The 56,658-nt window shown below is 66.2% G+C and carries 61 protein-coding genes and 1 tRNA gene (1 of these 62 running past the window's edge); 32 read left to right on the top strand and 30 right to left on the bottom strand.

Annotated elements, in window-relative coordinates:
* The 6 genes from L1892_RS02165 to L1892_RS02140 form a co-directional block, all read left to right on the top strand.
* On the top strand, nt 1-488 hold the 3' portion of the coding sequence (locus tag L1892_RS02165; RefSeq protein ID WP_235721790.1) for a hypothetical protein. The gene continues 322 nt to the left of window position 1, outside the view; the window shows 488 of its 810 coding nt (coding positions 323-810); its start codon lies off the left edge, out of view; the stop codon is at nt 486-488.
* A gap of 65 nt (nt 489-553) precedes the next feature.
* Complete coding sequence (locus L1892_RS02160) at nt 554-922, top strand: hypothetical protein (RefSeq protein ID WP_235721789.1); 369 nt, start codon at nt 554-556, stop codon at nt 920-922.
* Entirely contained in the window at nt 915-1,235 is a 321-nt protein-coding gene (locus L1892_RS02155) for a hypothetical protein (RefSeq protein ID WP_235721788.1), read from the top strand. Before L1892_RS02160 ends, L1892_RS02155 begins: the two co-directional genes overlap by 8 nt.
* A 58-nt stretch (nt 1,236-1,293) precedes the next feature.
* Nucleotides 1,294-3,048, top strand: a complete 1,755-nt coding sequence (locus L1892_RS02150; RefSeq protein WP_235721787.1) for a type IV secretory system conjugative DNA transfer family protein — start codon at nt 1,294-1,296, stop codon at nt 3,046-3,048.
* Nucleotides 3,045-3,569, top strand: coding sequence for a hypothetical protein (locus L1892_RS02145; RefSeq protein ID WP_235721786.1), 525 nt, complete (start codon nt 3,045-3,047; stop codon nt 3,567-3,569). Before L1892_RS02150 ends, L1892_RS02145 begins: the two co-directional genes overlap by 4 nt.
* A 160-nt stretch (nt 3,570-3,729) precedes the next feature.
* A complete protein-coding gene (locus tag L1892_RS02140; protein WP_235721785.1) occupies nt 3,730-4,281 on the top strand; it encodes a recombinase family protein in 552 nt (183 codons plus the stop codon).
* 23 nt (nt 4,282-4,304) lie between these two features.
* Here L1892_RS02140 and L1892_RS02135 read toward each other — a convergent pair whose 3' ends face one another.
* From L1892_RS02135 to L1892_RS02125, 3 genes are all read right to left on the bottom strand, one after another.
* On the bottom strand, nt 4,305-4,466 hold the full coding sequence (locus L1892_RS02135) for a hypothetical protein (RefSeq protein WP_235721784.1): 162 nt from the start codon (nt 4,464-4,466) through the stop codon (nt 4,305-4,307).
* 75 nt (nt 4,467-4,541) lie between these two features.
* Nucleotides 4,542-5,150, bottom strand: a complete 609-nt coding sequence (locus tag L1892_RS02130; RefSeq protein ID WP_235721783.1) for a hypothetical protein — start codon at nt 5,148-5,150, stop codon at nt 4,542-4,544.
* A 21-nt stretch (nt 5,151-5,171) separates the two neighbouring features.
* Complete coding sequence (locus tag L1892_RS02125; protein WP_235721782.1) at nt 5,172-5,954, bottom strand: HNH endonuclease; 783 nt, start codon at nt 5,952-5,954, stop codon at nt 5,172-5,174.
* A gap of 117 nt (nt 5,955-6,071) precedes the next feature.
* Between L1892_RS02125 and L1892_RS02120 the strand changes: the two genes are divergently transcribed.
* The gene (locus L1892_RS02120; protein ID WP_235722003.1) at nt 6,072-7,025 is read left to right on the top strand and encodes a DNA cytosine methyltransferase; all 954 of its coding nucleotides are present in this window, start codon (nt 6,072-6,074) and stop codon (nt 7,023-7,025) included.
* Nucleotides 7,022-7,882, top strand: coding sequence for an NgoMIV family type II restriction endonuclease (locus L1892_RS02115; RefSeq protein WP_235721781.1), 861 nt, complete (start codon nt 7,022-7,024; stop codon nt 7,880-7,882). The genes L1892_RS02120 and L1892_RS02115 overlap by 4 nt, the downstream gene beginning before the upstream one ends.
* Here the strand turns inward: L1892_RS02115 and L1892_RS02110 are convergent.
* Complete coding sequence (locus L1892_RS02110; RefSeq protein WP_235721780.1) at nt 7,879-8,304, bottom strand: very short patch repair endonuclease; 426 nt, start codon at nt 8,302-8,304, stop codon at nt 7,879-7,881. The two genes, L1892_RS02115 and L1892_RS02110, sit on opposite strands and share 4 nt — an antisense overlap.
* Before the next feature lie 43 nt (nt 8,305-8,347).
* On the opposite strand from L1892_RS02110, the gene L1892_RS02105 reads away from it, so the two are divergent.
* From L1892_RS02105 to L1892_RS02085, 5 genes are all read left to right on the top strand, one after another.
* A complete protein-coding gene (locus L1892_RS02105; RefSeq protein ID WP_235721779.1) occupies nt 8,348-8,755 on the top strand; it encodes a hypothetical protein in 408 nt (135 codons plus the stop codon).
* Nucleotides 8,756-8,768: 13 nt separating this feature from the next.
* The gene (gene istA, locus L1892_RS02100) at nt 8,769-10,424 is read left to right on the top strand and encodes an IS21 family transposase (RefSeq protein WP_235722002.1); all 1,656 of its coding nucleotides are present in this window, start codon (nt 8,769-8,771) and stop codon (nt 10,422-10,424) included.
* A gap of 4 nt (nt 10,425-10,428) precedes the next feature.
* A complete protein-coding gene (locus L1892_RS02095; RefSeq protein WP_235721778.1) occupies nt 10,429-11,229 on the top strand; it encodes an ATP-binding protein in 801 nt (266 codons plus the stop codon).
* Nucleotides 11,230-11,456: 227 nt separating this feature from the next.
* Nucleotides 11,457-12,464 carry a hypothetical protein gene (locus L1892_RS02090; protein ID WP_235721777.1) on the top strand — a complete coding sequence of 336 codons (1,008 nt, stop codon included), beginning with the start codon at nt 11,457-11,459 and terminating at the stop codon, nt 12,462-12,464.
* A 39-nt stretch (nt 12,465-12,503) separates the two neighbouring features.
* Nucleotides 12,504-13,106 (top strand): hypothetical protein, encoded by a 603-nt coding sequence (locus L1892_RS02085; RefSeq protein ID WP_235721776.1) that lies wholly within the window; start codon nt 12,504-12,506, stop codon nt 13,104-13,106.
* Here the strand turns inward: L1892_RS02085 and L1892_RS02080 are convergent, their stop codons facing one another.
* The 7 genes from L1892_RS02080 to L1892_RS02055 all read right to left on the bottom strand — a co-directional run bounded on the left by L1892_RS02080 (nt 13,107) and on the right by L1892_RS02055 (nt 19,855).
* Nucleotides 13,107-14,885: a recombinase family protein gene (locus tag L1892_RS02080; RefSeq protein ID WP_235721775.1), complete on the bottom strand. Its 1,779-nt coding sequence runs from the start codon at nt 14,883-14,885 to the stop codon at nt 13,107-13,109.
* A gap of 6 nt (nt 14,886-14,891) precedes the next feature.
* Nucleotides 14,892-15,020, bottom strand: a complete 129-nt coding sequence (locus L1892_RS24600) for a hypothetical protein (protein ID WP_268899807.1) — start codon at nt 15,018-15,020, stop codon at nt 14,892-14,894.
* A 137-nt stretch (nt 15,021-15,157) separates the two neighbouring features.
* The gene (locus L1892_RS02075) at nt 15,158-15,829 is read right to left on the bottom strand and encodes a type II secretion system F family protein (RefSeq protein WP_235721774.1); all 672 of its coding nucleotides are present in this window, start codon (nt 15,827-15,829) and stop codon (nt 15,158-15,160) included.
* Nucleotides 15,784-16,596: a type II secretion system F family protein gene (locus L1892_RS02070; protein WP_235721773.1), complete on the bottom strand. Its 813-nt coding sequence runs from the start codon at nt 16,594-16,596 to the stop codon at nt 15,784-15,786. Before L1892_RS02070 ends, L1892_RS02075 begins: the two co-directional genes overlap by 46 nt.
* Complete coding sequence (locus L1892_RS02065) at nt 16,593-17,762, bottom strand: TadA family conjugal transfer-associated ATPase (RefSeq protein WP_235721772.1); 1,170 nt, start codon at nt 17,760-17,762, stop codon at nt 16,593-16,595. Before L1892_RS02065 ends, L1892_RS02070 begins: the two co-directional genes overlap by 4 nt.
* On the bottom strand, nt 17,759-18,820 hold the full coding sequence (ssd, locus tag L1892_RS02060; RefSeq protein WP_235721771.1) for a septum site-determining protein Ssd: 1,062 nt from the start codon (nt 18,818-18,820) through the stop codon (nt 17,759-17,761). The genes L1892_RS02065 and ssd overlap by 4 nt, the downstream gene beginning before the upstream one ends.
* A gap of 90 nt (nt 18,821-18,910) precedes the next feature.
* Nucleotides 18,911-19,855 carry an esterase/lipase family protein gene (locus tag L1892_RS02055; protein ID WP_372474950.1) on the bottom strand — a complete coding sequence of 315 codons (945 nt, stop codon included), beginning with the start codon at nt 19,853-19,855 and terminating at the stop codon, nt 18,911-18,913.
* A gap of 357 nt (nt 19,856-20,212) precedes the next feature.
* On the opposite strand from L1892_RS02055, the gene L1892_RS02050 reads away from it, so the two are divergent.
* Nucleotides 20,213-21,097: an HAD family hydrolase gene (locus L1892_RS02050; RefSeq protein WP_287016586.1), complete on the top strand. Its 885-nt coding sequence runs from the start codon at nt 20,213-20,215 to the stop codon at nt 21,095-21,097.
* Between the two features lie 710 nt (nt 21,098-21,807).
* On the opposite strand, the gene L1892_RS02040 is transcribed toward L1892_RS02050, so the two are convergent.
* A complete protein-coding gene (locus L1892_RS02040) occupies nt 21,808-22,563 on the bottom strand; it encodes a Fic family protein (protein ID WP_235721999.1) in 756 nt (251 codons plus the stop codon).
* A gap of 196 nt (nt 22,564-22,759) precedes the next feature.
* Here L1892_RS02040 and acs point away from each other — a divergent pair, with 196 nt between their 5' ends.
* The 3 genes from acs (at nt 22,760) to L1892_RS02025 (ending at nt 26,461) form a co-directional block, all read left to right on the top strand.
* Entirely contained in the window at nt 22,760-24,712 is a 1,953-nt protein-coding gene (gene acs, locus L1892_RS02035; protein ID WP_235721770.1) for an acetate--CoA ligase, read from the top strand.
* Nucleotides 24,713-24,976: 264 nt separating this feature from the next.
* Nucleotides 24,977-25,513 (top strand): phage holin family protein, encoded by a 537-nt coding sequence (locus tag L1892_RS02030; RefSeq protein ID WP_235721769.1) that lies wholly within the window; start codon nt 24,977-24,979, stop codon nt 25,511-25,513.
* Between the two features lie 3 nt (nt 25,514-25,516).
* Complete coding sequence (locus L1892_RS02025) at nt 25,517-26,461, top strand: alpha/beta fold hydrolase (protein ID WP_235721768.1); 945 nt, start codon at nt 25,517-25,519, stop codon at nt 26,459-26,461.
* A gap of 54 nt (nt 26,462-26,515) precedes the next feature.
* On the opposite strand, the gene L1892_RS02020 is transcribed toward L1892_RS02025, so the two are convergent.
* The 4 genes from L1892_RS02020 to nth all read right to left on the bottom strand — a co-directional run bounded on the left by L1892_RS02020 (nt 26,516) and on the right by nth (nt 30,097).
* Nucleotides 26,516-27,715 (bottom strand): MarP family serine protease, encoded by a 1,200-nt coding sequence (locus L1892_RS02020; RefSeq protein WP_235721767.1) that lies wholly within the window; start codon nt 27,713-27,715, stop codon nt 26,516-26,518.
* Nucleotides 27,712-28,473 (bottom strand): NUDIX hydrolase, encoded by a 762-nt coding sequence (locus tag L1892_RS02015; RefSeq protein ID WP_235721998.1) that lies wholly within the window; start codon nt 28,471-28,473, stop codon nt 27,712-27,714. The genes L1892_RS02020 and L1892_RS02015 overlap by 4 nt, the downstream gene beginning before the upstream one ends.
* 65 nt (nt 28,474-28,538) lie before the next feature.
* Nucleotides 28,539-29,291: a redoxin family protein gene (locus L1892_RS02010; protein ID WP_235721766.1), complete on the bottom strand. Its 753-nt coding sequence runs from the start codon at nt 29,289-29,291 to the stop codon at nt 28,539-28,541.
* Nucleotides 29,288-30,097 carry an endonuclease III gene (gene nth / locus L1892_RS02005; RefSeq protein ID WP_372474943.1) on the bottom strand — a complete coding sequence of 270 codons (810 nt, stop codon included), beginning with the start codon at nt 30,095-30,097 and terminating at the stop codon, nt 29,288-29,290. Before nth ends, L1892_RS02010 begins: the two co-directional genes overlap by 4 nt.
* A gap of 159 nt (nt 30,098-30,256) precedes the next feature.
* Between nth and L1892_RS02000 the strand changes: the two genes are divergently transcribed.
* On the top strand, nt 30,257-30,526 hold the full coding sequence (locus L1892_RS02000; protein ID WP_235721765.1) for a hypothetical protein: 270 nt from the start codon (nt 30,257-30,259) through the stop codon (nt 30,524-30,526).
* A 175-nt stretch (nt 30,527-30,701) separates the two neighbouring features.
* Nucleotides 30,702-31,376, top strand: a complete 675-nt coding sequence (locus tag L1892_RS01995) for a Crp/Fnr family transcriptional regulator (RefSeq protein ID WP_006330855.1) — start codon at nt 30,702-30,704, stop codon at nt 31,374-31,376.
* An 88-nt stretch (nt 31,377-31,464) separates the two neighbouring features.
* Here the strand turns inward: L1892_RS01995 and L1892_RS01990 are convergent, their stop codons facing one another.
* From L1892_RS01990 to L1892_RS01975, 4 genes are all read right to left on the bottom strand, one after another.
* Nucleotides 31,465-32,289, bottom strand: a complete 825-nt coding sequence (locus L1892_RS01990) for an MBL fold metallo-hydrolase (RefSeq protein WP_235721764.1) — start codon at nt 32,287-32,289, stop codon at nt 31,465-31,467.
* Nucleotides 32,290-32,365: 76 nt separating this feature from the next.
* Nucleotides 32,366-33,496 carry a flotillin family protein gene (locus L1892_RS01985; RefSeq protein WP_235721763.1) on the bottom strand — a complete coding sequence of 377 codons (1,131 nt, stop codon included), beginning with the start codon at nt 33,494-33,496 and terminating at the stop codon, nt 32,366-32,368.
* Nucleotides 33,497-33,624: 128 nt separating this feature from the next.
* Complete coding sequence (locus L1892_RS01980; protein WP_235721762.1) at nt 33,625-33,828, bottom strand: NfeD C-terminal domain-containing protein; 204 nt, start codon at nt 33,826-33,828, stop codon at nt 33,625-33,627.
* Between the two features lie 48 nt (nt 33,829-33,876).
* Nucleotides 33,877-35,109: an MFS transporter gene (locus L1892_RS01975; protein WP_372474949.1), complete on the bottom strand. Its 1,233-nt coding sequence runs from the start codon at nt 35,107-35,109 to the stop codon at nt 33,877-33,879.
* Between the two features lie 113 nt (nt 35,110-35,222).
* Between L1892_RS01975 and L1892_RS01970 the strand changes: the two genes are divergently transcribed.
* Nucleotides 35,223-36,242 carry a GlxA family transcriptional regulator gene (locus L1892_RS01970; RefSeq protein ID WP_235721760.1) on the top strand — a complete coding sequence of 340 codons (1,020 nt, stop codon included), beginning with the start codon at nt 35,223-35,225 and terminating at the stop codon, nt 36,240-36,242.
* A 27-nt stretch (nt 36,243-36,269) separates the two neighbouring features.
* Here the strand turns inward: L1892_RS01970 and L1892_RS01965 are convergent, their stop codons facing one another.
* The 3 genes from L1892_RS01965 to sp36 are packed head-to-tail and all read right to left on the bottom strand — an operon-like array spanning nt 36,270 to nt 37,713.
* Nucleotides 36,270-37,028, bottom strand: coding sequence for a sulfite exporter TauE/SafE family protein (locus tag L1892_RS01965; protein WP_235721759.1), 759 nt, complete (start codon nt 37,026-37,028; stop codon nt 36,270-36,272).
* A gap of 43 nt (nt 37,029-37,071) precedes the next feature.
* Nucleotides 37,072-37,545 (bottom strand): RidA family protein, encoded by a 474-nt coding sequence (locus tag L1892_RS01960; RefSeq protein WP_235721758.1) that lies wholly within the window; start codon nt 37,543-37,545, stop codon nt 37,072-37,074.
* Between the two features lie 3 nt (nt 37,546-37,548).
* Complete coding sequence (sp36, locus tag L1892_RS01955) at nt 37,549-37,713, bottom strand: Sp36 family protein (protein ID WP_235721757.1); 165 nt, start codon at nt 37,711-37,713, stop codon at nt 37,549-37,551.
* 44 nt (nt 37,714-37,757) lie between these two features.
* Here sp36 and bagA point away from each other — a divergent pair, with 44 nt between their 5' ends.
* Together bagA and bagB are read left to right on the top strand one after the other, a co-directional pair.
* Complete coding sequence (gene bagA, locus L1892_RS01950) at nt 37,758-38,783, top strand: ATPase BagA (RefSeq protein WP_235721756.1); 1,026 nt, start codon at nt 37,758-37,760, stop codon at nt 38,781-38,783.
* A gap of 3 nt (nt 38,784-38,786) precedes the next feature.
* On the top strand, nt 38,787-39,890 hold the full coding sequence (bagB, locus tag L1892_RS01945) for an ArsA family ATPase (RefSeq protein ID WP_235721755.1): 1,104 nt from the start codon (nt 38,787-38,789) through the stop codon (nt 39,888-39,890).
* A 56-nt stretch (nt 39,891-39,946) separates the two neighbouring features.
* Here the strand turns inward: bagB and L1892_RS01940 are convergent, their stop codons facing one another.
* A complete protein-coding gene (locus L1892_RS01940; RefSeq protein WP_160903936.1) occupies nt 39,947-40,261 on the bottom strand; it encodes a WhiB family transcriptional regulator in 315 nt (104 codons plus the stop codon).
* Between the two features lie 362 nt (nt 40,262-40,623).
* On the opposite strand from L1892_RS01940, the gene L1892_RS01935 reads away from it, so the two are divergent.
* From L1892_RS01935 to L1892_RS01925, 3 genes are read left to right on the top strand one after another with little or no spacing between them, the layout of a single operon-like run.
* The gene (locus L1892_RS01935; RefSeq protein ID WP_235721754.1) at nt 40,624-43,071 is read left to right on the top strand and encodes a penicillin-binding protein; all 2,448 of its coding nucleotides are present in this window, start codon (nt 40,624-40,626) and stop codon (nt 43,069-43,071) included.
* A 60-nt stretch (nt 43,072-43,131) separates the two neighbouring features.
* On the top strand, nt 43,132-44,109 hold the full coding sequence (locus L1892_RS01930) for a metallophosphoesterase (RefSeq protein WP_235721753.1): 978 nt from the start codon (nt 43,132-43,134) through the stop codon (nt 44,107-44,109).
* Nucleotides 44,106-44,810, top strand: a complete 705-nt coding sequence (locus L1892_RS01925) for a haloacid dehalogenase type II (RefSeq protein ID WP_235721752.1) — start codon at nt 44,106-44,108, stop codon at nt 44,808-44,810. The genes L1892_RS01930 and L1892_RS01925 overlap by 4 nt, the downstream gene beginning before the upstream one ends.
* 1 nt (nt 44,811) lies before the next feature.
* Here the strand turns inward: L1892_RS01925 and L1892_RS01920 are convergent, their stop codons facing one another.
* On the bottom strand, nt 44,812-45,255 hold the full coding sequence (locus tag L1892_RS01920) for a nitroreductase family deazaflavin-dependent oxidoreductase (RefSeq protein WP_235721751.1): 444 nt from the start codon (nt 45,253-45,255) through the stop codon (nt 44,812-44,814).
* A 159-nt stretch (nt 45,256-45,414) separates the two neighbouring features.
* Here L1892_RS01920 and L1892_RS01915 point away from each other — a divergent pair, with 159 nt between their 5' ends.
* The gene (locus tag L1892_RS01915) at nt 45,415-45,816 is read left to right on the top strand and encodes a DUF7144 family membrane protein (RefSeq protein WP_235721750.1); all 402 of its coding nucleotides are present in this window, start codon (nt 45,415-45,417) and stop codon (nt 45,814-45,816) included.
* A gap of 1 nt (nt 45,817) precedes the next feature.
* Here L1892_RS01915 and L1892_RS01910 read toward each other — a convergent pair whose 3' ends face one another.
* Nucleotides 45,818-46,783 (bottom strand): AraC family transcriptional regulator, encoded by a 966-nt coding sequence (locus tag L1892_RS01910; RefSeq protein ID WP_235721749.1) that lies wholly within the window; start codon nt 46,781-46,783, stop codon nt 45,818-45,820.
* Nucleotides 46,784-46,949: 166 nt separating this feature from the next.
* On the opposite strand from L1892_RS01910, the gene L1892_RS01905 reads away from it, so the two are divergent.
* The 3 genes from L1892_RS01905 to L1892_RS01895 all read left to right on the top strand — a co-directional run bounded on the left by L1892_RS01905 (nt 46,950) and on the right by L1892_RS01895 (nt 49,498).
* Nucleotides 46,950-48,161, top strand: coding sequence for a cytochrome P450 (locus L1892_RS01905; RefSeq protein WP_235721748.1), 1,212 nt, complete (start codon nt 46,950-46,952; stop codon nt 48,159-48,161).
* 2 nt (nt 48,162-48,163) lie between these two features.
* Nucleotides 48,164-49,192 (top strand): 2Fe-2S iron-sulfur cluster-binding protein, encoded by a 1,029-nt coding sequence (locus L1892_RS01900; protein WP_235721747.1) that lies wholly within the window; start codon nt 48,164-48,166, stop codon nt 49,190-49,192.
* A 96-nt stretch (nt 49,193-49,288) separates the two neighbouring features.
* Nucleotides 49,289-49,498, top strand: a complete 210-nt coding sequence (locus L1892_RS01895; protein ID WP_235721746.1) for a hypothetical protein — start codon at nt 49,289-49,291, stop codon at nt 49,496-49,498.
* A gap of 129 nt (nt 49,499-49,627) precedes the next feature.
* On the opposite strand, the gene L1892_RS01890 is transcribed toward L1892_RS01895, so the two are convergent.
* Nucleotides 49,628-49,701: transfer RNA gene (locus L1892_RS01890), tRNA-Pro, on the bottom strand.
* Between the two features lie 201 nt (nt 49,702-49,902).
* Here L1892_RS01890 and L1892_RS01885 point away from each other — a divergent pair.
* The 3 genes from L1892_RS01885 (at nt 49,903) to L1892_RS01875 (ending at nt 52,209) form a co-directional block, all read left to right on the top strand.
* On the top strand, nt 49,903-50,319 hold the full coding sequence (locus L1892_RS01885) for a DUF7144 family membrane protein (protein WP_235721745.1): 417 nt from the start codon (nt 49,903-49,905) through the stop codon (nt 50,317-50,319).
* A gap of 150 nt (nt 50,320-50,469) precedes the next feature.
* On the top strand, nt 50,470-51,096 hold the full coding sequence (locus L1892_RS01880) for a lipocalin family protein (RefSeq protein ID WP_235721744.1): 627 nt from the start codon (nt 50,470-50,472) through the stop codon (nt 51,094-51,096).
* 48 nt (nt 51,097-51,144) lie between these two features.
* A complete protein-coding gene (locus L1892_RS01875; RefSeq protein WP_235721743.1) occupies nt 51,145-52,209 on the top strand; it encodes an acyl-CoA dehydrogenase family protein in 1,065 nt (354 codons plus the stop codon).
* On the opposite strand, the gene L1892_RS01870 is transcribed toward L1892_RS01875, so the two are convergent.
* The 3 genes from L1892_RS01870 to L1892_RS01860 form a co-directional block, all read right to left on the bottom strand.
* Nucleotides 52,178-53,548 (bottom strand): dipeptidase, encoded by a 1,371-nt coding sequence (locus L1892_RS01870; protein ID WP_235721742.1) that lies wholly within the window; start codon nt 53,546-53,548, stop codon nt 52,178-52,180. The two genes, L1892_RS01875 and L1892_RS01870, sit on opposite strands and share 32 nt — an antisense overlap.
* Nucleotides 53,549-53,692: 144 nt before the next feature.
* Nucleotides 53,693-55,036 (bottom strand): DUF2252 domain-containing protein, encoded by a 1,344-nt coding sequence (locus tag L1892_RS01865; protein WP_235721741.1) that lies wholly within the window; start codon nt 55,034-55,036, stop codon nt 53,693-53,695.
* 9 nt (nt 55,037-55,045) lie between these two features.
* Nucleotides 55,046-56,470: a hypothetical protein gene (locus tag L1892_RS01860; protein WP_235721740.1), complete on the bottom strand. Its 1,425-nt coding sequence runs from the start codon at nt 56,468-56,470 to the stop codon at nt 55,046-55,048.
* Nucleotides 56,471-56,658: the final 188 nt, after the last annotated feature.

Genomic DNA, 56,658 nt, shown 5'->3' with positions numbered 1-56,658 from the left:
CAGCGAAAGCGCTGGATAGCAGCGTTTTTCCGGTGGTCAGCAAGACGTCCGGTAAGTCGTGGTTCTCGCCGGTCCAGGTGCTTACCAGGGACCAGGAGCCTCCGACGATGACGGTCTCCGAACGGGCATTGCTGACCTCTCCGACCAGTTTCCCGCAGATTCTGGATAGTCCGACCTCCCCTTGGTCAGCTTTCCTGCCCAGCAAAGCATGGTGGTCGGCATCGACTGCGGTGTGCCCGAATGATTCTGTCAGTAAAGGATTCTGCAAGTATCAGGCTGATGTGCGCACGGCGTGGACCAATGCGATTCAGCCTCTGACCAGCGCGAACTTGCCTGAGCCGACGCTTACTCAACTCGCCCAGTTTCAAGTCAATTGCATTGTCCCGCTCAGCGATATGGGTACTACGGGCGGGATTGGATTCAATCGCCAAAGCTACCCGGCGTGCTCCGCAGCCGCAGCCTGGATCGTCCGCTACAAGATGCCCTGACCACCAATCTTCCCCGATCAAAACGAGGCGGGAAGAACCCCAAATGGAAAGTGAGAGAACAAGAAATGAGTACTACCATTGCAAGCGCTCGGCGCACCACGACCGACGCCGAGGACGTGATCCCCGCTCTGACCAGCGTGATCGCAGACCTTGAGTACGCCCGGTCCACAATCGCGCGCAGCCGTTTCAAGGCGAGCGCCGACTTGACCGCTATCGAGGACTTCGCCAACCAGGTGATCTCCGATCTTGGCGCGGCGAAGTCGCTGGTCGATGCCATCGCCGCTACGGTGAGCGCCCAGATTACGGCTGAGATCGCCGCTGAGCAGGCGAAAGAGGCGCGCGCTGCCGCTATCCAGGCGGCGCGCAAGGGCGCTCTCCCCGCCACTTCAGCCACCGACTCGGACACCGATTTCGATGACTTAGGGGATGAGTGACATGACCTGGATGAGCGAAACAGTGGCGCCTGCCACAGCTCGAATTGTGGTGGCACCAAAGGGCTTCTGCCCCGGTTGCGTGCGGACGAAGCGCCGACTGTCCGATGCGATTGCCGCAGGTCGGGTCACGGTGATCCCCGGTGATACTGATGCCGCTGCTGGCGTGATCGCTGACCTTGATGATATCGACCCCGGTGCTCGCCGGATCGCGCCCATCGTTGTGGTCTACGGGGCTGATGGGTCACCACTGGATGCCTGGTCCGAGATGCGCGAGGACCGCGTGACCGCCCTCCGAGACGCACTTGCCGCCTGAGCATCACGATTCCCCACGCAAGTGGGGGTTACCCCCAGTAGACACGAAAGGAGGGGGCATGACGAACTACTACGAACACAACGCGCTCGTGGACACGCCATCCGAGCGAATCCTCTTGTGGTTCGCTAAGATTCGGTGGGGTCAGCGCTCCGTAGGGCAAGGCGGTGTACCCCCTTATGGTCCACTGGCGGGGTGGGATCAGCACACGCCGGTGAGTTGGCGGAACACGAGGAACGCGCGCCGATTTGACCCGGCTTTCCCGCTGATCCTCGCGGCGCTGGGCATTATCCCCACAATGATCCTCGGCACGATGATGAGCATCGTCCTGGCTGGCTCCCTGATCGGTGCCGTGATCGGACCAGCGGCTTGGGTGATCGCCCAGGGTATCCGCTGGCACCGCCGTCGCTCTGATCCCAAGTGGGCGCGGGCGAAGCGGTCCTATCTGGCGCGTCGCACCTGGTCAATGGCGATGCTTCACAACGGGCTTCTCGGGATGAGCCTTGACCCACGCAAAGCCGATATCGTCCCTGGCATCAAGTTCGGATCGCTCAAGGCTGCGGGTATCGCCACACACTCTCGCCCCGCACTTCAGATCAGCGGTGGTGCCGGAATCACTGGATATACGGTCGATTTGCCCCAACTCGGTGGCATCGATCGTGCGGCGATTGAGCGTGCGAGGGAGGGGATTGCGGCTACCGTGGGTGCTCGGATCCTCCGTGTCGAACCCCCGATTGTGACCGACACGGGGCGCGCATTCTCGGTTCGCTGCACCGTGCTCAGCCACGACCCCACACAGGTCAGCCTCCCATTCGATGAGGGTGACCTGGATTCGGTTAACCTCGCGAAAGTGCGAATCGGGCACGATGACAAGGGGAGGAACACGGCGATCCCGCTGATCCTGTCGGATGGTGCGCGCCATGCGATGATCGCGGGTCAGACTCGATCCGGCAAGAGCAGTCTCGTCCACGGCATCATCCTCCAAGCTGCTGCCGCCGGTGCCAAAGTGTTCATCGGTGATCTGAAGGGTGAGCTTGCCCTTCCCTATGCTGCTGCCCATGTCGGTGCTGGCTATGCGGGCGCACCCGATGAGATGCGTGATCTGCTCGGTCATGTGATCTCGATCATGGACCGCAGGAACTCGACCGACCGCCACGACCGATCTCCTATTCTTGTTGTGCTGGATGAGCTTTCGAGCGTCCCGGTATCAGGTCCAGGTGCCTCGAAAGTGCCTGAGACGCGCGAGGTTGTATCCGAAATCTGGTCCAGGATCGGCACCCTTGCTAAGAAAGCTGCTTCCGCCAATATCAGCTTGATCCTCGTCGGTCAGGTGCTCAATGCGGCGGTCATGGGTGGCACCGACATCCGTGATCAGATCGCCACCCGTATCCAGCTTCGCGCAAGGGAATACACCACCGTGATGATGACGCTCGGTGTGGATCAAGGTACCGCGCAGGAGATCGTGGATCATTTCCGGGGTCTCTCAGCCCAGGAGGGATCTAACCGCGTATCGGGTGTGGGTTTCCTCGATTTCGATGGCGCGCCAGGTTATTTCGGCATCAGAACCAGCTATCTCGAAACCCAATCTGACCCTGATCACCCACTCGGAATCCCACATCGGATCATTGACCTCGCGGAGTCACTGCACCACCGTGATGAGCCGGAATTGCCGTCATCGGTGCTGGCGGCAGTGGGTCGATCCGATGCCCCCACACCTACTCCCGATGACTTCTCAGATTTCGATCTGGACCCCGTAGACCCCGAGCAGGTCACCCCCGACCTGTTCGATTTTGAAATGGAAGGACACCGCCCATGAACACGAACCCCACTCGGGACGACCTCGCGCCAGCCATCGCTGTCGCCGCGATGCTCGGCGTGACCCCGGAGACTCCGCGCCCGAAGCGCGTGCCGTACTCCGAAATTCCAAGGCTCGCAGCGCAAATCGCGGCAAGCGCGACTATTGCAGAAGCGGCGGAGCGACTACTCGTAACTCCGGGGGCGATCCATGCGCGGATCGCACGCGGTACCTTGCCGACCATTGACATCCTGGGGCAGCGCCGGGTTCTGACCACGCGCTACCCGCCCCACCGCGATGAAGTTTTCGCCGCTGCACTCGCATTGACTGGGGATGAGGATCCCGACACCCCCCGCCTCCGCCCCTGGCAGCGGCGCGTGGCTACTGCCGCTTTTTCGCTCGATCCCACTGGCGATCATGGGCGGGGTTTGATCCGACGCGCGGTTCGCCGCCTTACGGCTCAGCGGATGGCAGCGGCAATCCGGCGTGATGCGTTTCGGCGTGGGCTGACGGTGGATCGGGCGCTTGTGGAGGATGAATGAACTGTCCGTCCATCTGGGGTACTCCCAAATTGACACTTCCTCGCCAATGACCCACTGCAGGTGAGCTTGTCAAATTAGGGTCCGGTTTCCATATATTTGACATGTGTCTACTGAGAGCTTAGACTCTAAATTGACACTTCCGATCAGCAAGGATTGCATCATGGCGCGCATTGGATACATCCGGGTCAGCACGGTGGAACAGAACACCGCGCGCCAACTGGATGGGGTCGAGTTGGACAAGGCATTCACCGATAAGGCGAGTGGTCGGACCCGCGACCGCGCCCAACTTGAAGCGCTTATGGACTACGCGCGTGAGGGCGACACGGTGTTCGTACATTCGCTTGACCGGCTTGCTCGAAACGTGGTTGATCTTCAGACAATCATTGGCGATCTAAACACCGCTGGGGTCACCGTGGAGGTCGTCACACAAGGTCTTCGCTTCACTGGTGATGACAACCCGATGAGCAGGCTACTCCTGCAGATGCTCGGTGCCGTGGCGGAGTTCGAGCTGGCGACCATCCGTGAGCGTCAGGCTGAGGGGATCGCGAAGGCTAGGAAGCGTGGGGCTTACAGGGGGCGCAAGCCCGCACTCTCCGCTGAGCAAATCGCGGAGATGACCGAGCGCCTCGCTGCGGGCGCGTCCGTCACTCAGGTCGCGCGCGATCTCGGCGTTACCCGACAGACGGTCTACAACTACCGAGCAGCAAGCTGATTCTTGTTGCTGGATAACGATTTTCACTGCGGGTCCAAATCGCCGGCTCGACTGGGCTCCTCGGTGCGGTCGGCTCGCCACCAGTGGGGAGGGTCGATTCCTGCTTCCCACAGTTCACGTTCGTGATGGAGCAGCGCATGGAGGTTCTCCCAGAAACCGGGCGGTGGCGAGGGCTCGTCAGTCACAGGGTAACGGTAATCGACTCCCGCGCATTGACCGCGGACCTGTCCACAGCGCAGAAGACTTGCGCGCGTGTGTCCCTACTGCTCACCCTTTCGTGCCACGATGCGTCCGACAGTCTCTGCGGATAGGTCCGGCGGACTGCCTTTCAACACGTTGATGAGCATCTTGAGCAGGTCGCCAAGTGGCACGATGTTCTCAGCCCATCGGTCGTAGGACTCAAACTCCCGCGAGCCATTCGCGTGGTACTTGCCTGTCCCACGCGCGTGGAAGTCCTTGATCGACTTGTCCGACGCGACCAGAATCAGCATCGCGTTAGGGCTGCGATCGGCGTAGGCGTCGAGTTGTGATCGGTCAGTTGCCTCACGCCAATTGAACGCCGCACGGAGTTTGACCTCGATGACAACGGCGGCATCATGCGTCATTTCATCTGGGAGACCGGCGATGTCGCCTCGGTCTTTCATCCCGAGACGGAAGATGAGGTCGCGGCGACCAGTCAAAGCCTGTGCTAGATCGGGTGATTCGCCAAGTGCGCCCCAAAGTAGGGACTCTACTGTGCGCTCATCACACTTGCCCGGCTCGTAGAGCGCGAACTCGACTGCTGCACGCAACGCGGTGGTTATCGGTCTTGTGGGCGCAGCATCCTCTCCGTGTGTAGGTACATCGACCTGTTCACGGTCCTCAGGCATTCGCAATTCTTCCTCCGGCAATCAGGTGAGACCGTTTCGCAGTTCCTCCGCTACGTGCTTCTTCTCGCTGACTGCGAGTCGACGGACACGATCCCATATCTGGTCAGTCTTCGTGGGTAGTCGCCAGCCCGCGTCGATCCATTCGAGAAGTCTGCGCCGCTCCGCGCTTGGTAACCGCCTGACCTCCGCCATCACTGCACGGTAGGTCTCTGGGTCTGGTGGCGAGTCGTTCACGGGTTCGTTGCACCGTGCGCACTCCGTGCGCAGGTTGTCAGCGCTAGCGTCGGCTAGCCGTGCGCCAGCGACACGGTGACCGATGGTCAGACGTGCGGTCACTTCGGGTTGATCCTCGTCATAAGGTTCGCCCGCACCTCGCCCGCAGATGACGCAGCGGTTCCCGTCGCGCTCAAACACCTCCCGACGCGTTTTTGCCGAAACCGCATCGCGTTTGGCGACCTTCTCCCCTAGCCAGGTCCTTGCCCCTTTGGCGTCCAGGATGTAATCCTCGACGTTTTGCCCTTCCCGGCTCTTGTACGAGCTAAACAGCCACCCTTGGTCCTTCAGCGCTCGCAGGCGTCGATTCAAGTGCTCATCGTCATTTGGCTTACCGTCTTCGCCAATCGCGACCCGCAACTCGCGCATTGTGAAGACCTCGCCAATTTTGCGGTTGTGCCATAGGTACGCAGCTATGAGGTGTTGCCCGCTCATCTCCCGGTTCATGTCTAGCCGCTTGCGCGGCTTCCACCATGGGCGTCTGTCGGGGGCGATCGGGTCATCCGGGTCTATCGGCGTGCCGCTCGTCATGTTGTCGAAGCATGCCAGTAGACGTCGCGACGGGACGAGAGACACGCTGCGCGCCTTGCTTGTCCTACCTACCCCCTAAATTAGGGTGTTTGTAACTATGCGAAGGGTGGACGGGTGCTGACTTCGGTTGAGATCTGCACAGGAGCCGGGGGACAGGCTCTCGGTTTGGAGAAGGCGGGCTTCAAGCACCGGGCGGTTGTCGAATTGGACAAGCATGCCTGCGAGACGCTGCGCACGAATCGCCCGAAATGGACGGTTCACGAGGAAGACCTGCTCACCTGGGACCCCACCCCCTACAAGGGTGTTGACCTATTGGCGGGCGGAGTTCCATGTCCTCCCTTCTCTAAGGCGGGCAAGCAACTCGGATCAGATGACGAGCGCGACCTGTTTCCGCGTGCGATCGAACTGGTCGAAGCGCTGGAGCCGCAGGCAGTCATGCTGGAGAACGTCCGCGGTCTGCTCGACATTGTGTTCGAGACATACCGGACCGAGGTCGAACAGCAGCTGAAGGATCTTGGTTACAGACCTGGATGGAAGCTCCTCAACGCATCAGACTTCGGCGTGCCGCAGCTGCGCCCTCGTGTGATTTTCGTCGCGGTTAAGGAAGAACTGCCGGAGTTCGAGTGGCCTACGCCGCAGAAGAAAGACGCACCCACTGTCGGGGAGTGCTTGAAGGACCTCATGGCAGCCAACGGTTGGGAGGGCGCCGACGAGTGGGCGGAGAGAGCAAACGCGATCGCGCCGACGCTCGTCGGAGGCTCGAAGAAGCACGGTGGTCCTGACCTTGGTCCTACGCGCGCGCGTCGCGCATGGGAGATGCTGGGCGTCAACGGCAAAACCCTTGCGGAAGAGTCTCCTGAGCCCGGCTTTGTCGGGATGCCGCGTCTGACGGTTCGCATGGCTGCGCGGATCCAAGGGTTTCCTGATTCGTGGGAGATCACGGGTCGAAAGACCAACGCTTACCGGCAGGTGGGTAACGCTTTCCCTCCTCCGGTCGCCCAGGCAGTCGGTAAGCAGATTAAGAAGGTCATTGACGCTGGCAAGAAGGCGAATCTCCAGGTTGTAGCGTGATATCTCTGATTTCAGGGGAACGGCGGAGCTTTTACCAGCGTCTGGTCCGTGATCACACGCTATCGGTGTCGGGGGGCGTAGCGTCCAACGCCGACGCTTCTCAGCGGACTAGCAGGGCAATTGCTCTGAACATCGCTGAACGCCTTGGAGCAGGTACCGCTGAGCGCAAGCTAGATGGACAGCGCGCCGGAAAGCAGTTCGAGGGGGCTGTCGCCGGATTCATCGGTGCCACTTTTCCTCACCTGGGCACGCTTCGCCCTGGCACCTGGGAGGTGATGAACGTCGGGGGATCACGCGGAACGTACCAAATCGCAAAGTACGAGCCTTACACGCACCTGGATGACCTGGCGAACGCCATAGACGCCGACCCGACACTACAGTCAGTGCTGGGAAACTCGTACGACATCAGTCCCGACGTGCTCGTTCTTCGGCACCCTGAGTCCGACGATGAAATCAATGCGCACGATTACCTGGTCGATGACGGCAGCGCGCGCCACGCGGTGATTCGCGCGAGCAATCAGCCGCGACCGATCGTCCACGCGATCGTGTCATGCAAGTGGACATTGAGGTCGGATAGAGCGCAGAACGCACGGTCCGAAGCGCTTAACATCATCCGTAACCGCAAGGGTCGTACTCCCCATATCGCCGTGGTTACTGCGGAGCCGACTCCATCCCGCCTCGCATCTCTGGCGCTTGGTACTGGCGATGTCGACACGGTCTACCACTTCGCGCTACCAGAGTTAGTCGACGCAGTCCACGAGACCGAGAACGATGAAGCGATCAGTATGCTTCATATCCTCGTGGATGGTAAGCGTCTGCGTGACATCAGCGACCTTCCGTTGGATTTAGCGGTCTAGCCGCGCCAACCACTCGCATGCAGGGCATCGAGAACTCTTGCTGCACAACTATTTACGTCCTTCTTGATCTCGGTATCCCATACCCTCACAACTGTCCACCCGGCGGAGGTGAGTGCGGCGTCCGCAACACGATCCCTGGCTATGTTGTGCGCAATCTTCGCTCGCCAGTATTCGGACGACGCCTTCTCAGGATTCCAATGGTCGGGGTGCCCGTGCCAGAACACGCCATCGACGAAAACCGCGACCTTCCACCGGATAAATGCGAGGTCGGGTCTCCCGGCGAGGTCTTTGCGGTGCAGTCGATAGCCTGTGGCACCAGCTGCTCTCAGCGCCGCGCGCAGTGCCAGCTCGGGTTTCGTGTTCTTGGATCGGATTGCCGCCATGTTGCGCGACCGTCCCTCGCGCGAAAGGTGGTCCGCCACGACCTTGAGCCTAATGTCAGATCGTGCCCGTAGGCTAAGAGGTATGTGTCGCGTCAACGAATTCACGATCGACGGGTTCGAGCCGGAACACGTATGGACAGCTGTTCGCTACGGGAGACCGTGGAACGGATGGGCGACTCCGGTGGTCACGCGTGCCACGCTCGAATCGGTGATTGCTGCCGCTGAGGGCGAAACGCTGCACTTCATTGAGGCGACCGCCGTGATCAGTGGGGAGAAATTGCGCCCCGACGCGGATTGCAACTACGACCTTGGGCAGATCGGCTGGTGCTTCATCCAGACCGATCGGTCCGGTTACGTCGACCGGTTGTCATTTGCCACCGTGAAGGGACCACCCTGGGCTGATTGTTTGCCATGGGGATGGGACCACCTGGATTGCCAGTTATGGGACCACCGGCGCGTCGCGTCGGTGGTCCCTTCATTTGTCCGTTGACTCGGCCGTGACGATGTTCACGGAAGGGGCCAACGGCATGGGCTACCGGGAGGTTGCAGTGGAAGAGATCAGAGAAGTCCTGCGGTTGTGGTTGGGCCTGGCGGTGGGGTTACCAGCGCCGGGTCTGCGCACGATCGCCGCGCGCGCGGGTATCGACAGGAAGACGGTGCGACGCTACATCGCGGCAGCGCAGGCGGCGGGGTTGACACGTGAGGCCGGCGCGGCGGCACTGACCGATGAGTTGCTCGGTGCGGTGGTGGCCGGGGTGCGTCCGGCGCGGCCGAATGGGCATGGTCAGGCGTGGGAAGCGTTGGTGCCGTTCACCGAACAGATTACGCAGTGGGTGAAGGGAGGGGCACCGGAGAATCCAGAACCGTTGACGGTGACCAAGATTCACATCCTGCTCGCCCGTCAGGGATGTGTGGTCCCGTACCGGACGCTGGTGCGGTTCGCGACCGAGTGCTGCGGGTATCGACGCACCACGACCACGGTGCGGGTGGCTGATGGGGATCCCGGGGTGGAGTGCCAGATCGACTTCGGTTACCTCGGACTGCTCGATGATGCGTCAACAGGTAAGCGCCGCAAAGTGTTCGCGCTGGTGTTCACCGCCGTGTACTCGCGGCATACGTTCGTGTGGCTGACGCATACCCAAACCCTGTCAGCGATCCTCGAGGGCTGTTCAGCGGCGTGGGAGTTCTTCGGCGGAGTGTTCGCTGTGATCATTCCGGACAACATGAAACCTATTGTCACCCAGGCCGACATCCTCAATCCGAGGTTGTCTCGGGGCTGGTTGGACTACGGCCAGCATGCCGGGTTCGTCACCGACACCGCCCGAGTCGCCACACCAACCGACAAACCGCGGGTGGAACGCACCATCCACTACGTGCAGAACAACTTTTGGGCCGGTGAGCGATTCTCGAGCCTGCCCGATGCCCAGGCCGCCGCGGTGGCATGGTGCCAGAGCACTGCGGGACTGCGGATTCACGGCACCACCGCCGCCGCGCCGGCGGTGCTGTTCGACACCGACGAACGCACCCACCTGTTACCGATACCGGCCGACTACGACGTACCGATCTTCAAACAGGTCAAGGTGCACAGAGACTTTCACGCCTCGGTCGGCAAAGCACTGTACTCGCTGCCCGAAACCTGGATCGGCTCGACACTGGATGTGCGCCTGGACAGCGAAGCGGTGAAGTTCTATCACCGCGGCGAGTTGGTCAAGCAACACCCGCGCCAGCCCGCCGGCGGGCAGAGCACCGACCCCCACGACTACCCCGCGGACAAGGCTGCCTACGCGCTGCGCAACATCAGCAAGCTGCAATCCACCTGCGAACATCACGGCCCCCATATCGGGCTCTACGCGGCCCGTATCGTCGATGACCCGCGCCCATGGTCTCGGGTGCGGGCGGTGTATACCCTGCTCGGCCTGGTGCGCACCTACGGGCCCGGACCCGTCGATGCTGCCTGTGCCACCGCCCTGGAGTTCGATGTCATCGCCGTGCCCAAGATCGCCTCGATGCTTGAGCAGGCCACCGAGAACACCACCCCGGACATGCCCGTGGCCGCCGGGTCGGAATCGTCTCGCTTTGCCCGTGACCCCTCCGAATACGCAACCAACAGAACACAGTTGACTCTTGTTCCCAACCCCGACAACACCATTCAGGAGTGAACCGATGACCCGAACCACCAACAGTGTGCCCGAACCTGTCGGCGCCGACATGCTCGGCCTGCTCAAAACCCTCAAACTCGGAGCCCTCGCCGACACCCTGCCCCAACGCGCAGCCCTGGCCCGCCAACACAAAACCTCGCACCTGACGTTCCTGCAACAATTGCTCGCCGATGAAGTCTCACGGCGTGAATCCAGCTCCGCCGCCCGACGATCAGCCAAAGCCGGTCTCGACCCCCGCATGCGGATCGACACCTGGTGCGCGGCAGACGATCTACTCTACGACCGTCCGCTGCTCGAGGACCTCACCACCCTGCGGTTCATCGACGCCGGCCACTCCGCAATCCTGCTCGGCCCCGTCGGAGTCGGCAAGACACATCTAGCAAACTCGTTGGGCCACATGGCTATCGGCCGCCGCAAAACAGTGTTGTTCGCGCGGGCGGACAAACTGTTCCACCGACTCAAAGCCGCCCGCCTCGACAACAGCGTCGACGCCGAACTTCGCCGCATCACCGCCATCGACGTCTTGATCATCGACGACTTCGCACTCAGAGCCCTCGACGCGACCGAAACCAACGACTTCTACGAACTCGTCGTCGAACGCCACCAGCAGACCAAGACCACCATCGTCACATCCAACCGAGAACCCGCCGAATGGCTCACCATGACCGCCGACGCGCTACTCGCCCAATCGGCCATCGACCGACTCACCTCACGCGCGCACACCCTGGTCATCGAGGGCCCCTCCTACCGCCAACGACACCGACCCGGACTTGACCGACCCAACCCCGCAGAGCATCCTCAATAACGCGCCAAGGTGGTCCCATGCTCGTGGCAATCCAGGTGGCCCCATAGCGGTGGCAAATGACACCGGTAGGTGCCGCATCGCTGGCGAACCGGCATGGACCCATCCTTCGATAGTCAGCCAAATCAAAATGTCGGAAATGCGATGACCCACCGGCGTGTCGGCGCTCGGCTGAATGCTCGCGTGGTCTGCTTTCTTCGGACTATTAGAGGATTTGAAGGGCGTCGTTGGTGACCAGTTACGGATTCCGGTTGTTTCAGCTCGAACTTGTTCGTCGGGATGGTCGCACCCCGCAACCGTGGGTGTACGACAAGGATGGGCAGCAGTTCAGCCGGTCCGCTGAACTGCTGAGGCTACTCACCGCAAAGTGCACTGTTGTCGAGCGCGGATTACCACTCGGTCCAGATGCAAGACCGCTAACCGACGCCGAGCGGCGGACGCGCCCGGTGTTCACGATCGAACGCATCGACGCTCTGGGTCCGAGCATTTTCCTGGAGATTCGCTACGGGCGTCATCGAGATGAAGATGTTGGGCTTCCCATCGCAGACGACTCTGGGGTAGCGGTGGACCTTACGGACATTGCGCCAACTCGCCGCTACCGAATCGGCATCTTTCCGCCTTCCACGGGTACTCGCGGAGTGCTCGCGGTTGAGGCGATCTCCCGAGCCTGTCCGAGCAAATACCTGGTGAGGTGGGCACGGAGTTGGGCTCAAGAGCATGCGCTGACAGATCCTGCGCAGGACTCCCAGGACTGGCACAAGGTCACCGCGCGCGCAGCGATGGACCCCGGTCTGCTTGAGAACTATCTCCAACAAGCCGAGGCTCAGACCATATTTCTCGTACAGCGCCATGAAACTGCCTCGCGCCGGAGAGACACCGAGAGGTTTCGAATCGAGGCTGCGGTCCTCAGCAACCAGTCTGAAAGCGTGATGACTCGCGTTGGCGACGCCATCGTCGCCGAAGCAGCCGATGAAGACGCTGACGCCCAGTTTGCGTCAGACCTCGGTGAGATACTTGGGCATGGCATCGAGGAGCTTGACATTGACGACGGTTGGGTCGTCGTTGACATTCCTGCTGTGGGTCGTCAACAGATCAGCCCGAGCCGAATTCCGGAGATTTTTGTCTATCCGATCGACAACGAGCGTCCCTCTGACCAGCGGTTCCGTACCGAAGTCAAAGCCGCCGTCCTGCGGATACAGCGCAGCATCGGGGCTACTATCGACATGTCTAGCTGGTAGCGTCCCGAGCCTAGCTCACGATCCGCCGAGGAGGAGTCTGTGAGTCAGCGCTTCTCCATTCGCAGTGTCCTCTCAGCGCACTGGAAGGGGCTCTCCGAACCGAGCGAGCACTTAGGCGGCAAGCCCATCCCCGATAGGGCGGCGCGCTGCATTCTGATACTCGTCCCAGTCCTTGCTGCTGTCGCGGTAGGAGGATTCAGAATTCCTTTGTCGTCGCCCGCAATCGTGGTCGCCGCTCTCTCACTTCTGACTGGCTCGCTACTGACGGTTTTCACACAGCTCTCCACGCTTCGGCTGAAACTGACCGAGTGGTATGACCGGGATGACATCGAGCATCGCACCGACAAGGACGCGATAGACGAGAGCGTGGCTCATGTGCTGACAGCGGCGCTCATAGCGCTCACAGCAACATTCGTCGCGGTAGGGGCGACGGTACTCGGCGACAAGCATCTGCCGGTAATCAATGGCATCATCGCCGCGATCGTCGTGGGTCTCGTCGCCTACGTTCTGCTGTTGCTCATCATTCTGATCCCGCGTCTTTACAGTGCGTACGTCGCCGTTCACGACGTTGACGACAATCTGAACGGTCAGGTTGTGGATCGAACTGATAAGCCGATGAGGAGGCTTCGACCTGACCGCTGATCAGATCGGAGCCTGGATGTGTCGGAACCGACGCCAATCATTCTCGTGTAAGCCGCTTCGTTCTACGGGGTAGGCGCGGTAGTGATCTATCGTCAAGGCGTCATCAGTGACGCCCTGCTCGTGTTGCCACGGTCGAAATCCTGACCATCGCAGTCGCGACCATGCCTCCCGTTCGGGTACTCCCCATGCCCTCGCCAAGTCAGCAAGGGGTACTTCCCCGAGCCTGTAGTTTCGCTCGGTGATGTATCTCAGGCGCTCCGCTTCCATCTCATCGTCGGGTGCTCTCCTCATTACCCCTAGTTCGTCGGCAGTCCACCCCATGACCCACAGCACGCCGAGATCGTCGCGGTCCCGAGCATCAATGAAAAGGATCGGACCAGTCCGCACCCACTGGTTCCGCTCCTCGGGGCTCCACTCCGCCCATTTGTCCCGCAGCGTCCCCTCGCCTTCGACCTCGACATAGCCCGCCTCAACGACGGGCTCCGCTGCTAACTCATCTCGCTCGGCGCTTAGAGCCGAGATGTTCTGGTCTAGCGCGGCTCTCGCAATCGTCCCCGCGCGGTATTCTCCTCGTCCAAGGAGCCTCACCAGGTCAGTGATCTGCTCGTCTAAGTCGGCGACATCATCGCGGCGATCGACCCCGCTCCGCCATTCGCGTCGCGTTACGCGCTGATCCATCACTGGTTCTACATACGTGAGGTACATCTCATCGGCGTCGCCCGCGACGATTGTCCGATTGTCGCAGGGGGCAACCGAATTGGCGCTCTTGCACCGGTATCGGTCCACTCTCCCTGCGCTTCCGCCGCGCAGGATCCACATGGGATCCCCGCACACTGCGCATCGGATCGCCCCCGTCAGTAGAGACTGCGGCTGCCGCGAATTGCTAGCCCTCGCAGTCGCGTCCAGCCGAGCTTGGAGCCGCCGCCATTCCCCGCCCTTGATAATCGGCTCGGCTCGCTCTCGTGGCTTTCCTGAGGCGTCGCGGATGACCTCCCCTTTAGTGACGACCCAACCTCGCAGAGTCTCCGACCGTAGCGCCCTGCGCAGTGGGCTGACGTGCCACTCGAAGCCACGCGCGGGTTGCCCCCGGTGGAGGGAAAAGGCATCTTTTGCCGTTGGCACTTTCCGCGCCGTGAGGTCGCGCGCGATGGCACTCAACCCCTCGCCCGCCATGACCCGATCCACCACTTCCCGGATCACAGCGCATTGAGCAGGATCTTGGACGAGCCGCCATTCGCCGTCAATCACCTCCGGCACATACCCCCACGGCGCTACGCCTCCGCGCCATTTGCCCCGAGTGAAGTTGTACCGGAAGGCATTTCGGTTGCGGATTGAGATGGATTCCAGTTCGGCTTCTCCGAGACTGGCGATGACGCCCGCGAACCCCCGCCCCATTGCAGTCGTGGTGTCGATCTTGTCTGTGACGGTCACAAGCTCGATCCGGTGATTCTCCGCAGTCGCGAGGTTTTTGGTCCATTCCCAGAAATGCCAGAAGTCGGACGCTGACCTGGTGAACCGATCCAGCTTCCAGCACATGATGACATCGAAAGAGTGCGGTCGGCGCAGCCATGAGCCCAGTCTTTTGCGCTCAAAAGGGGAAATGCTGCCGCTCGTGTCTCCATCCTCGGCGTAACCGACGACCTCGTAGCCTTCCGCGACACACCGCTCCTCGCACTTCTCCCGCTGACGTTCTAGCGAAGTCGTGGCATCAGTGACGCGACTCAGCCTCGTGACAATCAGCGCGCGTTTAGGCTCCTGAACTGGTGTTTTACCCCTCATGCTGGGTCATTCTACGCGGTATGATTTGGATACTGCGGAGTACTCGGCAGTACTCATGCCCTCGTCGTCGGTGATCAGCCGCAGCACCTCCGCGGAAAGACGCTCGACGGGTCGGCGAAACATATTGTCGGTCATCAGGTTGCCCCTCCTGGGACGCCGGGTGCGTCCTCTGGTTCTTTGGACGCACCAGAGCCCGATTTGGATCCATCGGACTTGGAGAAACCCCGGGGGACCACCCGCCCGGTGACGAGAACCGGTGCGCCATCGCCTCATCACCCACCCAGGACGGAGCCGGCGAGACCGAGGACCACGGGCACGATGCCCAGGCACACGAACGCCGGCAGAAAACACAGCCCCAGCGGGGCACTGATCGCGACACCGGCTCGCTCGGTGGCCGCAGTGGCCTGGTCGTGGGCGTCGCGGCGCACACCGTCGGCGAGTTCGGTCAATCCGCCGGCCAGCGACGATCCGGCTCGCGCCGAGCGCCGCGCCAGGGTGGCCACAGCGTCGAAATGTTCCGAGGTGGTTTCCCCCGGACCTGGCGCGCCCTTGGTGGTATCGGTCCCCGGCACAGGTCGACTACGGCGCCAGGCATGGTCGGCATCGGCCCCGAGAGCCAGCAGTTCGGCGGTCACCGACAGCGGTCGCGCCAGGCCCGGGGGCGCCGAATCGGCGACAACCGCCGCAGCTGCTCCGACCGGAAGACCGGCACGCAGGCACACCGCGAAGAGGTCCAGGGACGCGGCGACCCCGAACGGGTCATCGCGAGCATCACTCGCCCGGACCGGCCGCGCGGCGGGTTGCTGCCCGGCGACCCGCCGCAACGCCCAGTCCGGACCAGGCCAGCACCAGACCGCGGCAGCCACGAACAGGGTGGAGATCAGCGCGGCGGCGACGCTCAACGTCGGGCCGCCCGTTCGGTGATGCGCTGTGCCCACACCCATCCGGCCATCGAGAGGGCCGTGCCGACGATCAGCAGGACGCCGCCGGGGCCTCCTCCCAACAGCACCGCCAGCGGGTTCGCCCCCATCAGCTGTCCGAGGAACACACCGATCACCGGCAAACCGGCGAGTACCGCGGCGGTCGCTCGCGGGCCGGCCAGGCCGGCGTGGGTGCGGGCCGCGAACTGCCGACGCTCGAGCACGTCCGACCGCACCGATTCCAACAGCTCGATCATCGGTAGACCGTGTCGATCAGCCAAGTGCCACGCCACCGCGACTCGGCGCCACGACGCGGCATCACCCCGATCCGGGTGACCGGCGGCCCCGGTGTCGAGGACGTCGCCGCCCAGCTCCGCCCGCCCGGACATCGCGGCCAACCCGTCGGCCACCGCCCCCGAAACTCCCTCTGCCGAACGCAGTTCGCGCGCCGCGGCCGTGCACGCACGGGCCGGCGGCGCACCCACCGACAGTTCGGCGATCATCACCGACAACGCCAGCAGCAGGGCGGCGATCTCACCGTCGCGACGCCGAACCCGCCTGGTGCGCTGCCACTGCCAGATGAGACCGGCTGCAACCACGGCCGACGACACTCCGGCCGGGACACCGGCGAGAACGGTCAGCACCAGCGGCAGTGCGCACACCAGCACTGCGGGCGTCGGCATCGGCGAACGCCTGCGCGCAGCGTCCCGGAGACGGTGCAACCGGGACTCGGTGCCGGTGACCGGCCACCACACGACCCCCAGCGCGACCGCCAAGTACAGCGCGGTCACCGCGATCGGCTGCCGATGAGCTCGTCGAGCCGTCCGGCGGACTCGCCGAATCCACCGGCACGGGTCCACACCGGGCGAATGCGGACCAGACCGTCGTCGCCTGGCGCCACCATCCCGATCTCGACGAGTCCGCGGCTACCGCCCGGTGTGCGTGCGACGCCGAGGACCACCTGGACCGCGGCCGCGAGCTGACTGTGCAACGCGGCGCGGGCCATCCCGCCGAGCGCGGCGAGCGCCTCCATCCGCGCCGGCACCTCGGCGGTGGAGTTCGCGTGCAGCGTGCCCGCGCATCCGTCGTGTCCGGTGTTCAACGCGGTCAGCAGGTCGATGACCTCGGCGCCGCGCACCTCACCGACCACGATCCGGTCCGGCCGCATCCGCAGTGCCTGCCGAACCAGGGCCCGAACCGGTACCTCGCCGACGCCTTCGACGTTCGCGGTCCGGGCGACCAGCCGCACGATGTGCGGATGCGGCGGGTCCAGTTCCAGCGCGTCCTCCACACAGAGAATGCGCTCGGTGTGCGCCATCTCGCCGATCAGCGACCCCAGCAGGGTGGTCTTACCCGATCCGGTGCCGCCGACGATCAGGAAGGCCAGGCGTGCGGCGAGGATGTCACGCAGGAGTCGGACCGTGTCGTCGGGGATCGCGCCCAGCGAAACGAGTTCGTCGAAGTTGCGGGTGGCAGTGCGCAGAACGCGCAGTGAGATGCAGGTGCCGTCGTGCGCGACGGGTGGGATCACCGCGTGCAGACGCACCGTGTGTCCGCGTCGGCCGACGCCGACGAGCTGCCCGTCCACCCATGGTTGGGCATCGTCGAGTCGTTTTCCGGCGTTGAGCGCCAACCGGCCGGCGAGACGACGCACCGCGTCCTCACTGTCGAAGCGGATCTCAGTGCGCTGCAAGCCGTGGCCGCGGTCGATCCAGACGTTATCTGGGCCGGCGACCAGGATGTCGGCGACATCAGGATCGACCAGGAGTTGCTCCAGACGCCCGGCCCCGATCAGCTCGGTCTGCAGAAATCGCAGAGCGGCAAGGAGATCGGTGTCGCCGAGCATGCCCCGCGACTCGGCGCGGATCGCGTCGGCGATGACGTCGGGCGTCGGGTCGGCCGCGTCGGCGGCCAACCGGTCGCGCACCCGGTCGAGCAGCTCGTCGTGTGCGGTCATGCGGCCACCCGCGCCACGCGGTCGGCGGCACGATGGACCGCGCGGGCGGCGCGTCCGAGGGGGCTGCGAGGCGTGATCCGCAATCTGCCGGCATCCATCCGCCCCGGCAACCCCGGGTCCGCGCGATACGCGGCGACCAAGGGCAACCCGACGGTGGCGGCGACCTGTGCAGCCCGCAGACCCGACGGCGCCGGTCCCCGCACGGCCAGTTCGGCCCACACCCCGTGACGCTGCACCCGGGTCGCGACGTGGCGCGTCGATGCCGCGCCGGGCACGGAGGCGGTGGTGACCACCACGACCAGGTCGACGGTGTCGAGCACCGCATCGGTCACCGGCCCACCCGCCCGCGGGAGGTCGACGATGACCGTGTCCCCGTCCGCTCGGCCGGCATCGAGCGCGGCCAGCACCGGCTCGACGGCGACCGGCACCGCGCTGTCCGGTCGGGGCGCGAGCACCGAGAGCCGGTCGTCGACGTGGGGTAGCGCTTCGTGTAATGCGCTGGCACGCATAGCTCCTGCCGTGACGGTCAGATCCTGCCACCGCAGCCCGGCACAACTCTCGATGCCCAACGCGAGGTCGATACCCGCGCCGAGATCGTCGACATCGAGCAGCAGCACCCGCGGTGCCAGCTCTGTCGCCGCCAGCGCGACGGCCGCGGCAAGGGTGGTGGCACCTGCCCCACCGTGTCCACCGATCACGGCGATGGCGGCGGCCGGCGCGGCGGGCGGAGCCCGGAAATCGGTGAGCAGCCCCACCAAGGTGGATTCCTCGGCCGGCAGGGACACCGCGTATTCGGCACCGAGGTTCATCGCCGCACGCCAGGTCTGCGCCGGCGGCTCGCCGGAGGTGACCATCACGATCCCGTCGCGCCGCGGCAGCGCCAGGCCGCTGAGCTCCTCGACGGAACGACCGTCCACCGCGATCGCACTGGCTCGCAACCATTCTCGACGACACTCCGACGTCGACCCGGGCAGGATGCGGTAGCCGGCGGCGGCTGCGCACCGGGCGACCTCGTCGTGCAGGTCGGCGCCCACCAGGGTGAGGAGTTCATCGGTCACCCCGACATCGTCACCGACGACGACGCGACCCAGATCCGATCACCCGGGAAGCGAGAAGATCTGTGGATACGTTGCCGGCCTGTGGATTGGTCAACCGGTGAACGGCGGCACGTACTCACACGGCACCCGAACCGGATGCGCGGGGTCGAGCGCATTGAGCACCATGTAGGCGGTGCGGCGCGACCCCGCGATCGCCAGGTGATCGCTGTGGTCCTGTTCGCAGCCGTCCTGCACGACGATGTTGCGGACGCTCTCGCCGGAGCGGCCCGGTACCTGGCCGCTGGTGTAGGGCACCACGAACTCGTCGTAGCGGGTGGAGATGTTCGTGTAGTCCACACCCGCGACATACGGGCTGCCGCCACTCCAGATCGCCCGGTTCATCGGCGATCCCGCCGCCATCTGACCGCAGGCCGCGCAGATCGGCAGATCCGCACCCTGCAGCAGCTGCCGGGTGATCTCGGTGAACGGAATACCGTCGAACGAGCCACGCCACAGCGGCGCCAACGAGACGTACCTGGTGACCTTCGACGCCCCGCCGAGTCGTTTGAGGTAGTAAGCCGGCATGTACGTGCCTTGCGAATGGCCGACGAGATCGACGGTCTGGGCGCCGGTCGCAGCGAGGACTCGGTCGACGAACCGGGACAATTGCGCTGCGCTCGGCTCCATCCGGGTCATGCCGCCGATCGCCGACACCGGCCAGGGCGATCCGGGAATCGCCCCGTAGGTGAGGGCATACACGCAGTACCCGCGGTTGGCCAGCAACGCGACGTAGGCACCCCAGTTGGTCTGCTGCGAACCACCGGTGCCGTGCACCAGCACCACCGGCCGCGGGTGCTGTGGTGTGGGCCGACAGTCGAAGTCATTCGATCCGGGCAACGATCCGCCTGGATGAGCCAGCTCAGGAGGGATACCGGCGAAGAAGCTGTAGGTCTCGGGCAGCGGCCGCTCGGGGGCGGCCGAGGCTGCGCCGACCCCGACCATCGCCACCGCACATGTCGCCACCAATACCGCGACCAGCACCGCGTACCGGTTCATTCGTTTCGTGGACACCTCGACTACCACCCCCGCGTCAGCACCTGCGGGAGAACCTAGCAACTGCTTGGTCAAGTGTCCCGGTTTTGGCAGATCGCCGGGTAACGGGCCCTAGATAGAGGACAACCCCGGCCAGGGGGGGAGGAGGCCGGGGTCATCGCGTTTCAGCCCCGGGGGGTCGGGCTGAAAGGCACCGGTATCAACCGGTTAAGGCCGACTATACACATCGGATTTCGGCCTGTGCAACTAGAAACAACCGGCCGGCGAGGTCACATTTCAATATCGCTGCCTGCGCTTTCACGCTGCAACGACGTTGCATCGACACTGGCCGGGGTCTCGATCGGGCCGTAGCCTGAACCGGTGACGGACACCTCGTCGGCAAGCACTCCCCAGGCCCGATCGGCCCATGCCGTCCTCCCCACACGTCGTAGCGCAGCGTTCTTCGATCTGGACAAGACGGTGATCGCCACATCCAGCGTGCTCGCCTTCACGCGCCCCTTTTTCGCCGCGGGACTGATCGACCGCCGCTCGGTGATCCGATCCGGCTGGGCCCAGTTGCTGTTCCTGATGACCGCGGCCGACCACACGCAGATCGATCGGCTGCGTCGTCACGTCACCGACATGTGCCGCGGGTGGGATGTCGCGCAGGTGCGCGCCGTCGTCGCCGAGACCCTGCACGAGGTGGTCCACCCGCTGGTGTTCGACGAGGCGGCCGAGTTGATCGCCACCCACCGCGCACGCGGCGACGATGTGGTGCTGGTGTCGGCGTCGGGGCGCGAGATGGTGGAGCCGATCGGCGCGATGCTCGGTGTCGACCATGTCGCCGCCAGCGAGATGGAGGTCGTGGAGGGCCATTACACCGGGGAGATCGAGGTCTACCTCTACGGCGCGGCGAAGACCACGGCGATGATCGCACTCGCCGAGCAGCACGACTACGACCTCTCCACCTGCTACGCGTACTCCGACTCGATCACCGATGTCCCGATGCTCACGGCGGTCGGTCACCCCTACGTGGTGAATCCCGACCGACACCTGCGACGGCACGCCCGGGACGCCGGCTGGCCGATCCTGACGTTCTCTCGACCGGCGTCGCGCCGTTCGCGACAGTTGCCGGCGCGGCTCCGGACGGTCCTCGGATCGCCGCTGGCGGCGGTCGCGCTGGCCGTGGGTGCCGCGGTCGCGACGGCACGCTTGGCGGGATTCGCGTCGCGACGACACCCGGGTCGGCCGACCGACGTGGTGTGAGAGAGCCACCACGACACCATCGGATATTGGTCCGAAAGACCCTTGATGTGATGGCGGTCACGGTGTACAAAAGGTTTTACGGAATCTCGGAAGGCAAAGTTCGCTCCGGAAGAGAAGGAACGGACCCCCACGCCGAGCACTTCCCAGCACGGGCGGCAAGCACCCACGCGGAGCGCGCCGCATAAGGCAAAAGCGTTGTGCGCCTGCGACATCGTAGGTCGACACGGGCAAGCCGGTGACCACCAACGGGCCGTAGACCGGGACACGAAGGATCCCTGTCGAGCCGGACGAATCGATCCGATCGAGGCGAACCGAGAGGTTCGTCAGACGGAAAGAATCGATCCGAATAAGCTCGATCCAATTGCACGGCACCGTCATTCACACGTGGTTCACACCGGGGCGCACCGATCGGCACTCCTTCCCTCGCCGAGGCGGTACCACAACCCACCAAGCACGCTTGGTAACTTGGGTCCGTGCTACGCGGGCGGGGGGGGGGGGGGGGGGGGGGGGGGGGGGGGGGGCGCGGGGGGGGGGGGGGGGGGGGGGCGGGGGGGGGGGGGGGGGGGGGGCCCCCCGCCCGCAGTGCGTTGTGGGGGACGTTGTGTCACTACCCGGCTCCAGTTCCTCCCACCCGAAATCCGTTCCACCGCGCTGTATTCCGGTCGGACGAACGCGAATACGGGGAAGAACGCTCCGGCGCGAACGGAGCCTCAGCCGGCGCGAGCGGCGTCGGCGATGGATCGGGCCTCACCCGCGCCTGCTTCGAGCGCCTCGCAGCACAGCACGATCCAGGCGCCCACGCCCTCCGGGTCGCCCTCGGCAAAGCGGGTCGACAACGCCCGATACTCATCGGCACGCCGCAGCCAGGTCACCTCCGGGACACCGAGGTTGTGCGGGTCCAACCCCGTCGAGGTGCACACCAGACGCGATGCGGCCCGCGCCACCACACCGTTGGCCGACGGAAAAGCGGCCAGCCCCAACAACTCTCCGTGTACGACTGCGGCCAGAACCGGCGCGGGGACCGCGGTGGCCCCGGTCACCAGTTGGCCGAGCAGATCCAGCCGGGCCGCGACGCCCGGTGCCGCGCTGGGTCGGCCGAGCTCGTCCGGTTCGTCGACGAGGCCGGCGGCGGCGAGCATGTGCAGGCGGGCGAAGGCCTGGGCGGGCGCCCGACGGAAGACGGCGGTGAGTTGCTCGAGAGCGTCACCGTCGAGGGCCTGGGCCACTCGCATCGCCCCCGCCAGCACCGGGTCGTCGAAGTCACCGTCGCGTCGCAGCTCCACACTGCCACCGTCGATGGCCGCAGACGATCGACCCGCGCGCCACGAGGCCTCGGTGGCGGTCTTGTCCCAACCACGCAGATTCGCCGGGTGTCGATGGACGGCACTGAGCGCGTCACGTGCGCGATCGGCCGACTCGACGACACCGGGTAACTCCAACAGCGGTGCCAGCGGGTCAGCTGCCAACGGATCCGAACTCACGCCTTCCCACCATAATGAGGGTGCCGCTCGTCGCGTCCACCGGACCATTCGTCGCGGATGTGCGCTGGTCCGGCCGATCGGCACCTGCAACGAGATTCCAACGTGACTACCCTCACAATCAGAAACCGGCATGACCGCACGTCACGCCAATGTCGTCGAGAGTGAAAGGCACACCTGACCGATGTCTCCCGCCACCACTTCGTCTGCGCAGGGCTACCCGCCGTCGAAGGAGTTCGCCGCCCAGGCCAATGCCACTGCCGAGATGTATGACCGCGCCGACGCGGATCGTCTGGAGTTCTGGGCCGAGCAGGCCCGCCGCCTGGACTGGGACACCGATTTCGATCAGGTGCTGGACTGGTCGGGGGCGCCGTTCGCGAAGTGGTTCGTCGGCGGCACACTCAACGTCGCGGTCAACTGTGTGGACCGTCACGTCGCCGCGGGCAAGGGTGAGCGCGTCGCCATCCACTGGGTCGGCGAACCGGGCGACTCCCGCGACCTCACCTACGCCCAGCTGCAGGACGAGGTGTCCAAGGCCGCCAACTACTTCTCCGCGATCGGGCTGGTCGCCGGTGACCGCGTCGCGATCTACATGCCGATGGTGCCCGAGGCGTTGATCTCGATGCTGGCCTGCGCACGCCTCGGCCTGACACATTCGGTGGTCTTCGCCGGATTCTCCGCCGGCGCACTACGCAGTCGCGTCGACGACGCCGAGGCCAAACTGGTGATCACCACCGACGGCCAGTACCGCCGCGGCAAGCCCGCCCCACTCAAGGCCGCCGTCGACGAGGCACTCGGTTCCGGCGACGACGCCGCGAAGTCCGTCGAGAAGGTGCTCGTGGTGCGCCGCACCAACCACGACGAGAACCTGCCCTGGGTCGACGGTCGCGACGTCTGGTGGGAGGACACCGTCGACGAACAGTCGGCCACCCACTCCCCCGAGGCGTTTGACGCCGAACACCCGCTGTTTTTGCTCTACACCTCCGGCACCACCGGCAAACCCAAGGGCATCGTGCACTCGTCGGGCGGCTACCTCACCCAGGCGTCCTACACCTTCCACAACGTGTTCGACCACAAAGAAGGCCGCGACGTGTTCTGGTGCGGCGCGGACATCGGCTGGGTGACCGGACACTCCTATCTCGTCTACGGGCCACTGTCCAACGGCGCGACCGAGGTCGTCTACGAGGGAACTCCCAACTCCCCCAACGAACATCGCCACTTCGAGATCATCGAGAAGTACGGCGTCACCATCTACTACATCGCGCCCACGCTGATCCGCACCTTCATGAAGTGGGGCCGCGAGATCCCCGACGCCCACGACCTGTCCTCGGTGCGGCTGCTCGGGTCGGTGGGCGAGCCGATCAACCCCGAGGCCTGGAAGTGGTATCGCGAAGTCATCGGCGGTGACACCGCACCCATCGTGGACACCTGGTGGCAGACCGAGACCGGCGCCATCATGATCTCACCGCTGCCCGGCGTGACCGAGGCCAAACCCGGCTCGGCGATGAAACCACTACCCGGCATCAGCGCCAACATCGTCGACGACCAGGGCAACCCGGTCAGCCACGGCGAGCAGGGCTACCTGGTACTCGATCAGCCGTGGCCGTCGATGCTGCGCGGCATCTGGGGTGACGAGGACCGCTTCCGCGAGACCTACTGGTCGCGCTTCGCCGAGCAGGGGTGGTACTTCGCCGGCGACGGCGCCCGCTACGACGACGACGGCGCACTCTGGGTCCTCGGCCGCGTCGACGACGTCATGAACATCTCCGGGCACCGCATCTCCACCGCCGAAGTCGAAAGCGCACTCGTCGGACACGCCGGGGTCGCCGAGGCCGCCGTCATCGGCGCCGCCGACGAGACCACCGGCCAGGGCATCGTCGCCTTCGTCATCCTGCGTGAAGGCGTGGAGAACACCGGCGAGGCATTGGTCAAGGAATTGCGCGAACAGGTGTCGATCGAGATCTCCCCCATCGCCAAACCCCGCGAGATCAACGTCGTCCCCGAACTGCCCAAGACCCGCTCCGGCAAGATCATGCGACGCCTCCTCAAAGACGTCGCCGAAGGCCGCGAACTCGGCGACACCTCCACACTCGTCGACCCCTCGGTCTTCGAAGCCATCCGACAAAAGCGCGCATAGTCAGGCGTCCCGGCGGCGACCCAAGGCACCCAAGCCGCCGCACGGCGCCGCACCCAAGGCACCCAAGCCGCCGCACGGCGGTCGAGTGGGCGTCGTTTTCCGTTGAGTGGGCGCGCGTCTTTCTGACGCGCACCCACTCGGCGAGAAGCGGCGCCCACTCGACGGAAAATGGTGCCCACTCGACGCGAGATATCTCCCCCGCTACCGGCCACGCGAGCGCATGCATGGCAACATGAGTCCGACACCAGAGGTACGGAGGATTCTGTGAGCCGCAACGAGCCCGGCCAAACCGCTCAGGACGCCGGATCGGCCCCGTCGATCCCGCTGTCGGATCCCACCCACGGCCGCAACGGCGAACCCAGCATCGGCAACCTGGTCAAGGACGCCTCGGCAAGTGTGTCGACGCTGTTCCGCTCCGAGGTCGCGCTCGCCAAGGCCGAACTCGTCGGGGAGGCCAAGAAGGCGGGGGCCGGAACCGGGCTGCTGGTGGTGGCCGGCGTGATGGCCCTCTACTCCAGCTTCTTCTTTTTCTTCTTCCTCGCCGAACTCCTGGACAACTGGATGCCGCGGTGGCTGGCGTTCCTGATCGTGTTCGCGATCCTGGTGCTGATCACCGTCGTGATGGCGTTCGTCGGCTATGTGTTGTTCCGCAAGGTCCGCGGCCCGAAGAAGACGATCGCCAGCGTGAAGGAAGTGCCCACCGTGTTGCCGGGCAGTCATCCCAGCTCGTCGTCGGCGACCAAACCCACCGACGGTGAGCACCCGGCGATACCGCGCGCGCACGATCCCGCCAAGGGATGAGTGGTGGCCGGACCGCCTGATCCGTCGAGCGTCCGCGTCACCGGCGACTGGCATCACTTCGACGTCCGCGCCAACGGGCTGCGCTTCCACGCCGTCGAGGCGCCCGACCCGAGTACCGCCAACCGTCCGCTGGTGCTGCTCCTGCACGGATTCGGCGAGTTCTGGTGGAGCTGGCGTCATCAGATCACGGCGCTGGCCGAAGCGGGATACCGGGCGGTGGCCGTCGACCTGCGCGGCTACGGCGACTCCGACAAGCCGCCCCGCGGCTACGACGGCTGGACCCTCGCCGGTGATACGAACGGACTGGTCCGCGCGCTCGGCCACCCCGATGCCACCCTGGTGGGCCACGCCGACGGCGGGCTGGTGTGTTGGGCCACCGCGACGTTGCACCCACGCGTGGTCAATCGGGTGGCCGTCATCGCCTCCCCACATCCACGTGCACTGCGTCGCGCCGTGATCGCCGACCGACATCAGCGCCGTGCGTTCCTGCCCGGCTTCCTGCACAATCAGCTACCCAAGCTGGGTGAGCGTCGGCTCGCGGCGCACGACGGCGGCTACCTCACGCAGTACTTCGCCGAGCGGGCCTCGCCGAGCTGGCAGGCCACCGACGACTACGCGGTCACCGTGGACCGTAATCGCTCGGCGGTGCAGATCCCCTACGTCGCGCACTCCAGCCTGGAGTACCGGCGCTGGGCGTTCCGGTCCCAGTTCCGTCCCGACGGATCGCGGTTCATGGAGCTGATGAATCAGCGGCTGCATCTACCGGTGCTGGCGCTGCGGGGAGCCGACGACCCGTACATCCTCGATCATGTGATGGCGGCGAGTCACCGGTATGCGGCACACATGCAGTATCGGCCGATCGCCCACAGCGGACACTTCGCCCACCAAGAACAGCCCGATGTGGTGACCGAGAAGTTGCTGGGGCTGCTACGCACCGAGGCGGGCTGATCCGCCCGGTCCGCGGACCAGGCGCGGACGTCGCCGGGAAACCCGGGTGGTGGCTCAGGCGTGCACGCACGTCTGCGTGCTGACCCGCGCCGAACGCGCCTCCGAATCGGTCAGGTTCTGCCGCACCTGCTCGGCGGTCAACACGAAGCCGGTCTGGTCGTTGGTGTCCTCGGCAGCGCCGAACACCACGCCGACGACCTCACCGGCCGAGTTGATCATCGGGCCTCCCGAGTTGCCCTGCCGGATCACGCCACGAACGGTGTACACCTGCCGCAGGATCTGACCGGTCCGGTAGATGTCGGGCCCCGACAGGTTGATCTTGTCGCGCACCCGCACCGCGTTGACCGCGAACGGGCCCGCCTCGGGATAGCCGAGCACGATCGCGTCGTCACCGGTCTGCGCTTCCCCGTCGGCGAACCTCAACGCCGGTGCCGTCAGACCGGGGACGTCGAGGACCGCGATGTCGTTGTCGCTGTCGAACAGGACCACCCGGGCCGGGAGCTGTTGCCCGTTCGGCGACGACACCGTCAGCCGCCGCGTACCGGCAACGACGTGCGCATTCGTCATGACCCGCTCTGGGGACACCACGAATCCGCTGCCTTCGAGCGCTTGCCGACAGCTCGGCGCCGTGCCTTCGATCTTGACCACGCTGGGCCGGACCTGCGCCACCGCCGGTAGCTGCAACACCGTCGGATCGGGCGGGCCCACCTCGGCGACCGGCGTACGTCCGAACGGTCCGATGACCTGCGGCAGACCGGAGTTGTCGAGCAGCGCGCTGAAGTCCTTGGGCAGGTCACGCAGCCACTGCGGCGCCAACGCGTCCACGCCGGTGAGCACCTTGGACCCGCGCACCGCGGTGGACACCTGCGTCTCGGCGGAACTGCTCAGCGGAATCGCCAACAGCCATGCCGCGATCAGCACGGCGACAACCTGCAGCATCGACCCGATCACGCTGTCCACGCGGCGCACGCCACGTGACCGGATGCCGCTGCGCGCGGCCCGACCCAGGATCATCCCGGACACCTCGCCGATGATGATCAGCCCCACCAGCAACACCACCCCGACCAGCAGTCGGGTGGTGCGATCCTCGAAATTCGAGATGACATGCGGCGCGAGGAGGATGCCGGCGACGGCGCCGAGCACCACCCCGAGGAATGCCAGCGCCGAGGCGACCGCGCCCTGTCGGAAACCACTGGCCGCGGCGAGCAGCGCGATCACCACGACGATGAGATCGACCCACCCCGAGCCGGTCACCGGGTGCGATCCTCTGCCTGGTGACGCAGGTGGGCCGGCAACACCGCACCCGGACCGATGGTCTGCGGGCTACCGGCGGCCGCGATGGCCTGGTCCAGCGGCCGGACGTCGGAGTGGTCCCAGGGCACATCCCAGCCGGCGACCTCGCTGATCGCGGCGATGAGCCCGCCGGTGAATCCCCACACCAGCAGGCCGTCGACCATGAATGCCGGGCCCTTGTAGGCACGTGCGCCCATCACGGTGCGCTGCACCTGGAACCGGCTCTCCGGCGCGAGCAACGACCGCAGGTTGACGCGCGCCACCCGCGCGGTCTCTCCCGTGTCGACGACGCGCACCTCGCCGGGCTCACGCCAGTGCGCCAGCACCGGGGTCACGTCGAAACTGGACACCGGCACAGGGAACGACGGCAGGTTGGCGAGCACGTCGACCCCCTCGGGGACGAGTCCGGTCTCCTCGGCTGCCTCGCGCATCGCGGTGCCCACCGGGAAGTCGTCGCCGGGATCGAGCCCGCCGCCGGGAAATGCGACCTGCCCGCTGTGTTGACGCAGGGTGGGTGCACGCTCGGTGAGCAGGATCTCGGCGTCGGGTGGGAGCCCGCCGGGATGGTCGACTGCCTCGTCCCACGCACCGCCGATGAGCACCAACACCGCGGCCGCCCGCTTGTCGCGGCCGAGCATCGACGCCCACCTGGTGCGATCGCCGCCGCGGTTGAGCACCGAGTCGGTAACTGCGGCGACGTTGTCGGTGAGGCGACGCATCCAGGGCGGAACCTGTTCGGTCGGAACCAACCGACCCGCGGCGGGACCGGGATCGTGTTCGGCGCTCACGTGCTCACCCCCAGGTATTGCTGCACGACGTCGGCGATCTCGTCCGGGGTGTCGAACACCTGGGGCAGCACCTTGGCCACGGTGCCGTCGGCGCGCACCAGGATCGTCGACGGGAACACCCGGGGTGCGCCGAGTGCCGCGGCGATCGCGGCGTCGGTGTCGAGGACCGACGGCAGGTGCACGCCGTTCTCGATCAGAAACCGCAGCGCCAGATAAGGATTCTGCGCACCTTCCTGAGCGTGCACCGCGAGCACTGTCACCGCATCGCCGGCGCGTTGGGCGTAGCTGTCGACGACCGGGAGTTCCCGACGACACGGCAGACACCAGACGGCCCACATGTTCACCACCATCGGCCGACCCGCGGTGCCGGTGCCGACGTCGTAGTCTGCGCCGTCGGCCAGACACGGCACCGAGACTCCGGCCAGCGCGGACCGGGCCGCCTGGGGCAGTCCGGTTTCCGGACACGGCGGCAACGCGGCGTCTTGTCTGGCCTGCGCCATCTGGGCGTCGTCGGCCTGCGCGTCGGTTGCCCGCGGCCCGGTCGCCGTCGGCGATGTCGCAGGGCCTCCGGAGTCCGAGTCGGCGCCGCGGGGCCAGATCGCGATGACCAGGGCGAGGATGACGACGGTGAACACGATGGTCCACCGCGCCGAGGAAGGAAAGCGGCTGGTGCGGCGGGGTGGTGGCGCGGCGGCGGAATCGTCGTCCTCGTCGGGTCCCGACTCCGCGCTCCTCGGAGTCTGGTTCACTGCGTCGCCAGCCCCGCCAGATCCAGCAGATGCTCGGTTTCGGGGCCCTTCACCAGTTTCGCGGCATCGGCCTTGGCCATCGGCCCGGTGCCGACCGCCGGACAATCCTTGGCCAGAATGCAGACACCGCACGCCGGTTTGCGCGCATGACACACACGTCGACCGTGAAAGATCACCCGGTGCGAGAGGTCGGTCCACTCCTTGCGCTCGATCAGTTCACCGACGGCGCGTTCGATCTTGACCGGATCGGTCTCCTCGGTCCAACCCCACCGCCGCACCAATCGCGCGAAGTGGGTGTCGACGGTGATCCCCGGGACGCCGAAGGCGTTACCCAGTACGACGTTGGCGGTCTTGCGGCCGAAACCGGGCAGGGTGACCAACTCCTTGAGGGTGTCGGGCACCTCGCCGTCGAACCGTTCCACCAGGGCCTGACCGAGTCCGATGATCGAGTTGGCCTTGTTCCGGTAGAAGCCGGTGGACCTGATCATCTCCTCGAGTTCGGTTCGGTCGGCCTCCGCATACGACCGGGCGGTGGGATACCGCTCGAACAGTGCCGGCGTGACCTGATTCACCCGGACGTCGGTGCACTGCGCGGACAGAATCGTCGCGACCGACAGTTCGAGTGGAGTGGTGAAGTCGAGTTCGCAGTATACGTGGGGGAAGGCGATCTGGAGCGTGCGGTTCATCCGACGTGCCCGCCGTACCAGCCCTAGATGGGTCTCGGTCTTCGACCGGCGCCCACCGCCGCGGACGCGCGTCTGTCTCGCCGACGCCTCTGCGGAGTCGGTGGTCTTACGTGCGGTCACGCAATTCAGGTTAGCCACGTCGCGGCGAAGTAGCCCAAAGAGATGCCTCCGGCGGGGTGGTGAATTGCCGATCCTGACCGTGCTTCGCCTTGGTAACAAGTCAGTGAAGCCGGTCCTTCTGGTTGGCGAGAGGCTCCCCGAGTTGTGTTTACTGTCCCCATGCAAGGACTCGCCGCGCTGCTTTTCCCGGCTGTGCTGATGCTCTTCGCACTCGCGATGGAGAAGGTTCAGGCCAGGATCGACCGCCTCGCGGTCACCCAGGATCACGTCGAAGAGTTCCTGGAATCGGCAGACGCCGCGCAGGTCGACACGCTGGCCAAAGAGGGTTTTCCCGCCGCATTGGATGAGTTCCGTGCCCGCCGCGCGCCCGATGCGGCCGACGCCGCCCGCGACAGCGCATTCTCGGCCTCACCGCAGCGGGCGAGCTGAGGCGATAGCCGACACCCGCCCCGACTCACCGCTATGTACCGGCCAGTGACCCATTCAACACATATGCTTGGGGCGAGAGTAGCGTTGCACGAGGCAACACGGCGACCGACGGCATAGATCACCACCGGCGTGGGGTTGCCATGCGAGTGTGGTTAGGACGAGAAAGGTTCCTTAGGTGGAGGACGTACTGGCGCGGGCGGGCATATTCCAGGGTGTCGAGCCCTCCGCCGTCGCAGCGCTGACAAAGCAACTTCAACCGGTCGATTTCCCTCGCGGGCATGTGATCTTCCACGAGGGAGAACCCGGTGATCGGCTGTACATCATCCTGTCCGGCAAGGTGAAAGTCGGCCGTCGTTCGCCTGATGGTCGGGAGAACCTGCTGACCATCATGGGACCGTCGGACATGTTCGGCGAACTGTCCATCTTCGATCCGGGGCCGCGTACGTCGTCGGCCACCACCGTGACCGAGGTGCGTGCGGTATCGATGGACCGCGACGCCCTACGCGCCTGGATCAAGGACCGTCCCGAGATCGCCGAGCAGTTGCTCCGCGTGCTCGCCCGCCGTCTGCGCCGCACCAACAACAACCTCGCCGACCTCATCTTCACCGACGTGCCCGGCCGTGTCGCCAAACAGCTGCTGCAGCTCGCGCAGCGGTTCGGCACCCAGGAGGGTGGCGCGCTGCGCGTCACGCACGACCTCACGCAGGAAGAGATCGCGCAGCTCGTCGGCGCCTCCCGCGAAACCGTCAACAAGGCACTCGCCGACTTCGCTCAGCGCGGTTGGCTGCGCCTGGAGGGCAAGAGCGTCCTGATCGCCGACTCCGAGCGCCTCGCACGCCGCGCGCGGTAGCCCACTGACCTGGCGGTTCGTCCCCCGGGTATTGTTTCCTGCCCTGCGGCCGCCGGGGCAGGAAACGATACCCGGGGGACGAACTGTGTCAGCGGTCCCGCAGGTACTCCAACTGGGCCTTGACCGACATCTTGGCGGCCGGCCAGAGCGACTTGTCGACGTCGGCGTAGACCTTGCGGACCACCTTCATCGGCTTCGCCTTGTCGGCCGACACACCCAGCTCGTCGAGCGCGGCCACGATCTGATCGATCCGTTCCTCCCGGTGTGCCTTGTAGAACCGCGCAACCGGCCCCACCTGTGGGTGGTCGGGTCCGTGCGCAGGCAACAGCACCGCGTCCTCACCCTCGACGATGATGCGGTTGAGCGAGTTCATGTAGTCGCGCAGGGTGCCGTCGGTGGGGTCGATGACGGTGGTGCCGCTGCCGAGAATGGTGTCACCCGACAGCAGGGCACGATCCCCGTCGCACTCGACGAGAAAACTGAGCGAGTCCCCGGTGTGGCCCGGAGTGTGCAGCACGGTGATCCGCAGACCCGCCACGTCGATGACCTCCCGGTCGGCAAGCGGCGCGGCACCGTGTGTGAACTTGGCCGACCGCGCGCGCACCGGGACGTCGACCCGTTTGCGCAGTCGCCGGATGGCGCCGGTGTGGTCGAAGTGACGGTGGGTGATGAGCACCAGCGCAATCCCCTGCTGCTCCGCGATGCGTTTGACGTGCCCCTTCTTGTTGGGCGGGCCCGGATCGACGATGACGCACTCCGGATGGCCGGGAGCACGCAGGATCCAGGTGTTGGTTCCGTCGAGCTCCATCGTGCCCGGGTTCTTGCACAGCAGCACCGACGCGAACGGCGTCACCTCGCGTACGACGCCATAGGCGGGATGCTGTGCCGTGTCGCCGTTTCCGCTGTCAGTCATGTCTTCCGACACTACCCACCACCGGGGTGCCGCCGCGGTCGAGGTCAGCCGCGAGGGCGGTAACCCCGAGCAGCGCTCACGCCGAGCGGTCGATGTCGTCGGCGACCTCGTCGTCGACGATGACCTTGGGCGCGAACTCGCTCTGCAGACTCTTCAGCAGCGCAGCCCCCTGCGTCACCACCCCGGTCATCACCTCGTTGACCCCGTCGGCGCCGTTGAACACCGTGAGGTTCGACGATCCGAGTCCCTTCGCGATCTCACCCACGAGGGCCGGGAGTTGTTCGATGATCTGCTGATCGAGCGCGATCCGATTGTGCTTGGCGGCCGCCGCGGACTGGATCTCCACGGCACGCGCATCGGCTTCGGCGATGATGTGGGTGCGCCGCGCCTCGGCCTCGGCCGGTTTCACGACCTCGGAGATCAGCTGCTGTTCACGCAGTTCCGCCTCGGCCTGGGCCAGGACCGACTGCTCCCGGATGATCTCCTGGTTGACCCGCGCCTGTGCGAGCGGACCGGCCTGGGCGGCCTCGGCGTCGGCCTTGTCGGTCTCGGCCTTGATCTGCGCGCGCTTGATCGAGGTCTCCCGCTCGTAGTCGGCCTGGTTTCGCAACGACTCCTGCTGCGCCTTCGCCGATTCCTGGTCGGCGCGAGCGCGTTCCACGGCGGCCTCGCGCTGCACCTTCGCGATGTTGGGTGCGGCCAGTGCGTTGATGTAGCCGGAGTCCATGTCGTCGATGGATTGGATCTGGAACGAATCGACGACCAGCCCGATCGAGCCCATCTCTCGCTTGGACGCCTCGAGCACCTGGCGCGCGAGGGTGTCGCGTTCGCGAATGATCTGCTCGACGGTCATCGAGCCGACGATAGAGCGCAGATGGCCGGAGAAGATCTGCCCCGTGAGCTGGTTCATCTCGTTCTCCTGTTCGGAGATGAATCGCTGACCGGCGTTGACAATAGAGGCGACGTCGCCGCCGACCTTGTGCGCGATCACCGCACGCACGTCGAGTTGAATGCCCTGGGTGGTCACGCACACCTCGCGGATCTGCGCCTCGTGCATGGCCATCGACAGGAACCGCACCTTGCGGAAGAACGGCAACACCCATCGGCCGTGACCGACGACGACGTCGAACGGACCACCGCCGACATCGGACTTCTTACCCGAGATGAGCATCGCCTCGTCGGGTTCGGGGACGTAGTAGCCGAGCATGGAGCCTCCTGGGTGCATCGTGAATCGCCGCCGGGACACGGCGTCTCGTCGCGGTGGGCACGCGGTCACCACTTAGACGCCGTGATCCTACGGGGCCGTTCCCGGCATCGTCCGTTCGAATGACACGGTCAGGACGGCATCGGCAGCCAGCGCTCTACCATCACCACCCGGCCCGGCCGCTCCTCGACGACGAGCACCGTCTCGTCCACCCCGATCGCCTCGGCGGCCAGGGCGAGGAACCGTTCGGTGCCACCGGCCATGCGCAACTCCACCTCTCCCATGGCCTGCCCGCCGCCGATGGCGAGCACCACCACACCCGTCGTCCCGATCATCTCCACCCCGCTCGGCGTCTGTGCGGACAACGGTAGCGGTGCGTGGGGTCAACGGGGGCGATCGGTCAGCACATAGATCGCGGCGATCACGCTGATCGAACCGGCGCCGAGCACCAGCACCGGATACCCGAACAGCCCCACGACGACACCCGCCAACGCGCCGGCCATCGCCCCCGCAAGACTCATCGCGGTGTCCGAGATCCCCTGCACCCGCGGACGTTGCGGCACCGGAATGCTCTCGGTGAGCAGCGTGGAGCCGGCCACGGTGGTGGCCGACCAGCCGAGTCCGAGCAGGACCAGCGCGACGACGAGACCGCGCTGGCTGTGTTGCGCCGCGAAGCCGGTGACGCACGCTGCCAGCAACAGCGCCTGGCCGATCACCACCGTCGGTACCCGGCCGACCCGATCGGTGAGAATGCCCATCACTGGGGCCAGTGCGTACATGCCGGCGACGTGGGCGCTGATGGACAGCCCGACGAGGGTGATACTCGCACCGCCGTGGGTCATGTGCACGGGGGTCAGCGCCATCACCGCCACCATCACCGCATGCGCCGAAACCACCGAGACCACCGCATTGCGGGCCTCGGCAATCTGCCGGATCGTCTGCCACCCCTGCGCGACCGACGGTTTCGCGACGGCCGTCGAATCCGACGACGCGGCCGCCGTCGAGAGCAACAGCGGGTCGGGCCGCAGACCGGACCACAGCACCAGCGCGGCCGCGGCGGCACCGGCCGCACCGATCACGAACGGTCCGGCGAGTTCGTCGACACCCAGTACGCCGGCGATCTCGGCCCCCATGGGAAGCAACGCCGGGCCCGCGACGGCGCCGACCATCGTCATCCACACGACCAGCGAGAGATCGCGTCCGCGCGTGCGCGGTTCGGCAAGATCGGTTGCGGCAAAACGGGATTGCAGGCTGACCGCGGTACCGCTGCCCACTCCGGCCATTCCGAGCAGCAGCAACGGGAACCTGCCGACGTCGACCGCGATCGCAACCACTGCGGCCCCGACCGCCGCGATGACGAATCCGGTTGCCAGCGCCGGTCGACGGCCGGCGCGCTGGGCCAGCGCCGCGAGCGGCAGACCCGCGGCCGCCGCGCCGAGGGTGAGCACCGTGGTGGCGAGGCCGGCCACCGATTCCGAGCCGGAGAGCCGTTCGGCCAGGATCGCGCCGAGCGCCAGCGACGCACCCATCGCCAGGCCGCCGAGGACCTGCGCGCCGCACAGCAAGGCGATGGTCCGGTGTTGTACCCGCACGAGCGTGGCGCGGGGCGGTAGCACCGGCGGTTGGGGGACGGCCGTCGGGTCGGAAGAGGTGTGCTCGGTCACCCATCCAGCGTGGACCGCCCGGTCGCGCAGCACCAGCGGCATGAATGCCGGTATACCCTTGATTCATGCCAACCGACGCCCACCGGGTGGTGGTCCTGGTCACCGATGGTCTGGTCATGATGGACATGGCCGCCCCGGTCCAGATCTTCGGGCACATCGGCGCGCCGCGCTACACGCTCATCACCTGCGCCGAGACACCCGGATTGGTACCGACCTGCGCCGGGGTGTCGGTGCATGTCGAACACGGACTCGAGGCGCTCGCCGAGGCGGACACCGTGGTGATCCCCGGCTATCACGACGCCGCGCGGCGCACGCCGTCGCCGCCGGTCCTCGAGGCGCTGCGGGCGGCGCATCGTCGGCAGACCCGACTGCTCTCGATCTGTGTCGGCGCTTTCACCCTGGCCGAGACCGGCCTGCTCGACGGACGGCGCGCCACCACCCACTGGCTGGATGCGGATGCGTTGGCCACCCGGTATCCGCGGGTCATGGTGGACCCGGCGGTGCTGTACGTGGACGACGGCGACATCCTCACCAGCGCCGGCCTCGCCGCCGGCATCGATCTGTGCCTGCATCTGGTGGAGCGCGATCATGGCGCCGACGTCGCGCGGGACTACGCGCGACGCACCGTGGTGGCGTTCCATCGCCCCGGCGGGCAGGCACAGTTCATGCCGCCGGGGGCCAGCCTGCACGACGAGGCCGTCGACGAGATCGCGGCCGGCCGCCGACGACACGACGACACCCACGCGGACACGCCGGGCCGCACCGGATTGGCGGCGACCACATCCTGGGCGATCCGCCACCTCGATCGGCCGTTGACCACGCGCGACCTCGCCGACCACGCGTCGATGTCGTTGCGCACCTTCAACCGCCGGTTCACCGACGCCCACGGGATGGGACCGGGCGCCTGGCTGACCGGACAGCGTGTGCGCGCGGCGGCGGCACTTCTCGAGCGCACCGACGATCCCGTCGAACAGATCGCGGCGCGGGTGGGCCTCGGCCCAGAGGCCCTGCGCACACACTTCCGACGGCGGATGGCGTTGTCGCCGAGCGCCTATCGCAACAACTTCCGGCCCCTGTCGCACTGAGCGGGCAGCGCGCTCGCGGGCGGGCCGTCAACCGACGACGAGGTCGTATCCGAGTTTCGCGACCATCACCACGACCACCGCCAGCAACACCCATCGCACGAAGGCGCTGCCCCGACCGATCGCCATCCGGGCGCCCAGCTGGGCACCGGCGATGTTGGCGACGGCCAGCCCCAACCCCAGTAGCCACAGCACGTTGCCCTGCCACGCAAACACCGCCAGCGCGCCCAGATTGGTGCCGGTGTTGATCACCTTGGCCATCGCCGAACTCTCCAGGAACCCGGTGCCGACCAGCGCGGTGAGAGCAATGATCAGGAAGGTGCCGGTGCCCGGCCCCATCACCCCGTCGTAGAAGGCGATGACCACTCCGCACAGCACGAACCCGAGCACCACCGACCAACGGGGACGATTCACCGCGAGTCCGGAGCCGAACCCTGGATTGAGCGCGACGAACAACCCCACCGCGACCAGCAGACACAGCACCACCGGCGTGAACACCTCGGCGGGCAGTCTGCTCGCGGTGTAGGCGCCCAGGCCGGAACACCCGACTGCCGCGATGAACACCGGGACGAGTCGGCCGACCTGGACCGGCAGCCGCCGGGCGTAGGCGAGGGCTGCCGAGGCGGTGCCGAACACCGCGGCGAGTTTGTTGGTGCCCAGGGCGGTGGCCGGCACCAGTCCGGGCTGCACGATGAGCAGGGCCGGGATCAGTACCAGTCCCCCACCGCCGACGACCGCGTCGACCCATCCCGCCGCGGCGGCCGCGGCGATGAGTAGCGCGACGTCCACTAGCCGCGACTCCCGGCCGGGTGCGTCCGGGAGGTCGGACGGGTCAGGAGACCTCGACGATCATCTCGACCTCGACCGAGGAGCCCAACGGCAACTCGGCCACACCGACCGCCGAGCGGGCGTGCACACCGGCATCGCCGAAGATCTCGCCGAGCAGGTCCGACGCGCCGTTGATGACGGCGGGTTGGCCGGTGAAACCGGGGGCCGAGGCGACGAAGCCGACGACCTTGACGATCCGCACGACGGCGTCGATGCCGACGAGTCCGTCGACCGCGGCGAGCGCGTTGAGCGCGCACTGCCGAGCCGCCCGGTTGGCCTGGTCGGGGTCGACGACCCCCTCGGCACCCTCGTGCACCTTGCCGGCGACGTCGAGCTTGCCGTCGATGATCGGGAGCTGACCCGCGGTGTAGACGAGATTTCGGGTACGCACGGCGGGCACATAGCTACCCGCCGGCGTGACCACCTGGGGCAGCGTGATGCCCAGTTCGGCCAGCCGCTGCGACCACGTCGTTGTCATCGGTCAGCCCTTCGGACGCTTCAGGTAGGCGACGTGCTGCTCACCGGTCGGCCCGGGCAAGACTGTCACCAGTTCCCAGCCGTCGGCTCCCCACTGATCGAGGATCTGCTTCGTCGCGTGCGTCAGCAGGGGCACCGTTGCGTATTCCCAAGCGGTCGATTCACTCATGGACTAGAGCCTAATGGGTACGTCTTTGTCGATATGGTGATGCGGTGGTGAACGAGACACCGCCCGACGAAGCCGGGCACACCAACGAATGGCCCCAGTCCGCCGGACGGGCGCGACTGCATTTCGTGTCGGGCAAGGGGGGCACCGGCAAGACCACGGTCGCGGCGGCGCTGGCGCTCGCGCTGGCCGCCGACGGCAAGAAGGTGTTGTTGGTGGAATGCGAGGGCCGCCAGGGCATCGCTCAGCTCTTCGACATCCCGCCGCTGCCGCCTACCGACACCAAGATCGCGACGGCCTCCGGCGGCGGCGAGGTCTCGGCGTTGGCCATCGACATCGAACACGCGCTGCTCGAGTACCTCGACATGTTCTATAACCTCGGTTTCGCCGGGCGCGCGATGAAACGGATCGGTGCGATCGACTTCGTCACCACCATCGCGCCGGGCCTGCGTGACGTGTTGATCACCGGCAAGATCAAAGAGCGCATCATCCACACCGACAAGCAGGGGCGTCGGGTGTATGACGCGGTGGTGGTCGATGCGCCGCCGACCGGCCGGATCGGCAACTTCCTCGACGTCACCCAGGCGATGGCCGACCTTGCCAAGACCGGACCGATCCGCAATCAGAGCGACGGTGTGGTGAAACTGCTGCACTCCGAGGACACGGTGATCCACCTCGTCACGCTCCTCGAGGCGATGCCCATGCAGGAGACGATCGAGGCGGTCGAGGAACTCCACGCGAAGAATCTCACCGTGGGCACCCTCATCATCAACCGCGTCAGTCCCACCCACCTGCCGCCGGGGTCGATCGACGAGATCGCCGAAGGCACCATCGATGCGCCCCGCGTGCTCGAACACCTGCAGGCGGCCGGTCTGCATCTCGCCGACGGCGATCTGTCCGGATTGCTGACCGAGACCATCGAGCACGCCTCCCGCCTGCAAGCCCAGCAGGTCGCCAAAGCCCAACTCGACGAGGTGGAGCTGCCGACTCTGGAGTTGCCGGCACTCGGCGATGGCATCGATCTGGGGTCGATCTACGAGCTCGCCAACCTCTTGCAGAAGGCAGGTGCCTGATTCATGCCGCTCGATCTGAAGATGGCCTCGGTGCTCACCGACCCCGCGACCCGAGTGGTGATCTGCTGCGGCGCCGGCGGCGTGGGCAAAACGACCACCGCTGCGGCGATGGCGATGTATGCGGCCGAACACGGTCGCAAGGTGGCGGTGCTGACCATCGACCCGGCCCGCCGCCTCGCCCAGTCGCTGGGGATGTCCGAGCTCACCAATGATCCGCAGCCGGTGAACGTCGGCCTCGGCGAGGGTGCCGGCTCACTGGACGCGATGATGCTGGACATGCGGCGCACCTTCGACGAGATGGTGCTCGAGTACTCCTCACCCGATCGCGCCTCGGCGATCATGGAGAACTCCTTCTATCAGACGATGGCGTCGTCGTTCTCCGGCACGCAGGAGTACATGGCGATGGAGAAGCTCGGCAAGCTGATCGAACAGGAGCGATGGGACCTGATCGTCGTCGACACCCCGCCATCGCGCAATGCCCTGGACTTCCTCGACGCCCCGCAGCGCCTCGGGTCATTTCTCTCCGGGCGGCTGATGAAGATGTTGGTCGGCGGCGGACGCGGGGTCGGACGCATGGTCACCGGCGCGATGAGCCTGGCGATGCGCGGTGTCTCCACCATCATCGGCGGCGACATGTTGCGCGATGTCGCGACGTTCGTGCAGTCGCTGGACTCGATGTTCGGCGGCTTCCAGGACCGGGCCACCAAGACCTACGAACTACTCAAACAACCGGGCACCCAGTTCGCTGTGGTGGCCGCGGCCGAACCCGACGCGCTGCGCGAGGCCGCCTTCTTCGTCGACCGGCTCTCTGAGGAGAGGATGCCGCTGGCCGGGCTCATCCTCAACCGCACCCACCCGAATCTGACGTCCATCTCCGAGGCGTCGGCGCAGGCCGCGCTGGAGACCGTGGACGACGAGCTCACCCGCGGGGTGCTCGAGATCCACGCCGAACGCGCCTCCACCGGCAAGCGGGAGTTGCACCTGCTGCAGCGCTTCACCGCCGCACACCCGACGGTGCCGATCGTCGGGGTTCCGTCACTGCCCTTCGAAGTCGCCGACGTCGTCGCGCTACGGGCGGTGGCCGAGCAGATCACCAGTCGGGGCTGAGTCAACGACGATGGCCGACCCATTCGGGTCGGCCATGCCTGCTGATCGTCCGCGACTCACACCGCGTCGGCGCGGTGCCTCCGTCGCTGAGCCTCGAAGAACTGCGCCCACGAGGTGACCTCCGGGTGCTGCCGGAGCAACGCCCGCCGCTGACGCTCGGTCATGCCGCCCCACACACCGAACTCTACCCGGTTGTCGAGAGCGTCCGCGCCGCACTCGAGCTGGACCGGGCAATGCCGGCAGATCGTGGCGGCCTTACGCTGGGCCGCGCCGCGGACGAACAGGTCATCGGGGTTCCCTCCCCGGCATCGCGCTTGTGACACCCACATCAATCGAGCGTCATCTCCGGTGGAAACTGCCGCTATCGCCATCCGCCGACCCCTGTCTGTCGTTGCGTCTCGTCGGACCCTTTCGGCGCTGCTGCGCCGCCCGACGGTCCTGACCCGAATGCCCTCACCCGGTCCACCCGATCCACTCGTCGTTAACCGAAACGCTGGTTGCGGTTCACAACTTCAGGGCGACTGTTAAGTGAGTCACATTCTGCACTCAATTTAAGGATCTGTGCATCACGACGCAAGCCCTGGGGCAAAGAAAATGGCACCATCGTGCAAACCGGGACGATCTGCGCAGGTCACAAGCAATGTGTGCGATGAGGCTCGGTCGTGACCGGCTCGCGACCTTTTGGTGGCGCGCGCTCAGCCGGCTTCGCGCACATCGCACGTATCCTGTGCGTGTGCCGAAGTCGAAGAAGCTGTGGTCACTGGCCGGCGCCTGCCTGTTGGCCGGTGTCCTGGTGGCCGGATTGTTGTATCCCGTGGCCAGCGGACTGGGCGTCATGTCCAACCGTGCGGCCGCCGCCGTCGAGAATGTGTCCTCCGAGTTGCTCAACGGCACCCTGCCGGAGGTCACCACGATGACCGATTCGGCCGGCAACCCCATCGCCCTGCTGTACGACCAGTACCGCTATCAGGTCGGGTACAACGACATCTCGCCGGACATGATCCGCGCGATCATCTCGATCGAGGACCGACGATTCCTCGAACACGACGGCGTCGACTGGAAGGGCACGATCCGGGCGGCGCTGAAGAACTCGTCGTCGGGCGAGGTGCAGCAAGGCGCCTCCACACTGGACCAGCAGTACATCAAGAACTATCAGCTGCTGGTCCTCGCGCGCACCGAAGCCGACCGCCAGGCCGCCATCGAGACCACCCCGGCCCGCAAACTGCGGGAGGTCCGGATGGCGTTGACGATGGAGCAGTCGCTCATCGATCAGGCCAAACGCGACAAAGGGCTCGACGATGCCGCCGCCAAGCAGGAGGCCAAGAAGCAGATCGTCACGCGGTATCTGAACGTGGTGCCCTTCGGCAACAACTCCTACGGCATCGAGGCCGCGGCACAGACCTACTTCGGCAAGCACGCCAAGGACCTCGACGTCCCGCAGTCGGCACTGCTGGCCGGCATGGTGCAGTCGAGTTCGGCGCTCGATCCCTACACCAACCCGGAGGCGGCGACCAATCGCCGCAACACTGTCATCGACACGATGATCGAGAACTTCCCCAATCGCCGGGACGAACTCGTGGCGGCCAAGGCGGCTCCCCTCGGGGTACTACCCAGCCCGCGCACCCCCATGCAGGGCTGCATCGCGGCCGACGCCAACGGGTTCTTCTGCGACTACGCGCTGCAGTTCCTCGCCGAAAACGGCATGTCTCGCGACTCGGTGATGCGCGGCGGTTACATCATCCGCACCACCCTGGACCCGCAGGTGCAGCGGTCCACCGTGCGTGCGGTGCGGGCGCAGGCCTCCCCTGACGCCGACGGTGTCGCCGACGTGATGAGCGCGATCCGGCCGGGTAAGGAGACCCACGACATCCTCGCGATGGCGTCGAGTCGCGACTACGGTCTCAACCTCAAGCGAGGCCAGACCGTGCAGCCACAGCCGTTCTCGATGGTCGGCGACGGCGCCGGTTCGGTGTTCAAGATCTTCACCACCGCCGCCGCCATGGAGAAGGGCCTCGGCGTCGCGTCGAACATCCCGGTGCCGAGCTTCGTCGCGGTGGAGGGCATGGGTAACAGCGACACCCCCGGTTGCCCGGAGGAGTCCTATTGCGTCCGCAACGACGGCCGCTATCCCGCCTCGTTGTCGGTGACCCAGGCGCTGGCGCAATCGCCGAACACGGCTTTTGTGAAGCTGCTGCAGGAAGTCGGAGTGAAGCCGGCAGTCGACATGGCGGTGCGGCTGGGCCTGCGCTCGTACACGGTCCCGGGCTCGTCGGGCTACGGCGACAAGAGCATGGCGCAGTACGTCAAGGACGGGAACTTCGGTTCGTTCACGCTCGGCCCGCTGCCGATCAACGGGCTGGAACTGTCCAACGTCGCGGCCACCCTCGCCTCCGGCGGCACCTGGTGCCCGCCGAACCCGATCGCATCGATCAGCCGGATCAAGCGCGACGCATACGGCAATCCGGTGATGACCCCGGAGGGGGAGCCAGCGCTCACCGCGATCCCGTTCACCGCTCCTTCCTGCGAACAAGTAGTCGAAGAAGGCTTGGCGAACACGCTGGCCAATGCGATGAGCCACGACGATCGCGCCGGTGGTACAGCAGCCGCGGCGGCCGGTTCGCAGGGCTGGACGTTGCCGATGTCGGGCAAGACCGGCACCACCGAGGCCCATCGCTCCTCGGCGTTCATCGGCTTCACCAACAACATCGCCGGCTCGGCCTACGTCTACAACGACGGCCCGAACCCGACCGGTATCTGCAGCAGCCCGTTGCGCCAGTGCTACGACGGCAACCTGTACGGCGGCATGGAGCCCGCCCGCACCTGGTATCAGGCCATCAAGCCGGTGGCCACCAAGTTCGGGCCGGTCAAACTGCCACCGACCGATCCTCGGTACATGCGCGGCAGCGATCGCGGCCGCATCCCGAAGGTCAGCGGACTCACCGCCAGTGCGGCGACCTCCCGGCTGCAGTCCGCCGGCTTCAAGGTCAACCAGCTCGATGTGGACAGCAACCGGCCGCAGGGCACGGTGGTGTTCACCGCGCCGTCGGACTCGGCGATGCCCGGCAGTGTGGTGACCATCTATGTGAGCAACGGGCGACGCGACGACGACGGCCAGGGACCGACGGAGACGACGGTGGAGGTACCCGGTGTGGGCCCGGTGGTGATCCAACTCCCGGGCTGACCGGCGGGTAGGGACAAAACCCGGCGGCGGGCCACACCCGGATCTGCGTATCCTGGGTGAATGGCTCACCTCGACAACGCCCTCACCCGCCGCGTCGCGGCTGCCCCGACACTCGGGGGTCTGGCCGGTCTGGCGGCTGCGGGTCTCTTCTATTCGACGGTGATCGAGCGCAACGCATTCACGTTGCGGCACAACACGCTCGCCGTGCTGGAGCCGGGCGCCGCGCCGCTGCGCGTCCTGCACATCAGCGACCTGCACATGATGCCCAACCAGCGCCTCAAGCAGGCGTGGGTGTCCGAGCTGGAGGCGCTGGAGCCGGACCTGGTGATCAACACCGGCGACAACCTCGCCCATCCGCAGGCGGTGCCGTCGGTGATCCAGTCGCTCGGTGGCCTGCTGTCGCGGCCCGGGCTGTTCGTGTTCGGCTCCAACGACTACTTCGGTCCGAAGCCCAAGAACCCGTTCCAATACTTCAAGACCGACCACACCCGGTCGTTCGGCCAGCCGCTGCCCTGGCAGGATCTGCGTGCGGCGTTCACCGAGCGCGGCTGGCTCGACGCCACGCACACGGTCCGCGAACTCGAGGTCGGCGGGGTGCGCGTGGTGGCGGCCGGCGTCGACGACCCGCACATCGAACGCGACCGCTACGAGACCGTCGCCGGCCGTCCCAACCCGCTGGCGCATCTGCGGCTGGGGTTGACCCACTCTCCCGAACCGCGCGTGTTGGACCGGTTCGCCGCCGACGGTTACGACCTGGTCATGGCCGGTCACACGCACGGCGGTCAGCTGTGCCTGCCGTTCGTCGGGGCCCTGGTCACCAATTGCGAGCTGGATCGCTCCCGCGTCAAGGGTGTCTCCAACTGGGGTACGTCGATGAAACTGCACGTCAGTGCTGGTCTCGGAACGTCGCCATATGCACCTGCGCGGTTCTGCTGCCGGCCAGAGGCGAGCCTGTTGACGCTCACCCCGGTCTCGCACGGCGACGCCGCGTTCGCCGAGGATCATTCGCTGCCGCAGCTGGCCTCCGAACCCACGTGACCCGGTCCCCGGTGGACGGCGTCCGGGTCCTGGCCTTCGACACCTTCGGCACCGTCACCGATTGGTTCACCGGCATCTCCGGCGCGGTCCGGGCGACGATCCCCGGCCTCGACGCGGGTGCATTCGCGCGGGAGTGGCGCCGTCGCTACGGCCCCATCCTGGCTCGGGTGGAATCCGGCGAAATCGGCTGGCGACGGCTCGACGACTTGCAAACCGAGACGCTGCACGAGGTGGCCGACCAGTTCGGCGTCGCCCTCACCGAAGCCGCGTCGACATCGCTGGTGCGCGCCTGGCGCACCATCCCCGGTTGGCCCGATGCGGCGCCGGGGATCCGCCGGCTCAAGGGACGCTTCGTCGTCTGCGCCCTGAGCAATGGCACCGTCGCGCTGCTGACCGACATGGCCAGACACAACGGATTCGACTGGGACTTCGTGGGCGGTTCGGATCTGTGGGGTCACTACAAGCCGGCACGGGAAACCTACTGCGGCCTTGCCGCATTGTTCGAAGTGGAGCCGGCCGAGGTGATGATGGTCGCCACGCACCAAGGTGATCTGGATGCGGCCCGATCTTTCGGCCTGCGCACCGCCTTCGTCGAACGGCCACTGGAGTGGGGCGGCGAGGAGAAGGACGACACCGGTTCCGCCGACAACGACGTACACGCCACTGATTTGTGCGACCTGGCCGACCAACTCGGTTGCTGAGTCAGCTCATCGTCAGCTCGACGTAGGGCACCTTATCGATGGTCTTACCGATCGATTCCTCGATGACGCCGGACAATTTGGCGTACGCCTTCGGGTGATCACGCCGATAACGGGCGACGATCTCGGCCCTTTCGGCAGCATCGACCACCCGCGCCACGGTCCGAACGCGGTGGCGCCGACCGATGGAGACGCGACAGTTCGGTTCTGCCTGCAGGTTCTTGAACCACTGTGATGTCCTGCCGAAGCCCGATGCGATGACCACTCGATCCGGACTCGGACGCTCCACCGCTTCGAGCACCACATAGCGCGGCTCGCCGGAGCTACGGCCGACATGTTCGAGCAACAACATCCGACCGCCGAACACGAAGCCCAGATGTGCCCGGAACACGACGATGGGCGCACGCACCACCCAGCGGGTGTGCAGCAGTCGAGCAGAAAGACTCATGATGTACCCCAATCTCGTTCGCAGAACGAAAGACTCGCCCTCGTTCACCTTTCACGCAATCACCCACAACGGATGATGCGGACCACACACCGTCGCGACCACGATCACGATGAGGTCACCTGACATCACTCCCGACCCATCGAGAGAAAGCGAACCGTCATGACCACTCAACACTCCGATCATCGAGTCCAACAGGGATTCGCGGCCGTCGGCGTCATCGGCGCGGCCATCCTCTTGCTCGTCGGCGGCATCCTCGAACTGCTGCAGGGCATCTCGGCGGTCGCCAAAGACGACCTGTTCGTCGTCGGACCCGAGTACGTCTACCAGCTGAACCTGACGGCCTGGGGCTGGATCCACATCGTGCTGTCCATCATCGCGATCGCGATCGCGATCGGGATGTTCACCGGCGCCGCCTGGGCGCGGGTGGGCGCGATTTGCATCGCGTCATTGTCGATCATCATCAATTTCCTGTGGCTGCCGTACTTTCCGTGGTGGTCGATCCTGGTGATCGCGATCGACCTGGTCATCATATGGGCCGTGGCCACCTGGCGGACCGTCTGACTCAATCCGGCTGCCGAGTCCCGCGCAGACCTCGCAACGTCTGCGCGGGACTCGCGCCGTATCTGCGGCGGTAGGCAGCGGCGAAACGGCTCGGGCTGCTGAACCCCCAGCGCGCGGCGGCGTCGGCGACGGTGCCCTCGGCGCGCTCCAGGTCGGCGTGTGCGCGATCGAGCCGAATGTCGGTGAGCGCCCTCGTCGGCGAGCTCTCCACGAATTGTGCGAACGCCTCCTGCAACCGACGCACGCTGGTTCCGCCGATCGCCGCCATCTCCGCCAACGTCCAGGGCCGTCCCGGGTCGTCGTGCAACGCGTCGAGCACCCGTTTCACCATGCCCGGTCGCATCTGGTGGTCGGGGTCGGCGGAGTCCGGGGTCACCGCCAGCAGGAAAGCAGTGGTCACCGCGCTGGCCAGTTGAGGGCCGACCAGCGGGTTGGCCAAGAGGTCGACCGGCTCGCGGGCCTGCGCCGACAACGCGGTCACCAGCGACAGCCACGAGGCGCCGGCGTCGGTGGAGACGTCGATCTGGGGCGGCAGCGACAGGCGCCGACGGATCGGTGCCACGCGAATCCGATCGGCCTCGCGTTCGAGGTGCTCGGCGTCGAACTTCACGCCGAGCACCTGACAGTCCGCGGTCCACCGAGTGATCAACGACGGCTGGTCCGCGGTGAAGATGGTGCCCTGACCTGGCGCGGAGACCAATTCGTCGTGGTGCCCCCGCGAGTGCAGCCGCCCCGAAATGGGCACATTGACCTCGTAGGCACCGGGATAGTCGCATTCGATCGAGACCGCGGCACCCCAGGTGAGTCGACCGATGGTGACGCCCCCGAGTTCGACCGTGCGCAAGGTCAGGTCGACCTCGTCGCGTTCGTCCAACGCACGGAGTTCGTGCGGGAAATAAACACCGGCGACCGCCCGGTGCGCTGTATCCCAATCCCGGGTTCCCACGGGCTGCTCGGATGTGGACATGGTCTTTGTGTTCTACCGCATGGAACCCCTGATATGCGATGCACATCACAACTTGATCGCGCGATCCGTCTCGGGGCCGCGTGAACGGTATCGATCAATCGCCACACCTGCGCATAGCGTCTGTCGACACCTGGCCCCCGGGCCGACCTTCGACGAGGAGAAGCTGATGACCGCAACCGTGTCCTGGCTCGACGACATCACCATGACCGAACTGGAGCGCAATCCCTACCCCGTCTACGAACGGCTGCGCAGCGAGGCGCCGCTGGCCTACGTCCCGGTTCTGGGTTCCTACGTGGCGAGCACCGCGGAGATCTGCCGGGAGATCGCCACCAGAGGCGACTTCGAGGCGATCATCACCAAGGCCGGCGGGCGCACCTTCGGCCACCCGGCGGTGATCGGGGTCAACGGCGAAATCCACAAGGATCTCCGCTCGATGGTCGACCCGGCGCTGCAGCCGCAGGAGGTGGACCGATGGATCGACGACCTGGTGCGACCGATCGCACGCCGCTATCTCGAGACGTTCGAGGACGAGGGCAGCGCCGAACTCGTCGCGCAGTACTGCGAGCCGGTGTCGGTGCGGGCACTCGGCGATCTGCTCGGTCTGCAGTCGGTGAGTTCGGACAAGCTGCGCGAGTGGTTCCACAAGCTGTCGCGGTCATTCACCAACGCCGGCGTCGACGAGAACGGGGAGTTCACCAACCCGGACGGTTTCCGCGAGGGTGACGAGGCGAAAGCGGAGATCCGGGCCATCGTCGACCCGCTGATCGACAACTGGATCGAGAACCCCGACGACAGCGCCATCAGCCATTGGCTGCACGACGGTATGCCCGAGGGGCAGACCCGCGAGCGTGACTACATCTACCCCACCCTGTTCGTCTATCTGCTCGGTGCGATGCAGGAACCCGGCCACGCGATGGCGTCGACCCTGGTCGGCCTGTTCACCCGGCCCGATCAGATGGAACAGGTGGTCGACGAACCGGGACTGATCCCGCGGGCGATCTCCGAGGGAATGCGGTGGACGTCGCCGATCTGGTCGGCGACCGCCCGGATCAGCACCGCCGACGTCGAGGTCGCGGGCGTCGCGCTGCCGGCCGGCTCGGTGGTACTGATGTCCTACGGTTCGGCCAATCACGACCATTCGGTGTACGAGGCACCATCGGACTACGACCTGTCCCGACCACCGCTACCCCACCTGGCGTTCGGCGCCGGCAATCATGCCTGCGCCGGTATCTATTTCGCCAATCACGTGTGCCGGATCGGCCTGGAGGAACTGTTCGACTCGATCCCGAATCTCGAACGCGACACCGCCGGCGACGTGGAGTTCTGGGGATGGGGATTTCGTGGTCCGACGTCGTTGCACACGACGTGGGAGGTGTGACGATGTCGTCACACACCGTCGAGGTGACCGGCCCGGATCCGCGGAGCGTGGCATGCGCTCCCGGACAGCGCCTGCTGGACGCGTTCCTGCGCAGCGGCGTCTACCTGCCGAACTCGTGCAACCAGGGCACGTGCGGAACCTGCAAGGTGAAAGTGTTGTCCGGCAACGTCGAGCAGCCGGCCGTGTCGGAAACGGTGCTCGGCGCCGACGAGCAGGCCGATGGATTCGTCCTCGCCTGCCAATCGTCGCCGACATCGGATGCACGGATCGAGGTTCCGCGCGGTGCCGGGTCCGGGCCCGGCCATCCACTGCGCGACCTGAGCGGCGTCGTGCACGAGGTGCGCGAGATCGCCGACGACACGCTCGAACTCACCGTGGGCATCGATGAGCCACTGGACTTCTCGGCGGGTCAGTACATCGAGGTGACCGTGCCCGGCATCGGTCATATCCGTCAGTACTCGATGGCCAATCCCCCCAGCAGCGCCGACCGTCTGGAGTTCCATGTCCGCCGGGTACCCGACGGTGTGGCCACCGATCGGTGGATCTTCGACTCGCTCGATCAGGGCCACCGGATCGAGATGCGCGGCCCGTGGGGCGACTTCGTGCACGACACCGAGGCGGATGCGCCGATGATCCTGCTGGCCGGTGGCACCGGGTTGGCACCGCTCAAGTCGATCGCACGTCACGCACTCGAACTCGACCCCGAACGCGAGATCCATCTGTATCACGGCGTCCGTCATCGGTCCGACCTCTACGACGTGGAGTTCTGGGAGACGCTGACCGAACGGCATCCGGGGCTGCGCTACACCCCGTGCCTGAGTCGTGACGACGGGTTCGGCCGGCACGGCTACGTCGGCGACGTCGTGCTCGCCGACTTCGACTCCCTGCGGGGCTACTCGGCGTACCTGTGTGGTCCGCCCGCCATGGTCGATGCCGGGGTGAAGGCCTGCAAACGGCGCCGAATGCCCGGCCGCAACATCCATCGCGAGAAATACACCCCGGCTCCGGCGCCGGACATGGTGCCGGCGTGATGGTTGAGGGTCCGCGCACCCGGGTACCCGCCGGGACGCGGCGCGTTGTGAGCATCGCGCCGACGGGAAGCACCCGAGAGCGATAGGAGTACGAGCATGGCGCAGTATCGAGTGGTCAATGCCGACGGCGATGTCATCGACACCAAGGAGTTCTCCGACGCGACCGGCGCGTACGACTGGTTGAAGACCGTGGAGGCACCCGACGACCAGCTGGGCGTGGCCATGCAGGTGTTCGACAACGGCGAGTGGAAGAACTTCGAAGTGTCCGACGGCGGCACCAACGCCAATCCATCGGCGGATGCCTGACGGCTCACCCCGAGCCGAGTGAGGTGAACGTGCCGCTGGCCGGCACGATCACCTCACTGGTATCGAAAACGAGGAAGCCCTGACCGGATCTCTCCTGGTCAGGGCTTCTTCTGCTATCTCAACCTAGCGTCGGGGTGGCGGGATTCGAACCCACGACCTCTTCGTCCCGAACGAAGCGCGCTACCAAGCTGCGCCACACCCCGTGTGCAACCTGCGATAGCTTACCCCCACGCCCCCGCCAGAACTAAATCGCCTGGTCAGGATCGCTATCGCCGTATCGCAACGCCGTGACGGAGCCGTTACGAGCAGTCTGCGTATTTGTGGGCTTATGTCCACATCGGCCCACTAGAGTTATTCCAGCACTTGTGTCTCATATACCTCGTCCGTACCGAAAGGGAACCCACATGAGCGCGCCTGAGCAGGACATCAACTACAGCACGAAGGAAGGTTTCGCCTTCGGCATCTCCATCGTCGCGGCCGCGTTGCTGTTCGTCGCGGGTCTCGTCGCCGTTTTCCAGGGCATCTCGGCGTTGGCCAATGACGACCTGTTCGTGGTCGGCGCGGAGTATGTCTACAAATTCGACCTCACCACGTGGGGCTGGATTCACCTGATCATCGGCATCCTGGCGATCATCGTGGCGGGCGGGCTGGCGGTCGGCGCCGACTGGGCCCGGATCTCGGCGATCATCATCGCTTCCATCTCGATCATCGCCCAGTTCCTGTGGCTGCCCTACTACCCGCTGTGGGCGATCCTGATCATCGCTCTCGACCTCGTGGTGATCTGGGCGGTCGCGACGTGGAAGCCGTCGAACATCGCCTGACCCACCTCCATGTACACGCCGCCCGCCGGGCCCTCGGGTCCGACGGGCGGCGTGTTCTCACTTGCGACCCATCCGACAACGCCGTGTCTCCGAATCGCCTCCGTTCATCCAGTGTCCGAGTTCTTCCGATGACCCGAACGGAGCCGCACGATGCGCACCACCCGCACGATCCGACGCCTGCTCACCCTCCTCGCGACCGCAGCCCTGGCCGTCGCCGCCCTGGTCGCGAGCACCGGCCCGGCGACTGCCGCACCGCTGCAACCGATCCCGAAGCTCGACACCGAGCGGTATCTCGGGTCCTGGTGGCAGCTCGCGGCGATTCCGGCGTTCTTCAATCTGAACTGCGCCAAGGACACCAAGGCCACCTACACCCTGATCGATGCGACCACGATCGGCGTCGAGAACACCTGCACCACGTTCACGGGCCAGACCAACGGCGTCAAGGGTCAGGCGAAGGTCGTCGACCCGGTCACCAAAGCACAACTGTCCGTGTCGTTCCCGCAGGTTCCGGTGAGCATCGATCCGAACAACGCACCCAACTACATCGTCACGTGGATCGCCGACGGCGCCACCCCCGACGACCCGTACCAGTTCGCCCTCGTCGGCGATCCGACCCGCTTCTCCGGGTTCGTCCTCTCCCGGGACAAGGTCGTCACCACCGAGACCTTGCGGATGCTGCGCGGACAGGTGGAGAAGGCCGGATTCAACTCCTGCACCTTCTTGGTGTCCCCGACCACCGGTGGCCGCACCGACTACTCCCCGCTCTGCACCGTCTGACACTGCATCTGAAGGCATCCGGTGCTCACCCGGCCGTACGCTGGCCGGGTGAGTACGGATCTCGACCTCCGGCGTACCCAGCTGATCGCCGACGCCTACCGGGTCGCCGACGACGTGCTGTTCCCCGCCGCCTCCGACGTCGATCGCACAAGTTCGGTACCTGCCTCGCACTGGACGACGATCGCCGAGGCCGGCCTGTTTGGAATTGCCGCACCCGTCGACGCCGGCGGGCCGGGCCTCGACTTCGGTCAGGTCATCGAGATCAGTGAGGTGATGGCGAGCGGCTGCCTGGCGACCGCCTTCACGTGGCTCCAGCATCACGGTGTGGTCATCGCGCTGGCCACCACCGCCAACCAACGACTACGTGACGAATTGTTCGCTGCAACAGTTGCCGGCCGGCTGCGCGCCGGCGTGGCGTATGCCGGAGTGGTCCCCACCCCACCACGAATGCGCGCCACCCGAGTCGACGGCGGGTGGCGCTTCGACGGCCATGCGCCGTTCGTGAGCGGTTGGGGCATCGTCGATCTGCTGCAGATCTCGGCCCGTGATGTGGACACCGACGACGTGCTCGCGGCGATCCTGCCGATCCAGCAGCCGCCGGACGCCATCACCGTCAAACCCCTGCACCTCGGCGTCGCCGATGCGACCCGCACGGTGTCGCTGGCGGTCACCGGCCTGGTCGTCCCCGACGATCGCATGGTGAGCCGGGTGACCCTCGACGACTTCTTCGCCAACCAGAACACCGGCGTCCGGATCAACGGCACGCTCCCGCTTGGAGTGGTGCGGCGGTGCGCCGCGCTGCTCGACGTCGGCGGTCACCCACGGGCCGCTCGCGCATTGCGCGACCGCGGCAGCACCATCCGCACTGCGCTGGACGCCGGACTCACCGACGCCGCCACGCTGATCGCGGCACGTGCCGACGGCGCACAATTGGCCGTCGACGCGGCAGCCACACTGATCGCCGCCGAGGGCGGCGCGGCCCTGCTGCGCGGCGCCCATCCCGAACGCCTCGCCCGCGAAGCCGCATTCACGCTGGTCGCGGCCAGTAGACCACAGTTGAAGGAGCTGCTGGTGGACAGGTTCAGCGCGCCGCCCGCCGCGCGTACTCCCTGAGAAAGGTGGCCTCGACGATGGCCATGTTCTCGATCTCGCCCGGATCGACGCTCTCGTTGGGCGCGTGGATCAGGCACGACGGTTCCTCCACACCGAGCAGCATGATCTCCGCTTCCGGATAGGTTTCGGCGAACACGTTGCACAGCGGGATCGAACCGCCCTGCCCCATCAGCACGACGTCGGTGCCGTAGGTCGTGGTCATCGCGTCGACCATCGTGTCGAAACCGGGCCCGGAGGTGGTGCCGCGAAACGGCGCGCCATCGGCTTCACGCTCGAAGGAGACCCGGACGTTCCACGGGGCGGCCGCGGTGAGATGGTCGATGAGCGCCTGTTGGGCGACCTTGGCGTCCATCCCGGGCGGCACCCGCAGGTTGATGCGCGCACGCGCTTTCGGCTGCACGGCCGCCGACGACCCCACCACCGGCGGGCAGTCGATGCCGAGCACGGTCGCCGCCGGCCGTGCCCACACCATGTCGGCGACCGCCCCCGAGCCGATCACGTCGACCCCGTCGAGGACGCCGGCGTCGGTGCGGAAGGCCTCGACCGGGTAGTCGACGCCCGGCCACGTCGCCGAGGCGTCCAGCCCGGTGACGGTGGTGTTGCCCTCGGCGTCGCGCAGCGAGGCGAGCATCGCGATGAGCGCGGCGAGTGCATCCGGTGCCGCTCCGCCGAACATTCCGGAATGCATTGCCGAGGAAAGCGTCTCGACGGTCACCACGACGTTGGCGATACCCCGCAGGCTCGTGGTCAGGCTCGGCCGGCCGATTGCGAAATTCCCCGAGTCGCACACCAGGATCGCGTCGGCGCGCAACAGGTCCGGGTGCTTCGGGACGAAGTCCTCCATGCCACCGGTGCCCTGCTCTTCCGAGCCCTCACCGACGATGGTGATGTTGACCGGGATGTCGCCGCCGAGCGCCCGCAACGCAGCCAGGTGCACGGCGATGTTGCCCTTGCAGTCCGCTGCGCCGCGGCCGTACCAGCGACCGTTGCGTTCGGTGAGTTCCCAGACCGGCGAGTCCCACTCGTCGGCACCGAGGGGCGGCTGCACATCATGGTGGAAATAGAGCAACACCGTCGGCGCATCGTCGGGACCGGCCAGGTGCCCGGTCACCGCTTTGCTGCCATCGGCGGTCACATGCGACTCGACGTCGCCGAAACCCAACTCGGTGAAAGTGCCGAGCAACCAGTCGACCATCCGGTCACAGTCCTCCGGCGGAGTGCCGGTGGGGTCGTAGACGGATTCGAACGCGACCATCTCGGCGAGCTCGGTCTTCGCCTGCGGCATCAATTCCCGCACGCGCTCGCGCAGGCTCTCGTCGGTCGTCGTGTCGTCGGTCATCGGCGCTCCCTCGCAATCGGATCGGCGTGACATCAGCCTGTCACGATGTAAGGCGTGAGGCGCGGTGGCAGCCCTTCGTGACGGCCTCTCCAAGCTCCGGCCTCCTCAGGGACCAGGTGCTCACCACAAGACCACGATCGCCTGTCACACCAGGTCGTGGGTTTCCAGCCGACCGTCAGCGATCGCGTCGAGCATCGCGGCATGGTCGGCCTCGTCGATGTCGGCGTAGGACTCCGAGAAGTCGGCGATGGCATCGGCGAAGCCCTTGGCGCTACCGAGGTACTCGGCGATCTGGAGGCGTGAACCGGTTCGGGCGTGCGCATGTGCCAGTGCCCGACCGCACAACTTCGCGTAGAGCTTCATGTCGTCGGGACTCAACGCCTCGATCACCACCGACCCCTTGCCGTCACGCAATTGCCGGACGTACAGGTCACGCTTCTCGCCGTTCTCGTCGAGTCCGGAGGTCCAGCCGAGGAACACGTCACTGGCCGCCTGCAGCAGCCGCTGGCCCTCGACGACCCGCTGCCCCTGGTTGGCGTACTGCTGAGTGGGCACGTAGTCGGCGAGCACCGAGCGCTGCGCCTCCTTCATCTGCAGGAACAGCGGATCGTCGGACCGTGCGCCATGCATCAGCACGATCCAGGCACGAGTGCCGACGCTGCCCACTCCCACCACCTTGCGCGCCACGTCGACGATCGTGAACTGGTCGAACAACGCCCGGATGTGGTCGGGCAACATCGTGCGGTAGGCATCGACCCGGCCCGCGATCCGGTTGGCGACCTCGTCGGCGTGGCTGTCGGGGAACAACTCGTGGATCGGGACCAGCAGCGGCGGATCGCTACGGATGTGCACATTGCCGTCGGCATCGATCACGCAGAGTTTCGCCACCGCCTGGGTGCTGTTGCGGTGCTGCGCCTTCCGCAGCCCCTTCAGCGTGCGTGCCTCGGTCGAGGTGTCGAGTTTGGAGGTCACCTTCGTCAACACCTCTTCGGTGTCGATGCGGGCATACCAGCAGTCCATCGTCGACATGGCCGCGCTGGCCGTCATCCACTTCTGATACGACTTGGCCACGTCGCGCGCGTGCCGTCGGGTGGTGGCGGCATCGAAGCCGCTTCCCCGTCCGGCCACGGTGAAACTGGCCGCCAGCCGTTTCACGTCCCACTCGAACGGACCAGGAGCGGTCTCGTCGAAGTCGTTGAGATCGAAGATCATCCGCCGCTCTGGGGTGTTGAACACACCGAAGTTGCTCAGATGAGCGTCACCGCAGAGTTGTGTCATGATCCCGGAATGAGGCACCGCGGCGAGGTCGGCCGCCATCACCGCCGCTGCGCCGCGGTAGAACGTGAACGGCGTCGCCGCCATCCGGGAATTGCGGACGGGTACGAGTTCGGGCACACGCGAGGTGGCCTGCCGGGTGAGGATCTCGATCGGATCGCCCCGCTGGGCCTGGTCCACACACGTGGCGAGATCGGTGATGGTCGCCGTCATCGACGCCTCCTACTGATACGAGACGAACGACGGTGTGGGCCGCACCTGCATGGTCCGCGCCGGACTGAACGTCGGGGTGTCCTCGGTGTAGAAATTCTTCCACCCCAGCCACACGTTCGCAGGTAGATCGGCGATCACCCGCTGCCATGTTCCCTTCTTCACCGGCGGACTACCGTGGCCGTCGGCGTGGATCACCACCTGCAGTTCGGGTCGGGCGGTGTCGAGGCGGTCGCGGCCGACCACCATGTCGGTGTCGAATTCGTGTACGACGAGCAGTTTCTGCGGAAGCCCCCGGGCACGGGTGAGGTCGGCCAGCCAGGCCGAGGTGCGGTTGACCTCGTCGACGTCGACGGACCCGATCTGGGTCAGGTGCACCTGATCGGGTTTCAGTCGCCATTCCGGGTCGAGCGCCAGTCCCACGTTCGGTTCGGCGAGCAGCGAGGCGTAGCGCTTGGCCTGCGTCAGGAAGTCGGCGCGCCCCGGCTGCAGATCGAGTGTCACATACACCCCGGCGTCCTGCGCGGCCTGCACCCACGGCCGGAGCCGCTGCGGGTCGATCATGCTGGAATACGTCCCGTCGGGTCCGGGTTGCGACGACGCGACGGTGGCGATGATCTCGAAGGCCGGCACCACCGGCGTCGCGCTGAACGGCCGATACTGCGCCGCAAGCTGATCGACCCGCTCGACCGACGCCTGCGCGCCCTGCGCACCCAACGGGCCGAGTGAGGGATCACCCGGTGAGCCGTACAGCGCCACCAGGCGCCGCCCGGGAAAGATGAGCTGGCCGCCGCCGGGGAGCTCGGGCTGGGTGCGGGCCGCCCGGGTCTGGCGTGCGAAGGCGCGGCTGTCACCGAAGCCCGTTCCGAATGCGCGCACCGTCGCGTCCGGGTGTTCCCGCAACATGCGGACCGACTCACCGGTGGACCGCGGATCGTCGACGGGCACCCGAACGACCTGCGCTCCGGCGGCCTCTGCGGTGAAAGCCGCGTCCGGGGACGCGTCGGCACCGAGATACACGAGCGTGGTACCACGTTGGGCCGCATGCTGTTCGATGAGATCGTCGGGGTCGGTGGTGACCAAGGCATCGGTCAACCCGCGCGCCACGGAGGAGGCGGCACCCAGCACCACGACGCGCTCGGGTGCCAGGCGTGCGAGTTCCGCGCGCACGGCCGCGCGTCGCGCCGGACTGACGGCCAGGGTGGGGGTGTCGTATCGTCGCGCGGCGGCCTTCGCACGCCGCCGAACATCGTCATTCGTGTTGGCGGGCATCAGGATCGCGGCGCCGGCGTGGCGGAACAATGTGCGACTGACCAGGACCCCGTCCACCGGCCCATCGTCGGCGACCACGCCAGAGGTGGCCTCGGCAAGTTCGGTCGCCGGCCCGGACGACCGGATCGTCGGCGACGCGACGGTGAGAGCCGCGATCAGTGTCACGGCGATGACAATCGACCACACGCGTCTGCGTGACATCGGACCGATTGCCCCCTTCGCTGTCGCGGTCGTCGAACTCGTCGGCGCTCACATGCCCGCCGCGGCACCAACGTAGCAGCCTTTTGGGTTGCCGCAACCACCCGAAAGTCGCTGCAGGTCAAGCGCTGTCGCGACGTTGCAGGTGCAAGAGG

The organism is Gordonia tangerina (genome assembly GCF_021556435.1).
In the GTDB taxonomy this organism is placed as follows: Bacteria; Actinomycetota; Actinomycetes; order Mycobacteriales; family Mycobacteriaceae; genus Gordonia; species Gordonia tangerina.
This window is presented reverse-complemented; position numbering and strand designations above follow the sequence as displayed.

Bases quoted from the DNA above. Each gene is read 5' to 3' on its own strand.
- L1892_RS02130 (WP_235721783.1), bottom strand. From the start codon at position 5,150: ATGCCTGAGGACCGTGAACAGGTCGATGTACCTACACACGGAGAGGAT.
- L1892_RS24600 (WP_268899807.1), bottom strand. From the start codon at position 15,020: ATGACCGACAATATGTTTCGCCGACCCGTCGAGCGTCTTTCCGCGGAG.
- L1892_RS01915 (WP_235721750.1), top strand. From the start codon at position 45,415: ATGACCACTCAACACTCCGATCATCGAGTCCAACAGGGATTCGCGGCC.
- L1892_RS02080 (WP_235721775.1), bottom strand. From the start codon at position 14,885: ATGAGGGGTAAAACACCAGTTCAGGAGCCTAAACGCGCGCTGATTGTC.
- L1892_RS01905 (WP_235721748.1), top strand. From the start codon at position 46,950: ATGACCGCAACCGTGTCCTGGCTCGACGACATCACCATGACCGAACTG.
- L1892_RS01920 (WP_235721751.1), bottom strand. From the start codon at position 45,255: ATGAGTCTTTCTGCTCGACTGCTGCACACCCGCTGGGTGGTGCGTGCG.
- L1892_RS01980 (WP_235721762.1), bottom strand. From the start codon at position 33,828: ATGATCGGGACGACGGGTGTGGTGGTGCTCGCCATCGGCGGCGGGCAG.
- L1892_RS02155 (WP_235721788.1), top strand. From the start codon at position 915: ATGAGTGACATGACCTGGATGAGCGAAACAGTGGCGCCTGCCACAGCT.
- L1892_RS01940 (WP_160903936.1), bottom strand. From the start codon at position 40,261: ATGGCGATAGCGGCAGTTTCCACCGGAGATGACGCTCGATTGATGTGG.
- L1892_RS02015 (WP_235721998.1), bottom strand. From the start codon at position 28,473: ATGCGTCGCCTCACCGACAACGTCGCCGCAGTTACCGACTCGGTGCTC.
- L1892_RS01990 (WP_235721764.1), bottom strand. From the start codon at position 32,289: ATGACTGACAGCGGAAACGGCGACACGGCACAGCATCCCGCCTATGGC.
- bagB (WP_235721755.1), top strand. From the start codon at position 38,787: ATGCCGCTCGATCTGAAGATGGCCTCGGTGCTCACCGACCCCGCGACC.
- L1892_RS01865 (WP_235721741.1), bottom strand. From the start codon at position 55,036: ATGACGGCGACCATCACCGATCTCGCCACGTGTGTGGACCAGGCCCAG.
- L1892_RS02055 (WP_372474950.1), bottom strand. From the start codon at position 19,855: ATGAACCGGTACGCGGTGCTGGTCGCGGTATTGGTGGCGACATGTGCG.
- L1892_RS02145 (WP_235721786.1), top strand. From the start codon at position 3,045: ATGAACACGAACCCCACTCGGGACGACCTCGCGCCAGCCATCGCTGTC.
- L1892_RS01880 (WP_235721744.1), top strand. From the start codon at position 50,470: ATGCGCACCACCCGCACGATCCGACGCCTGCTCACCCTCCTCGCGACC.
- L1892_RS02150 (WP_235721787.1), top strand. From the start codon at position 1,294: ATGACGAACTACTACGAACACAACGCGCTCGTGGACACGCCATCCGAG.
- L1892_RS02065 (WP_235721772.1), bottom strand. From the start codon at position 17,762: ATGACCGCACACGACGAGCTGCTCGACCGGGTGCGCGACCGGTTGGCC.
- L1892_RS01910 (WP_235721749.1), bottom strand. From the start codon at position 46,783: ATGTCCACATCCGAGCAGCCCGTGGGAACCCGGGATTGGGATACAGCG.
- L1892_RS02095 (WP_235721778.1), top strand. From the start codon at position 10,429: ATGACCCGAACCACCAACAGTGTGCCCGAACCTGTCGGCGCCGACATG.
- L1892_RS01885 (WP_235721745.1), top strand. From the start codon at position 49,903: ATGAGCGCGCCTGAGCAGGACATCAACTACAGCACGAAGGAAGGTTTC.
- L1892_RS01895 (WP_235721746.1), top strand. From the start codon at position 49,289: ATGGCGCAGTATCGAGTGGTCAATGCCGACGGCGATGTCATCGACACC.
- L1892_RS01970 (WP_235721760.1), top strand. From the start codon at position 35,223: ATGCCAACCGACGCCCACCGGGTGGTGGTCCTGGTCACCGATGGTCTG.
- sp36 (WP_235721757.1), bottom strand. From the start codon at position 37,713: ATGAGTGAATCGACCGCTTGGGAATACGCAACGGTGCCCCTGCTGACG.
- L1892_RS01985 (WP_235721763.1), bottom strand. From the start codon at position 33,496: ATGCTCGGCTACTACGTCCCCGAACCCGACGAGGCGATGCTCATCTCG.
- L1892_RS02140 (WP_235721785.1), top strand. From the start codon at position 3,730: ATGGCGCGCATTGGATACATCCGGGTCAGCACGGTGGAACAGAACACC.
- acs (WP_235721770.1), top strand. From the start codon at position 22,760: ATGTCTCCCGCCACCACTTCGTCTGCGCAGGGCTACCCGCCGTCGAAG.
- L1892_RS01870 (WP_235721742.1), bottom strand. From the start codon at position 53,548: ATGACCGACGACACGACGACCGACGAGAGCCTGCGCGAGCGCGTGCGG.
- L1892_RS02000 (WP_235721765.1), top strand. From the start codon at position 30,257: ATGCAAGGACTCGCCGCGCTGCTTTTCCCGGCTGTGCTGATGCTCTTC.
- L1892_RS02105 (WP_235721779.1), top strand. From the start codon at position 8,348: ATGTGTCGCGTCAACGAATTCACGATCGACGGGTTCGAGCCGGAACAC.
- istA (WP_235722002.1), top strand. From the start codon at position 8,769: ATGTTCACGGAAGGGGCCAACGGCATGGGCTACCGGGAGGTTGCAGTG.
- L1892_RS01900 (WP_235721747.1), top strand. From the start codon at position 48,164: ATGTCGTCACACACCGTCGAGGTGACCGGCCCGGATCCGCGGAGCGTG.
- L1892_RS01960 (WP_235721758.1), bottom strand. From the start codon at position 37,545: ATGACAACGACGTGGTCGCAGCGGCTGGCCGAACTGGGCATCACGCTG.
- L1892_RS01930 (WP_235721753.1), top strand. From the start codon at position 43,132: ATGGCTCACCTCGACAACGCCCTCACCCGCCGCGTCGCGGCTGCCCCG.
- L1892_RS02160 (WP_235721789.1), top strand. From the start codon at position 554: ATGAGTACTACCATTGCAAGCGCTCGGCGCACCACGACCGACGCCGAG.
- L1892_RS02125 (WP_235721782.1), bottom strand. From the start codon at position 5,954: ATGACGAGCGGCACGCCGATAGACCCGGATGACCCGATCGCCCCCGAC.
- L1892_RS02075 (WP_235721774.1), bottom strand. From the start codon at position 15,829: ATGGGTGTGGGCACAGCGCATCACCGAACGGGCGGCCCGACGTTGAGC.